Genomic DNA, 57,463 nt, shown 5'->3' with positions numbered 1-57,463 from the left:
CAACGCGCCATGCGACTGGAAGAATCCAGTCGATTCGTCGAGGTGTGAGGCGACGGACTGCATGGCATTCATGCAGTCGGCCAGCAAATCGAGATCGCCGGTTTCGAGACCGATGCCGCTGTCGAAGGATTTGCGCACCCAATGTTCGAGTGGCGCGGTGAGACGGATGCCATGGCGCGCCTCGGCCATACGCGAGCTGCCCGACAACGTGTGGCAGGCACGATAGGCCTCTTCGCTCACGCCATGCGGCGCAGCCCGTGTGCGTTCGATCTCGACGTAGCGCAGAACGGCGGCGATATTCACCTGCGTCTCGCGGCTGTAGATCTCGCGCAGTTGCAGGTCGGCGCTGGGTTCTTCGTCGGGGCCGGACAGAACGATTTCCTCGCCGCCCTGATTTTCCGGATCATTGAACGCCCAGTCCTCAATGACTTCCACATTGCCCTCGGGCATCGCGCCTTCGGCAGGCGTCAGCTCGGGAAAGGCATCGGGTGAGGAAGCGGCGGCGGCAGGAGGCTGCAGCGTGGGAACGCGATTGGTGGCGTCAATGACGTCATCGCGGCGCGTGTCCATCGTGCGTTCGAGAATCTCCATGGTCGCGGTCTGCGCACCGGACGGGCCCTTGTTGGCGGCCAATGCATGCGCGCGATCGATGATGTCCTGCGCTTTGGCAGGGGCGGCCTGGTTCGCTTCGAGCGCGTTGACCAATTCGCCGGCCAGGGCCGCAGCATCTCGCACGGTTGCAAGGATGGCGGGCGAACGCTGCAGGGTGTTTTCGATCACCTTGTTGAGCAGGTTTTCGATGGCCCAGGCGAACTCGGCAATGTCGGTGGCGCCGACCATGCGGCCAGAGCCCTTGAGCGTGTGGAACGCGCGGCGCACGCCGGCCAGCGCATCCGTTTCGAGCGGGTTCTGCTCCCAGGCGGGGAACAGCTTGCCAATGCGGGCGACCTCTTCCCGGGCCTCCTCTATATATAGAGTGAGCAGTTCGGGATCGATGTGGATCGGCTTCGACCCGCCGACGCGCTGCTGCGCCGACTGATGCAATGTGGGCGCGCCATGCGCGCCGGGCGGGACCACGCCAGCCTGCAGCGCGTGGGCACGTGCCGTGGCGCCGGCATCGGCGAGCAACACCGTGGCCGCATAGGCCTCGGGACCGAGCGGCGGCACGGTCGGCACCACGCGCTTGGGCATCTGGGTGAGCGCAGACAAACAGGTCTGCGCGTTGTCGAGCATGTACCAGGGATCCGCGCGGCCGGCCTGCAGCGTCTCCATGTAGTACTCGAGGCTGACCACCGCGTCCGCCAGGCGGTCGAGGTAGTTAGGCGGAACGGCCGTGCCGCCGGGCTGCAGCAGCTCCTTGAGATGTCTTGCGATGCCGTCGACGATTTCCACGGCGCGCGTCTTGCCCAGCATGAGCAGGCCCGCCTTCATGCCGGCGATGAGACCCGGCCAGGCGTCGAGCGCGCCCACGTCGAGGGTGCCCGCGACATTCGAGGCGATCGCTTCCTTCACGCGTACCAGGTTGACGCTGCACTCGCGCAGCACCGCCGATTGCACCTGCTGGAAGTCCGCGTCGACCAGTTCCGCGTCCGCGGCGGGCGCGGCGGTCTTCGGCACGATGAGGCCGATCAGATCGCGGTCGAGGCGATCTTCGACGTTGATGAGCGTGGCGGCGATGTGTACCAGCGCCGCGTGATCGGCCGGCGTCTTGCCGGCGGCCATCGCCTCGAGCCGGCTGGTCTCCTCGAGCACGAGCTGGCGCAGTTCGCCCAAGCCCAGCACGCCCAGCGTGTCGCCGATCTTGCGCAGCATGCCGACCTGCGGTTCGAGCTCGGCAGGCTGGCCGCCGCGCCGGACGAAGATGTCCAGCACGTCCTTGACCTTGCCCAGGTCCTCGCGGATCGCCGCCGACACGGTGCGCATGAGCTTCACCGAGGGCGCCGACAGGTTTTCGCGTTCCTGCTCCACCGAATCGTCGACGTTGAGCAGCTCGTTCAAGCGGAACGAGGCGCGCACGGCCGTGATCTTGGGGCCGCTGCTGTTGGCACGGGCGATGTAATAAAGCAGGTTGTTGAGCAATTCGACCGGCGGATTCTGCGAGTAGCGGCCCTCACCCTGCGTGTACAGCTGCAGGATTTCCCGGTCCGCCAGGCCCAACAGGCGTTTGACCGACACGCCGGTTTCGAGGCCGCCGTCGCGCAGCGCTTCGATGACGGCGCCGACCACCCACCAGAGCTGGAACACGGACTGGCGCGTGGCCACCTGTTCGAGCTGGTGCGCGACGGTTTCGAGGATTTCGAGATTCTGCTCGGTGCGTTCGCCGCGAATCCAGCCGACGAGGCCGAGCTGGAAACGCGTGCGCAGCCGGCGCGCCCATTGCGCGACCGTGAGCGCGGGCTCGCCGGCGGCGGGCTGGATCGGCGCGGCCTGTTGATCGGATTTGAGATTGAGCAGCAGCAGCGTGCCTTCGGACAGCAGCGGGCTGCCGCGCACGGCACGCAGATCGTTGAGCAGCGGCAGCAGCACCAGGGCCAGATCCCGGCCTCCGGCCAGCACGCGTTCGACGTAACTCGGCAGCTGCACCATGGCGCGCATCAGCGCGTCGAGCGTCTCCGCCTGGTTCTTCTGCGAGGCGGGCGTGAGCAGATAGTGGGTGACCTGCTCCATTTCCTCGGCGAGCAGCGCGGCGCCGAATATTTCCAGCAAGCGCAGCACGCCCTGGACCTGGTGCAGGTCGGACACGCAGCGCTGCAGCAGCACGACGTTTTCAGGCTGTTCTACATAGGTCTCGAGCGCGGTGCGCGCTTCGGCAAGCGTGTTGTTCAGCTCGCGGCCGACGAGATCCAGCGTCTGTAGGGCTACTTCAGGCATTCAGTGAGCTAACTGTCCGTGTTACGAGGCAAGCGATACCGTTCGCGTCCGCGCGGTGGAGTTCGAAGGCTGCGGACTGATACCGGTCGTCGCCGCCGCGGCGGCTGCAATCGCGGCGCCCGCGGCCGCCACCTGGCGCGGTACGGGCGCGCCGGGCAACCGGAAGCCGGATGCGGACTGTCGCATCGCGGCCGACAGTTGCGCGAGTTTCGAAATGCTTTGCGAGGTCGCGGTGGTCGACTCGGCGGTCTGCGTCGAGATTTCCTTGAGGACCTGCATGTTGCGCGCAATCTTCTGCGCCTCGCTCACCTGCTGACGCGAGCTAGAGAAGATGTTCTGCACGAGGCTCGCGATCTGGTTCGAGACCTGCTCGATCTCCTCGAGCGCCGCGCCGGCGTTTTCGGCCAGCAACGCTCCGCCGACCACGTCGGTGGTGCTGCGTTCCATCGAAACCACGGCTTCATTCGTGTCCGCCTGAATGGCGCGCACCAGCGTTTCGATCTGCCGCGTCGCCGCGGCGGCGCGTTCCGCCAGGCGCTGCACTTCGTCGGCGACCACCGCGAAGCCGCGGCCCGCATCACCCGCCATCGAGGCCTGGATGGAGGCGTTCAACGCCAGAATATTCGTCTGCTCGGCGATGTCGTTGATGAGCTCGACGATGTTGCCGATTTCCTGCGAGCTCTCGCCCAGCCGCTTGATGCGTTTGCTGGTTTCCTGAATGGTTTCGCGGATGGCGTTCATGCCATCGATCGTGCGGCGCACCGCATCGCCGCCCTTGTGCGCGACATCGACCGAGTGGCGCGCGACGTCCGAGGCGCGCTCGGAGTTGCCCGAGATGGCCTCCGTGCTGCTCGCCATGTTGCTGGCGGATTCGGTGGCGCCAACGATCTGCTTCGACTGCGCGGTCGATGCCTTGGCCAGGTGCGCGGACAAGGCCTGCGTCTGCCGCGTGGCGCCGTCCAGCTGGATGGCCGATTGATTGATGGTGGCCACGAGGTCGCGCAACACGCCGATGGCGTAGTTGATCGAGTCCGCGATCGTGCCGGTGATGTCTTCCGTCACCGTGGCCTGGACGGTCAGATCGCCATCCGCCAGCGGCGCCAGTTCGTCGAGCAGGCGCAGGATGGCCTGCTGGTTGCGCTCGGTTTCCTTGCGCTGCGCGAGCGACAAGGCTTCGCGATGCGCGAAATCGCTCTCGACCACTTTGATGCGGCCGAACACCAGGAATGGCGGCACGGCCGTCGCCAACGTGAACGCGCCGGCAACGGCATACAGAAGGTCGAGCTTCAACAGCCAGGCCGCGACCCAGCACGCGGTGCTGAGCACCAGCAATACCAGCGTGGCCGTGATCAGGCTGCTGAGGGATTTGAGCGTGCGGGAACCGCCCGCGGCTTCGCTGCTCATGCCGCGGCCTCCTGGAAGGACGGGCTCTCGACCAGCTGACGCAGGCTCAACACCGGCCATTGCTCGGGGCCGCGCCGGAACGCGCCGGCCAGATAACGTTCGCAACGCACCACCGTAGGCGGCGCATCGCCAGAAAATTCGGATTCGGAAAAGCGGCGGAAGCCGAGCACTTCATCTACCACGAGGCCCGCAGGCACTTCCCGGTGATTGACGACAATGACGCGCACGTTGCGCGAGTTCGGCGTGAGGCCGGATCCGAGGTACTGGCGCAGATCGAGGATCGGCAGCAATTGCCCGCGCACGTTTGCGATGCCCTTGACCCAGGGCTTGGCGCCCGGAACCCGCGTGAGCCCGGGCGGCACGGCCAGCACTTCGCGCGTCTCTTCGCGCGCCGCGAGATACAGCTCGCCGGCCATGCGGAACGCGACGCCGACCCACTCGCGCGCGCCGGGGTTCTCCGACGCGGCGGCGGCGGTGACCGCGCGGCCGCGACGCTCGAGCTCGGCCAGCAGCTCGAATGGCTTGTCGCGTAAATGTTTTAGCGAAACGTTTTCGGTCATGTCGACACGTCAGGCGGCAAGAGTTGCCTGTGCCTTCGCCACGAGCTGATCGGGCGACACGGGCTTGACCATGTAATCGACCGCGCCCTGGCGCAGGCCCCAGATCTTGTCGGTCTCCTGTCCCTTGGACGTGACCATGATGATCGGGATGGTTTTGGTCTTCGGATCGTTCGCCAGCGTGCGCGTGGCCTGGTAGCCGTTGATGCCCGGCATCACGACGTCCATGAAGATGAGATCGGGAGTCATCTCGCGCGCCATGCGCACGCCCTCGGCGCCGTCCGCGGCGGTGGCAGTCTGGTAGCCAGACTTCTCCAACGCCTTCTTCATGACGTGCACTTCGGTCGGGGAATCATCCACGATCAAAATGAGAGCCATACTCACCTCGCAGCGACGTGCGTCTCGATGGCAGAGAGCAGTTCGTCCTTCGTGAATGGCTTGGTGAGGTAGTACTCCGATCCGACGATGCGCCCCCGCGCACGGTCGAACAGGCCGTCTTTCGAAGACAGCATGATCACCGGAATCGATTTGAAGACTTTGTTGTGCTTGATGAGCGAGCACGTCTGATAACCGTCGAGCCGCGGCATCATGATGTCGACGAACACGATGTCGGGGGTGTAGTCCGCGACCTTCGCGAGCGCATCGAAACCATCCACCGCCGTGTAGACCTCGCAGCCTTCCTTGGCGAGCAGAGTCTCGGCGGTCTTGCGGATGGTCTTGCTGTCGTCAATGACGAGGACCTTCAGACCCTTGAGGTGGGAGCTGGTGTCGTTCACCTAAACCTCTCCTGAAACAAACAAAAAAAGCGACGGAAATCAGCGTGGCGCCGCTATTAATAAGTGGCCCTGCTTGGCAAGCTGTGGGGCGTTTTAACATATAGGAATACCCCCGGCTATGCCGGTCACGTCACGTTTTTGAGGTCGGAGTTGTCGATGCAGAAAACACCTAGTCTTGCCGTCGTGATGGACCCGATCGCGAAGGTCAAATTTGCGAAGGACTCCACACTTGCAATGTTGCTTGCGGCGGCGGCCCGTGGCTGGAAGCTCACGTATTTCGAGCAGTCGGACCTCTTCCTGCGCGATGGTCTCGCCCTCGGGCGCGGGCGGCCGCTGCAGGTGTTCAACGATCCGGCGCACTGGTTCGAGCTCGGCGCGCCGAGCGTGATGAAACTAGGCGAGTTCGACTGCGTGTTCATGCGCAAGGATCCGCCGTTCGACGCCGAATACATCTACACCACTTACATCCTCGAGCGCGCCGAACTGCAGGGCGCGTTCGTCGCGAACCGGCCTCAGGGCCTGCGCGACATGAACGAGAAGGTCTATACCGCGTGGTTTCCGCAGTGCTGCGCGCCCACGCTCATTACCCGCTCGGCCGCCGACATCACCGCATTCGCGGCCGAGCACGGCAAGATCGTGGTCAAACCGCTCGACGGCATGGGCGGCAAATCGATCTTCGTGACCGAGAAAGGCGACAAGAACCTGCCGGTGATCATTGAAACGTTGACCGACTACGGACAGCGCTTCGCCATCGCGCAGCGCTACGTGCCGGATATCTCCTCCACCGGTGACTCGCGCGTGTTGCTGATCGACGGTCAGCCGGTCCCCTACGCGCTGGCCCGTATTCCTGCCGCGAACGACAATCGCGGCAACCTGGCCGCCGGCGCCAAGGGTGTCGGGCGCGAATTGAACGAACGCGACCGGTGGTTAGCGACTGAAATTGGCCCCAAGCTCGCCGAACTGGGAATGGTGTTCGTGGGCATCGACGTGATCGGCGGCTTCGTGACCGAGATCAACGTCACGAGTCCGACGGGAATTCGTGAACTCGACGGCCAGTTCGGGCTCAATATCGGCGATATGGTAATTGCCGCCCTTCAGCGCCGCATAGGCGCCAAGCAGCCCTGAGATGTCGGCCCGCGCGCTGCCATTGCGCGAAGGGATCGCGCCCACGCGCGACCGCCTCACCACCACCGTCTTCATGGCGGCGCTGGTGCACGGGGTCATCATCGTCGGCGTCACTTTCGGCTCGGTGAAGCACGAGTCTGCGGGCGCCCCGGGACTGGAAGTCCTGATCGTCTCCAACGACGTGCCCGAAGCCCAGACCAACACCACCGCCACCTACCTCGCCCAGCGCACGCAGCTCGGTTCCGGCAACAGCATCGATCCGGCCGAGGCGCGCCCGCCGCGCGCCGCCGCCGAATACGAAGCCCGCAATGGGCGCGCGGATGGCACGACCCTCGCGGAAGACGCCGGCGCGCTGCTCGCCGTCGCCGACAACCGGGCGCTAACTACCACCGCGCCGCAGCCCGAGATCCTCTACTTCGCGCCGCCCGCCAGCCTGGTGGAGGCGACGGAAGTTCCGGTTGAAACCACTGGCAACAGCGAACGCGACAAGCTCGGTGTGGATGACGCTGAAGATCAGAAGGTCCGCGGCCCGCCGCGCGACGAATTGTGGGTGACGCCTGACACTCGCGAGGCGCTGGTCGCGCCGTACCTCGTGGCCTGGCGTCTCAAGATAGAACGCCTGGGCACGATGAACTTCCCGCAGGCCGCCTGGCGTGCACCGGGAACCCGCAATCCCGACGTGGAAGTCGTGATCCTGGCCGACGGCACGCTCGACTCCGCCACCATTCGCCGCTCCAGCGGCTCGGCGAAACTCGACCAGGCGGCGACGGACATATTGAAGCTCGCGAGTCCGTTCGATCCTTTCCCGAAAGAACTCGCCGGCAAATACCGGCTGTTGCGTTTCACCTACGGATGGGAATTCGACGGCAAGAAAGTCAGCCGCGGAACCGTGACCGCACCCGCCAATTCACAGTAGACTCCTTTCCATATGGCCGGCGGCGTCACCAGTCTTTCGAATCATCTGCTGATCGCCATGCCCCAGCTCTCCGACCCGAATTTTTCGCAGACCGTCTCACTGATCTGCGAACACGGCGAGAAAGGGGCACTCGGCATCGTGCTCAACCGTCCGCTGTCGATGACGCTCAGCGAAGTGTTCGAGCAGATGAAGATCGAACCCACCGACAAGAAAGCCGCCGATCTGCCCGTCCTGCGCGGCGGGCCGGTGCACCAGGATCGCGGCTTCGTGCTGCATCGTCCGGGTGGCGAGTGGGACAGCACGCACAAGATCTCCGACCAGATCCAGGTCACCACGTCGCGCGACGTGCTCGCGGCCATGGCCTCGGGTGCCGGACCGGACAAGGCATTCATCGCGCTCGGCTACGCGGGCTGGGAAGCCGGCCAGCTCGAGAAGGAAATGCTCGACAACTCCTGGTTGTCGGTGCCGGCCGATGAAAGCGTGATCTTCGATCTGCCCTACGAGGAGCGCTGGCTAGCAACGCTGCGGTTGCTCGGCGTCGAACCCGCGCAGCTCACTTCGTTCTCCGGTCATGCCTGATCGGGCGCAACTGATCGTTGCACTCGACTTCGGACTCAAACGTATTGGCATCGCGAGCGGCGACACGCTGACACGCTCCGCGCACCCCCGCATCACGGTGTCCAACGGCCCGCAGGGCCCCGACTGGAAAGCCATCGACCGCCTGCTGGCGGACACACGCCCGGCGCGAATCGCCGTGGGCGAGCCCTATAATGCCGACGGCTCCGCGAGCCCCCTCACCGAGACCGCGCGCCGATTCGCCGCCGATCTGGGCCAACGCAGCGGACTGCCCATCGACCTGGTCGATGAACGCCACTCCTCGCAGGACGCCGAAGAGCGCCTGCGCGTCATGCGCGCGAGCGGCGAACGCAAGCGGCGGGTGACACGCGAGGACGTAGACGCGGCCGCGGCCGCGGTGATCCTGGAACGATGGTTCGAAACACACTGACAAAGACATGACGCAACAGAATCGCACCGACGGCACGCTCCGGCACCTGCTCACTCTCGAAGGAATGCCCAGGTCCGCGATCGAAGCGCTGCTCACGCGGGCGCAGAAATTCGTGAAGCCGATCGGCGAGGCGCCGGTGCACAACCGCAACCTCGCGGGCGTCACGGTCGCAAACCTGTTCACCGAGCCGTCGACGCGCACGCGCGTTTCGTTCGAGCTCGCGGCCAAGCGGCTCGGCGCCGACGTGGTCAATCTCGAGGTGCAGCTGTCCTCGCGCGTGAAGGGCGAGAGCATGCTCGACACCATCTACACACTCGAAGCCTGCCACGTGGACGTGTTCGTGATCCGCGACGCGGAGGCCGGCGTGCCGGACTTGGTGGCCTCGCACGTGCAGCCGCACGCCAGCGTATTGTCGGCCGGTGAAGCGCATGTCTCGCATCCCACCCAGGGGCTGCTCGACGCGCTGACCATCCTGCAGAAGAAGCAGAAGTTCGACGGCCTCAAGATCGCGATCGTCGGCGACATCAGGCACTCGCGCGTGGCGCGGTCCGCCTGGCACGTGCTGGCGACGCTGGGTGTCGGCGAGATCCGCATTGTCGCGCCCAAGGCGCTCATGCCCGATGCGACCGAGTTCGGCGGCTGCGAGCGTCACACCGCGCTCGAAACCGGCATCGCCGGCGTCGACGTCATCATGATGTTGCGCATCCAGAAGGAGCGTATGGCGACTGCGGCGATTCCGGACGCGGACCGCTACTTCGCAAAGTTCGGTTTGTCTTCCGAGCGGCTCGCGCGCGCGAAGCCTGACGCGATCGTCATGCACCCGCAGCCGATGAACCGCGGCATCGAGATCGCATCCGATGTCGCCGACGGTCCGCAGTCGGTGATCCGCGATCAGGTGCGCAACGGCGTGGCCGTGCGCATGGCCGTACTCGAAGCGGTGATCGAGGGACGTCATCGATGAGCGCCCTGCCGCACGAAGAGGCCGGCCGCGGACACGGCGTGCACCCCGCGCACCGGGGCAGCATCTTTCTCGAAGACGGCGTCGTGCTCTCGCACGAGTCCTGGCCGGGAGAACAGTTCGTATTGCGCATCACAGCGCCGAAGTGCGCCGCGCGCGCGCTGCCCGGCAGCTTCGTGCACCTCACCTGCGATCCGGACGTGCCGATGCGACGCCCGCTGTCCATCCAGCGCGTCAACGCGACCGATGGCTGGATCGAGATCCTTTACAAGATCGTCGGCCCCGGATTACGCGCGCTGTCGCGGCGCCACGTGGGCGACACGATCAGCGTGCTCGGCCCCATCGGCCAGCCATTCCGTCCCGATCCGAAGCGCCCGCGCTCCCTGCTGGTGGGCGGTGGCGTCGGCATTCCGCCGATGGTGTTCCTGTCCGAGTGGATGATGGAACAGGCCGGCAAACCCTGGAAGCCGCTGGTGCTGATGGGCTCGGAGATTCCATTTCCCTTCAAGGCACGCCCGTCCACGATCCTCGTGCCGGGCATTCCCGCGGGCAGCATCGCCGCGATGCCGCTGCTCGACGGCTGGGGCATTCCGAGCCGCCTCGCCAGCAAGGCCGGGTTCGCCGGCTGCTACGACGGCTTCGTCACGCAGCTCGCCGATGAGTGGTTAGGCTCGCTCGATGACGCGGCGAAGGCCGAAGTCGAAATCTTCTCCTGCGGCCCGACGCCGATGCTCGAAGCCGTGGCGAAGGTCGCGGCGAAACACGGCGTGCCCTGCCAGGTGTCGCTCGAGGAATTCATGGCCTGCGCGGTGGGCGGCTGCGCGGGCTGCACGGTGAAGGTGAACACACCCGATGGGCCCGCGATGAAGCGCGTGTGCGTGGATGGCCCGGTGTTCGATTCGCGCGCGGTATTCGGCTGACAAACAAAAAGATTTGAGGGGGAAGAATGTTTCATCGTCTCACGCTGGTCCTGGCGCTGGTTTTGCCACTCGTGGTTCGCGCCGCCGACCCACCGCCACCACCGTTCGTCGAAGTGCCGAACTTCTCCATTCCCGCGCCACCGGCCGACCAGGCGCAGATCGTCTTTCTCGAGCCCATCAACAAGATCCAGGGCATGTTCCCGGTGGGCATCTACAGGATCGAAGGCGAGCAGCTCACGCTGCTCAACGTTTCTTCCTGGCGCAGCAAGTCGGTGATCACGTTGCCGCCCGGCAAACACATGCTGGCGTCGGCGTTCGGCTGGCATTACATGGAAGCCAACGTCGAAGCCGGCAAGCGTTACTACGTGCTGCTGCGTTTCATCTACGGCAATGGCCTGCAGCTGCGGCCGATTCGCGCCTCCGGTACCTCCGAATACCGGATCAACAGCCCGGACTTCCAGAAATGGCTGAAGGCGACGGATCGATTCGTGCAGAAGTCCGCGGACGCCGACGCCTATTTCACGGCCTTCGGTGACCGCTGGAACGCAGCGCGGCTGAAAGGGCTCGAGAACTGGCAGGCGAAGACGGCCGCCGAAGTCGCCGAACTCACGCTCAACACCGACGACGCCGTTCCGCTGTAAGAAATAAAAAGGCGCCTCCCATCGGGAGGCGCCCTGCTCTTCAACCCTTCACGCAGACCACCTGCTTGAGGGTGTACGCGATCTCGACGAGATCGCGTTGTGCTTCCATCACCGCGTCGATGTCCTTGTACGCGGCCGGCGTTTCGTCGATGACGTCCTTGTCCTTGCGGCATTCGACGCCCGCGGTCGCCGCCTCGTGGTCGGCCACCGTGAACCGTGCACGCGCCTGCGTGCGCGACATCACGCGGCCCGCGCCGTGGCTGCAGCTCGAGAAACTCTCGGCGTTCCCCAGGCCGCGCACGATGTACGAACGCGCGCCCATGGAACCCGGGATGATTCCCAGCTCGCCCGCCTTCGCACTCACCGCGCCCTTGCGGGTCACGATGAGATCCGCGTCGAAGTGGCGCTCGCGCGTGCAGTAGTTGTGGTGGCAGTTCACCGCCACCTCACCCATCGCAAACGGACGCAGCTCCTCACGCAGCACGCGCAACACGGCGTCCATCATCGCGCGGCGATTTTCCGCCGCGTAGTCCTGTGCCCAGGTCATCGCCTCGACGTAGTCGTCGAAGTGCTCCGTCCCCTCGACGAGGTACGCCAGATCCCGGTCGGGCAGGTTGATGAAGTGCTTCTGCATGTCCGCCCGCGCCAATTCGATGAAGATCTGACCGATCAGATTGCCGATGCCGCGCGACCCGGAGTGCAGCATCACCCACACGGTCTGGTCGGTGTCGAGACAGACCTCGATGAAGTGGTTACCGCCGCCCAGCGTTCCCAACTGCTTCTGCGGCTCCTTGGGCTTGAGCTTCGGATACTTCTGCACGATGCGGCTGCAGCGCTCGCTCAATGCGCCCCAGCGCGACAGCACCGCTTCCGGCGCCGTTCCCCAGGAACCGCGGTCGTTGTGGCCACGCGTCTTCACCGAGCCGTGCGGCACCGCGCGCTCGATGCGCGAACGCAGCGTGGCCAGCGACTCCGGCAGGTCCTTGGCCTGCAAGGTCGTCTGCACCGCCATCATGCCGCAGCCGATATCGACACCGACCGCGGCGGGGATGATCGCGCCCTGCGTTGCGATCACCGAGCCCACGGTCGCGCCCTTGCCCACGTGCACGTCCGGCATCACGGCCAGGTGCGAGTGCACGAACGGCATGCGCGCGATGTTCGCGAGCTGCGTCTTCGCCTGTTCATCTACCGGCACGCCGCGCGTCCACATCTTCACGTGGCGTCCGCCTTCGACGTTCAATACTTCGTAGTTCTTCTCGTTCATATCCTTCACCATTCGTATTCAAGAGTACTCACCGGCGGGCCCGTCTCAAGCACGGCCCGCCGGTTTTCCTTTGCTTCACGGCGCGATGCGGACCAGGTCCTTCATCACACCTTCGAGACCACCGAAGACCGTCAACTTGTCGATCTTCTCGGTCACCTTCTCGAGCGTCTCGAGCTCCTTCAGGCGCAGCAAGGTGCGGTTCTCGTCCATGAGGCGCGCCGTGTTCAGCAACGAACGCGTCGCCGCCGTCTCTTCGCGGCGGCGGATCAGGTTGGCCTGCGCCACCTTCTCCGCCTCGACCACCTGGTTGAGGATGGCCTTCATCTCGCCCGGCAGGATCACATCCTTCACACCCACCGAGCGCACCGCGAGACCGCTCGCCTCGAGCTTCGCCGTCGACATCGCGACCTCGCGGTCGATCGCACCCTTGTCGGACAGCAACTCGTCCAACGTGCGCGTGCCGACCGCCTCACGCAGCGCGAACTGCAGCTCCTTGTAGACGTAGTCCACGAAGTTGCTGACCGTTGCGCGCGCCTTCACCGCGTCCGTCACCTGCCACAACGCGGTCAGGTTCACGCGCAGGCTCACCTTGTCGCGCGTCAGGATCTCCTGGCCCGAGACCTCCATCGTCTGCAAACGCAGATCCACGAGCTCCACGCGCAGCGCGCGCTGGTACTTCCAGTACGCCGACAGACCGGGCTTCAATACCGCGCGCAGCTCGCCGTCGACGATCATGAGACCCACGGAGGTATCCGGGACTTCGACCATGCCGATCGCCTCACTTACGCCCGCGGCGTTCTTCGCACGCGTCAGGACGCGCGCGGTGTTCGCGTCGAGCGTGTATTCATTCGCGATGTCGCGAACTTCCACGCGCACGTTCGTCGCACCGCGCCAGTACCACTGACGCGTGCCCGGCGCGAGCACGCCGCTCAGGCGCTCGTTCTTGTAGACGATGCCGACCTCGCGGTCGCCCAGCTCGACGATCTGCACGTACGGCTCGAGCAATCCACGCGACTCGGCCAGCAACACGTCGGCGCGCGCGAGCTCGAGCTCCACCTTGCCGACGTCATAAACCTGCACCCCGAGGTTACGGCCGACGAGCCAGTACTTGCCGGGGCCGAGGACGCGCTCCAGATCGCGGTCGCGATACACCAACGCCCGCTCGTACAGGGCCACCTTCATTCGCTTCAACATCCACATTGTCATTCTCCTTGCCTTCCACCTCACCGCCGCGGCCCCATTGCCGCGGCGGTATCCAACAGGTCGAGGTGGTGCCCACACCCCCGGCGCGGTCCGCGAGCTGTGCTGCGCCGTCCCTGTAGTTAGCCCGGCGGCGCGCTCCGCGGGGCGGCGCGCCTCTTCCGGGCGTTCGACAGATCGAATGCAACACACGCCACGCGGCTCAGGGCTCCGGGCGCGCTGCGTGGCCATCCACGCCAGGTCACCTCGATGCGGGGCAAGCCCCGCCTCATCGTTTCAACAACACCAGTTCTGCACTTGGCAAGCGCGGGAATCGAACCCGCGACAGGGAGGAACACAACCTCCTGCTCTATCCAACTGAGCTAACTTGTTGTGGTTATCGCCCCATTCGTTCGCGGTACACGCACCTGCGACTGCTGCCAGGCAAGAGCGCGCCAGCCGGCTGTGACGCCGGACCGCTGCGAGAAAACGCGGACAAAGACCTCCTGACGGCGCGCCGCTCACACGTCGCACCGAATAGTTGGGGCCTGAAACGCTGAAGGCCCCGAATCAGCGGCAGCTGACCGGGGCCTCGTGTGGAGTGCCTTGCGGAGAGCTGCCCAAAGCCGCTCTCCGTTGCATCGAAGAGCTAGCTTCCGGTTCTCGAATCGGGTTCGCCGGCGAGCGCGCACGCCGGGACGGCACGCCGATTCGGCAGAATCGGCGCCGTACCCGCGACAAACGTGGTGCGGGGCAAACTGAATTGGTAGTTAGGATGCATAGGGGCGCGCATTCTAGGCGCGAATATGCCGGTGTCAAGCACCGTTCGTCGGAAAGCCACTCGGCCGGGATCAGCCGAAGTTGATCTTGGCTTCCAGGTTCGAGCGCGAATCGGCGTTGGTGAGCGCTTCTTCCAGATCGATGCGGTTCTGCTTGTAGAGATTCAGCAGCGCCACATCGAAGCTCTGCACGCCGCGCTCGGAGCTCGCGACGATGGCTTCCTTGATCGCGCTGACGTCGCCTTTCTTCACGAGCTCCGTGACGTAAGGCGTGTTCAACATGACCTCGATGGCCGCGATGCGCTTGCCTTCCTTGGTCACGACCAGGCGCTGCGAGCAGATGGCGCGCAGGTATTGCGAGAGATCGAGGAAGATCTGCTTGTGCTGGTCCTGCGGGAACATGTTGATGATGCGATCCAGCGTCTCGGCGCTGTTGTTCGCGTGCAGGGTGGATAGGACGAGATGACCTGTGCCGGAAAGGTTGATCGCGGCCTCCATCGTCTCCTTGTCGCGGATTTCTCCGATCAGGATGACGTCGGGGGCCGCGCGCATCACGCCGCGCAACGCGCGAGCAAAACTCTTGGTGTCGAGCCCCACTTCGCGCTGGTTGACGATGGAGCGCTTGTTGGTATGCAGGAACTCGATCGGATCTTCGATCGTGACGATGTGATCCGAGGAGGTTTCGTTGCGATGATTGATCATCGCCGCGATGGAAGTGGATTTGCCCGAGCCGGTGGCGCCGACCATCAGGATGAGCCCGCGCTTCATCATGATGAGGTCCTTGAACATGTCGGGCAGGCCGAGCTGGTCGAGCTTGGGCATGTCGGCGCTGATGTAGCGCAGCACCATCGCGGGGTAACCGCGCTGGTAGAAAACGTTGACGCGGAAGCGCCCGAGGCCGGGCTCGGAGATCGCGAAGTCGATTTCGAGCTCGCGCTTGAAGCTTTCTAGCTGGTCGGGCGTCATGAGGCCATAGGCCGCCTGGCGCACGGTCTCGGGCGTCAGCACCTGCTTGTTGATCGGCAGGATCGCGCCTTCGATCTTGACCTTGATAGGCGAATTCGACGTGAAGAACAGGTCGCTGGCCTTGCGCTCCACCATGAGTTTGAACAGCGGACGCGTGTTGAGCACCATCGGCGCGTTGTCGCCGGTCGAGTGCTTGGCCTTGAGCGTCTCTTCGAGCTCTTCGTTGACGGCGGCCGCCACGTCCACCTTGCTGCGCTTCGATTCGGCCATTTAGAACGAACGGCCCTGTTGTTCTTCGTCGACCATGCTGAGCGTGCCACCGTCGTCGAGGTTCTTCACTTCGCGTTTGCTCTCGAGCTTGATGCGCAGGCGCAATTCGTTCTTCGAATCCGCGTTACGCAACGCGTCTTCGTACGAGATGAAACCCGCTTCGTAGAGGTCGTACAACGCCTGGTCGAAGGTCTTCATGCCGACGCGCGTAGAGCGCGACATGACATCCTTGATCTCCTGCACCTTGCCTTTGAAGATCAGGTCCTGGATCAGCGGCGAATTCAGCATGATCTCCATCGCGGCGATGCGGCCCGAGCCGGATTCGCGCGGCACGAGACGTTGCGAGACCAGCGCGCGGATGTTCAGCGACAGATCCATCAGCAGCTGTTCGCGGCGCTCGTCGGGGAAGAAGTTGATGATGCGGTCGAGCGCCTGGTTGGAGCTGTTCGCATGGAGGGTGGCCAACACGAGGTGGCCGGTCTCGGCGAACTGGATGCCGTATTCCATCGTCTCGCGGTCGCGGATTTCGCCGATGAGGATGACGTCGGGCGCCTGGCGCAGCGTGTTCTTGAGCGCCGCATGCCAGTTGTCGGTATCCACGCCCACTTCGCGGTGTGTGATCACGCAGCCCTTGTGCTGGTGCACGTATTCCACCGGATCTTCGATGGTCACGATGTGCCCGCGGGTTTTCTCGTTGCGGTAACCCACCATCGCGGCCAGCGAGGTCGATTTACCCGAACCGGTGCCGCCGACCAGGATCACGAGGCCGCGCTTGGACAGCACCACCTCTTTGAGCACCGGCGGCAGTTCGAGCTCTTCGAGCGTCGGAATCTTGGAATTGATGAGGCGAATGACGCAGCCGGTCTGACCCTGCTGCACGAAGGTGTTGACGCGGAAGCGGCCGATGCCCGGCGGCGCGATCGCGAAATTGCATTCCTTGGTGGCGTCGAATTCCTTGGTCTGGCGATCGTTCATGATCGCGCGGACCAGTACGGCCGACTGCTCGGCGGTCAGGGCACGTTCGGACTGCGGGCGCACTTCGCCGTCGATTTTGATCGCCGGCGGGAAGCCCGCCGTGATGAACAGGTCGGAAGCCTTCTTGTCGACGACGCGACGCAGAAGGTCCTGCATGAGTTTGATGCCTTGTTCGCGATCCATGGTCAGCGCTCCTTACAGGGCATCCTTGTTGGAAGCTTTGTAGCGAGCTTCTTCCTTGCTGACGACGCCTTTGGTGACGAGGTCCGCGAGGCATTGATCCAGCGTCTGCATGCCGGCCTGGGCGCCGGTCTGGATGGCCGAATACATCTGCGCGATCTTGCCTTCGCGAATCAGGTTACGAATGGCGGGCGTGCCGATCATGATTTCGTGCGCCGCGATACGGCCGCCGCCGTTGCGCTTGAGCAGCGTCTGCGAAATGACGGCACGCAGCGACTCTGAAAGCATCGCGCGGACCATTTCCTTTTCCTGCGCCGGGAACACGTCGACCACGCGGTCGATGGTCTTGGCGGCGGAGCTGGTGTGCAGCGTGCCGAACACGAGGTGTCCGGTTTCGGCGGCGGTCAGCGCGAGACGGATCGTCTCGAGGTCGCGCATTTCGCCAACCAGCACCACGTCCGGGTCTTCGCGCAACGCCGAACGCAGCGCTTCAGAGAAGCCGAGCGTGTCGCGATGCACTTCGCGCTGGTTCATGAGGCAGCGTTTGCTCTCATGCACGAATTCGATGGGGTCCTCGATCGTGATGATGTGATCGGGACGGTTGTCGTTGCAGTGGTTCACCATGCCCGCGAGCGTGGTGGACTTGCCCGAGCCGGTCGGGCCGGTCACGAGCACGAGGCCACGCGGCAGCATGCACAGATCGCGGAAAATCTTCGGGCATGCCAGGTCGTCGAGCGAGAGGATGACCGAGGGAATATTGCGGAACACGGCGCCCGCGCCGCGATTCTGGTTGAATGCATTCACGCGGAAACGCGCGAGCTTCGGAATCTCGAAAGAGAAATCGGTCTCGAAGAACTCTTCGTAATTCTTGCGCTGCTTGTCGTTCATGATGTCGTACACCATGCCGTGCACTTCCTTGTGGGAAAGCGCGGGCATGTTGATACGTTTCATGTCGCCGTCGACACGAATCATGGGCGGCACACCAGCGGACAGGTGCAAGTCCGAGGCGTTATTCTTTACGGCGAAAGCGAGGAGCTGGGCGACGTCGACGGCCATGCGGTGTCCCTTGAAAAGCGCCGTTGAGTATAGACCCGGGTATCACTGATCAATATGTTATCCCGTCCGCAGAATTGCTCGGAGAGCGTCCGAGTCGCTCAAACCCGCATTGCGGAGGCCTGTAGAGGCGCCAGTCGAAGTGTCGATTCGGTCACGCTTCTGGCCGTTTCGAAGGGACAGAGCGGCGCAGCAATCGACGCTGCCGCGGGCGCGGGTGTCGAGAACTTCGGCGAGAATTTCCTGCAGGAAGCCCTGCCCAAAATCGAGGCACTGGCCGGGCGCGAACTCACCTGGCATTTCATCGGGCGGCTGCAGGCTAACAAGACCCGGCAGGTCGCCGAGAATTTCGCCTGGGTGCACGCCGTCGACCGGCTCAAGATCGCCGAGCGTCTGTCCGCACAGCGTCCCGATCGCTTGCCGCCGCTCAATCTCTGTCTGCAGCTGCACGTGGGCGGCGAGGAAACCAAAGGCGGCGTACCCGCCGCCGACATGGCGCAACTGGCCAGCGCCGTCCGCGCACTGCCGAACATCCGGCTGCGCGGCCTCATGAGCATGCCGCCGGCCGAAGACGACGACGCCAGGCAGCGGCGCTGGTTCAACGAGACACGCCAGGTGTTCGACTATCTGAACGAACACGGACACCAGCTCGATACCTTGTCGATGGGCACGAGCGCGGACTTCGAAGCGGCCATCCTCGAAGGGTCGACCATCGTGCGCATCGGCACCGCGATTTTCGGCCCCCGCAGCGCCAAAACGGCCGGCGAAACGGGATAATCACCCGCACATGGACATCAAGGCGGCCTTCATCGGTGGCGGCAACATGGGCGGCGCGTTGATGCGCGGGCTCATCGCGCGCGGACTTTCGCCCCAGAACATCAGCGTCGGGGAAGCCCACCAGCAGCGGCGCATCGTGCTCGCGGACGAGCTCGGCGTGCACGTCACGGCCGACAACCGTGAGGCGGCCGCGGCGGCGGATGTCGTCGTGCTGGCGGTCAAACCACAGGACATGGCGCTCACCACGCAGGCGCTTGCCGACGTTTTCTCGCAACGGCCACCGCTGGTTTTGTCGATCGCGGCCGGCATACGCGTCGGCGACATCGCCGAGTGGTGCGGCCCGGGCGTCGCCGTCGTGCGCGCCATGCCCAATCGACCGGCGCTCAACAATGCCGGCGCGAGCGCACTGTATGCGCCCGAGGGCTTGAGCGCGGCGCATCGCGCACTCGCGGCGACCGTGCTCGGCGCCGTCGGCACGACGGTGTGGGTGTCAGACGAAGACGCGCTCGATGTCGTCACGGCATTGTCTGGCAGTGGCCCCGCCTACTTCTTCCTGCTCACGGAGTTGATGATCGACGCGGCCGTCAATCTCGGACTCGAACGCGCGAGCGCACAGGAGCTCGCGGTGCAGACATTGTTCGGGTCGGGGCAGATGGCACGCGCCAGCGACGGCGACCTGATGCGCCTGCGCCTCGAGGTCACTTCCAGGGGCGGCACGACGGAGGCGGCGGTGCGTGCATTCGACACCGCGAACCTGCGTACCATCGTGGCCGACGCGCTGGGCGCCGCGACCGATCGCGGCCGCGAACTGGCGCGCGCCTTCGGCAAGAGTCAGAAAACATGAGAGCGCTCTACTACATCGTCGATACGCTGACGTCCCTGTACCTCGGCGTCCTCATCCTGCGATTCATCATGCAGCTGGCGCGCGCTAACTTTCGCAACCCGTTCGCGGCGGCGATCGTGAAAATGACCAATCCGCTCATCCTGCCGCTGCGCCGCGTGTTGCCGCCGGTGGGCCGGATCGACACCGCTTCGGTGGTCGCGATCGTGCTGTTCGCGATCTTCAAGGTCGCCGTATTGCTGCTGTTCGGCGCGGTGATTCCGGCGATCGTGGTCCTCACGCTGCTGGTGTTGAAGACGCTGGTGCTCGCAGTGCTGTGGCTCTACGTCATCATGATCTTCTTCTACGGACTCGCTGGAATGCTCCTGCAGGGCGGCAGTTCGCCTGTCTACGAGTTGCTCGCCTACGTCTGCGATCCGTTGCTTTCGCGCGTCCGCAGGATCATCCCGTCGCTGGTTGCCGGCCTGGATTTGTCGTTTCTCTGGGCGATCATCGCGCTGCAGGCGCTGATCATCCTGATCGACGGAATCAACTTCTGACGCAGCGCTGTCCTCGCTGCGACAACGACTTAACCGCATACCTCAACGTCGCTTCGATGCGCGTGATGGTGAAGATTCGTACAGCGAATGACGCTCAATTTCGTGTCGCGGCGACACTCGTGTTGTTGCGCATGTGCGCCGAACCCTAGAAAACAAGGCATTTGCCGCATTCATGTGCAACGAAAATTATTTGCACGCGGGAAAGCCTGTGATATGTTGCGCGCCGAATCGCTCGCCGCGGGATATTTTTTCCGCTGCATTTTTTTCTTATGAGGAGTCCGAGTAATGGCAAAGAAAGGTGGCGCACCGACGAAGTCGGAAATCGTGGCAACGATCTGCAAAGACGCTGAACTGTCCCGCAAGCAGGTCGCCGCGGTGTTCGAGTCACTCAACGGCATCATCAAGAAGAGCCTGCGTGGACCTGGTCTGTTCACCCTGCCCGGTCTTCTGAAGATGAAGGTCGTGAAGAAGCCCGCCACGAAGGCGCGCGAAGGCATCAATCCGTTCACGAAGGAAAAGATGGTGTTCAAGGCGAAGCCGGCCTCCAAGAAGGTCCGCGTGCTGCCGCTGAAGAGCCTCAAGGCGCTGGTCAACTAAGACGCGCTTGCTTCGCGCGTGCCACGGCGCGTGATGCAGATCGAGGGCCCGGGACGTAAACGCGTCCGGGCCCTTTGTTTTTGCGACCAAGATTAAAAGGGGACATGCCTATTTATTGGCTCCGCAATAAATAGGCATGTCCCCTTTTAATCCTCCCCCTTTTCTCGGCTAGCTTCGCAGGAAATCCAGAATCAGTGGTTTGAGCTCGTGCAACCTGCCGTGAAAGAAATGCCCGGCGCCCGCGAGAACGTGCAGGCGGGGCTTTCGCGGCTGGTTCGCCGCCCAGGCAAGCACGGCAGCGGCGGGCACCACGTCGTCCGCGTCGCCCTGCGCCAGCATCCAGTCGCAGTCGGGGTTCGCCACCGTTCCCAACTCGAAACGCGCCACCGGCGGCGCCACGGCGACGAGCTTCACCGGCGCGAGATCCTGCGCGGCGCGCAAGGCCACGAAAGCGCCGAACGAGAAGCCCCCTAACCACAGATCGGCAGCCGGATAACGCCGCCGTCCCTCGGCCACGACCGCGGCCAGGTCATCGGCCTCGCCGCGGCCGTTGTCGAAGGTGCCGCCGCTCGCCCCGACGCCGCGGAAGTTGAACCGGAAGGTGGGCGCGCCGCACTCCATCATCGAGCGCGCGATCGTGTGGGTGACCTTGTTGTCCATGGTTCCGCCAAACAGCGGATGCGGATGGCAGACCACGCCGAACACGTCGGATCTGACCTCACCGTCCGGGGTCTCCAGGCGGGCTTCGAGCGCGCCAACTGGCCCCGCGAGCGTCAGGACTTCGATGCTGCTCACGGTGCCTTGTAGACCGTGTTGTCCTCGAGCGCGTCGCCGGGGATGCCCGTGAGCTCGCCTAACTTCCCTACCGCGATGCTGCCGGTCGCGGCCTGGGCCGCAACGCCGGGAAACACCAGCGCCGCCAGGCCCGCCGCGACGCGCGACATCAGCGAATCTCGACCAGCTCGACGTCGAACACCAGCGTCGCACCACCGGGAATCAGCCCGCCGCCCGCGCCGCGCGCGCCATAACCCATCTCCGGCGGAATGACGAGCCGGCGCTTGCCGCCCGGCTTCATGCCGACCACGCCATCGTCCCAACCCTTGATGACCATGCCGGCACCGACCGGAAATTCGAACGGCTCGTTGCGATCCACCGAACTATCGAACTTCTTGCCCTTGTTCTCGGGTGCGGCGGCGTCGTACAGCCAGCCCGTGTAGTGCACCAGCGCGGTCTGACCGGACTTGATTTCGGCGCCGGCGCCTGGAGCGAGTTCGATTTTCTGCAAAGCCATGTTTTCGGTTCCTGTGGCGGAGGTCGCATCGGCGACGGGTTCGGAAGGCGCAGCCGCGTCGGTCGGAGGAGGCACCGCTGCCACCTCTTCCGCCGGTTTGTCGCGCGACGAACAGGCGGCCAGCAATACGACGACCAACGCGATTGTCAGCGACGAGGCCAGCGACTTCGGGGTCATCGAGCTACTCCGGATTTGCGGGAGCGGCATTATTACACGCCTCATTGCGGCAGCCGGGTCCAGAGACGGTTGAGGCGCTGCACGAACGCGCCCGGATCCGGGAGCTGCGCACCTTCGGCCAGCATCGCCTGCTCGTACAGCACCAGCGCCAGCTCGCCGAACTCCGCGGCATCCTCACGATGCTCGAGATACTTCACGACGTGATGTTCGACGTTGAGCTCGAGCACGGGTTTGCCGGCGGGCGCGGATTGTCCGGCCGCCTCGAGCGCGCGGCGCAGCGGCGCCGATAGATCGTGTTCCCCCGCCACCAGCACCGCGGCCGAATCCTTGAGCCGCCCGCTGACACGCACCTCCGAAACACGCTCGCCGAGTGAATCCTTGACGCGTTTGAGCAGCGTCTTGCTCTCCTTGAGCTGGGCCTCGACCTTTTCCTTGTCCGCCGCGCTCGCGAGGCCGCCGAGCTCGAGGTCCCCACGCGTCGCGTCCTTGAACTTCTTGCCCTCGAATTCCTGCAGGTGATCCATGACCCAGGCGTCGATGCGCCGGCCTAACAACAGAACCTCGACATTGCGGGTGCGCAATCCTTCGATGGCCGGATGACTGCGAGCGGCGGCGAGGTTCTCGCCGACCACGTAGTAGATCTTGTCCTGGCCGGTCTGCATGCGGCCCACATAGTCGGCGAGCGACGTCTGTTCCTCGTCGCCTTCCTGATTCGAATTGGCGAATCTCAGCAGCGGCAGTATCTTGTCGCGGCTGGCGGGATCCTCGGCCAGGCCTTCCTTGAGCACCGCGCCGAATTCGCGCCAGAACCCCTGGTACTTCGCCGGCTCGTCCTTGGCGAGTTTGCCGAGCATCTCGAGCACGCGCCGTGTGAGCGCGCCGCGCATGGCTTCGACGTCGCTGTCGGCCTGCAGCAGCTCGCGCGAGACATTGAGCGGCAGATCGGCCGAGTCGAGCACGCCTTTGACGAAGCGCAGGTACAACGGCAGGAACTGTTCCGCGTCGTCCATGATGAACACGCGCCGCACGTACAGCTTGAGCCCGCGTGCGCCGTCGCGCTGCCACAGGTCGTAGGGCGCCGCGGCGGGGATGTAGATGAGGCTGGTGTAGTCGCGCTTGCCCTCGACGCGGTTGTGCGACCAGCTCAACGGCTCGCCGGAGTCGTGCGTCAGGTGGCGATAGAACTCGACGTACTCCTCGTCCTTGATCTCGCCCTTGGACCGCGCCCAGAGCGCCGTGCCGCGATTGATGGCCTCGTATTCGAGCGTCGCCTCGCCCTCTTTCGGCATACGCACCGGGAAGGCGATGTGGTCGGAATAGCGGCGCACCAGCGACCGCAGCTGCCACGCGTCGAGGAATTCCTGCGCATCCTCCTTGAGGTGCAGAACGATGGTGGTTCCGCGCGCAGCGTGTTCGATCGTCTCGACCGTGAAGTCACCGTCGGCGGCCGATTCCCAGCGCACTCCATCGGCGGCCGGCAGGCCCGCGCGGCGCGTCAGCACCTCGACCCGGTCCGCCACGATGAAGGCCGAATAGAAGCCCACGCCGAACTGGCCGATGAGCTGGGAATCCTTCTGCTGATCTCCGGATAGCTTCTTGAAGAACTCCGCCGTCCCCGAGCGCGCGATGGTGCCGAGGTGAGAAACCGCCTCGTCCCGGCTCATGCCGATGCCGTTGTCGCGGATGGTCAGCGTCTTCTTCGCCTTGTCGGCTTCGATCCAGATCGCAAGCTCGGTATCGCCCGCCATCAGCGCGGGGTTGCTGAGCGCTTCGAAGCGCAGCTTGTCGTTGGCGTCGGAGGCGTTCGAGATCAGCTCACGCAGGAAGATCTCCCGGTGGCTGTACAGCGAATGGATCATGAGCCTGAGCAGCTCACGGACTTCAGCCTGGAAACCCAGAGTTTCCTTGGCTTTGTTTTCAGTTGGGGGGGTTGTCATGGCGCCCGGAGGTTGCGGGCACCGCGTTACGAATTCAAGCCCTCGATCGGGCCTTGCGAATCAGCGGGTTCAGCGCGGGCGGACGGTCGTCCAGATCGCAATCGCCGTGTTCTTCACCATGTAGCGGCTGGTGCCGATCAGGTCGTCGAGGTCATCCCAGAGAAGAAGAAAACGTTCCATGCGATGCATTCCTTCAAAATTCCAAGCTTGTGTCGACTCTAGGAACAGAGCCGTGACACGGCTGTGTCAGGAGTCACACTCAACTGCCGGTTTGGTTGCTAGAAACCAGCTGCATCGCTAGTCTTTCGAGTGCTTCACATTGAAGGCACATTCTGACAAACAGTCATGCAACGCATCGTCGTACTAAACCCTAAAGGGGGCTCCGGTAAGACGACGCTCGCGATCAACCTCGCGGCGTTTTTCGCGGCGCGTGGCGACCACACCTTGTTGATTGATCGCGACCCGCAGGGTTCGGCGACGCGCTGGCTGCGCAAGCGCAAGGTGCCACAGCCCGTCATCAACGGCATCGCCACGTTCGAGCATGACGCCCGCACCACGCGCGCGTGGCAGATGCGCATCCCGGAAGGCACGGAAAAGATCGTCGTCGACAGCCCGGCCGCCGTCGAGGCGCGCGCGCTGCCCGAGCTCACGCGCGATGCGCACAAGATCATCGTTCCGGTGCTGCCGTCGGATATCGACATCCACGCCGCATCGCGCTGCATCGCCGACCTGCTGCTGGTCGCCAAGATCAAGCGCACCGAGAACCGCATCGGCGTCATCGCCAATCGCGTACGCAAGAACACGTTGATGTTCCAGTCGCTGATGCGCTTCCTGGAAAAGCTGGATATCCCCATCGTCGCCACGGTGCGCGACTCGCAGAACTACGTGCGCGCCGCCGAACAAGGCGTCGGGATCCATGAAATGAAGTCCTACCTGGTCAGGGAGGATGTGGCGCAGTGGGAAACGCTGCTCGCCTGGCTCGAACCCGAGCGCGTGCTGGCCGAACAGCCGGCGCCGCTGCAGGAGCAGCCCGCCCCGGAGGCGATCCCGGCCCCCGAAGCGGTGATCGAGAACTGGGACGACGACCCCGCCCACGACGCCATTTTCAGGCCCCACGGCCACTGAGTCGCGCGAACGCCCACCCGGCGACGCGTCATCCGGCGCCTGCCGTTCTTCGTCTTCCCACTAACCAGTCTTTACCTTCATCTCGCCGGCGAATGGCATTCGCCGCAACCCGCGTTGTCGCGGTGTTATTTTTTCAACTCTACTTCTTGACTACCGGTGCCGGCTCGTCTTCCCACGAACCCTTCACCTTGTCGGCCCAATGCTTGTAGCTAGACCAGGTGTAGAGATTCTTGGTGATCGCGGCATGCCGCCCACGCGTGCGCTGCATGCGCTCGAGCCAGGCGGCGTAAGCATCCGTGCCCACTGGCGGCGGTGCTCCGTTTCCCAAATTTCCCCGGCTTCTGTCTGAGGAACTCATGCGGTTACTCCCTTTCGGTTGACGTAAGCCTACGGTTTCGTCGCACCAAAACGACAGGAACTGATTCACGCGCTCGCAACTGCTTGCGGGCGATGCGCGGTGGTTCGCACAGATTTTTTCGTTATGTAGCGCCGCCGCGGAAAACACGCGGCGCCATTTAACGTTGCAGTCGCTTATTGTTTGATTCTTCGCTCGACCGTCAGGCCACGAGCCGGTAACACGGCTTGTACGCGCTGCCCGGAAGCTTCATGCGCTTTTGCGCCACAAACGCCGTGAGCAGCTCGTCGAGCAGTTTCATGACCGAGGCGTCGCCGGTCAGCTCGTACGGACCTAACTTTTCTATCGCGCGTACGCCGTTTTCCTTCACGTTGCCGGTGACGATGCCGGAGAACGCGCGCCGCAGGTCGGCCGCGAGCTCATGCGCCGGCTGGTCGCGGTACAGACGCAGGCCGCGCATGGATTCGTGCGTCACTTCGAACGGATGCTGAAAGGCCGGCGGGATCTTGAGCAGCCAGTTGAAATTGTAGGAGTCGCTATGGGTGCGGCGGGCGTCCCGCACTTCTTCCATCGCCGCGACCATGTAACGCGCCACCTCGGCCGGGTCGTCGACGATCACATGCAGCAGCTCGGCGGCCTTTTTCCCGAGGGTTTGCTCGATGAATTGCTTGATCTGGACGAAGTAGTCCGCCGTCGACCTGGGTCCCGTGAGTACGACTTTCAGCGTCTGGCCGGCATTGGCCGGATCCAGCAGCACACCCAGCAAGTAGAGGATTTCCTCGGCCGTTCCAACGCCTCCCGGGAACACCACGATGCCATGCGACAGGCGCACGAACGCTTCGAGACGTTTTTCGATGTCCGGCATGATCACCAGCTGGTTCACGATCGGATTCGGCGGCTCGGCGGCGATGATGCCGGGCTCCGTCAAACCGATATAACGCCCACCGACGATGCGCTGCTTGGCGTGGCCGATGGTGGCGCCCTTCATGGGGCCCTTCATCGCACCCGGGCCGCAGCCCGTGCAGACATCCATGCCGCGCAGGCCGAGCTCGTAGCCGACCTTTTTGGTGTACTGGTACTCCTCGGTGCCGATGGAATGCCCGCCCCAGCACACGACCAGATTCGGCTTGGATTTATAGTCGAGGATCCGCGCATTGCGCAGGATGTGGAACACCGCGTTCGTGATCGCCGCGGGCTGTTCGAGGTCGAACCGGCCGCTTTCGATGATCTCGTTGGAGATGAAGATGACGTCGCGCAGCACCGCGAACACGTGTTCCTTGATGCCGCGGATCATCTCGCCGTCGACGAACGCCTGGCCGGGCGCGTTCTTCATCTCGAGCTTGATGCCCCAGGCCTGGCGCACCAGTTCGACTTCGAAGTCCTTGTAGCGGTCGAAGATCTCCTTGGCGTTGTCGCTCTCGGAGCCGGAGTTCATGACCGCCAGCGCGCACTTGCGGAACAGCTGGTAGAGGCCGCCGGCGCGTGAATCGAGGAGTTTTTCAATTTCCGCCTGGGAGAGGTTCTCCAGGCTGCCCCGCGGTCCGATGCGCGCATCCACGAAATCGGGAATGACGATGCTGGTTTCCAAAATATCCCCTCGACTCTGCTCACCTTGTTTTGGTGGGAGAGTGTACTCGACGGGAGGGAAATCGCCGGCGAAGGCCGCCTTCAGGGCTGGATATCGATGCGCACGTTGTCCGAGGTCATCATCCAGATCTCCACCATGTCGGCGTTGGTGACGGCGATGCAGCCATCGGTCCAGTCCTGCGTGGCGTAGTAGTCGGGTGCGTGGCGCGGATCGTTCGGCAGGCCATGGATCATGATCGATCCGCCGGGCTGCCAGCCATTGCTGCGCGCGCGTTTCGTGTCCTGATCGTTGGGGTACGAAACCTGGATCGAGAGGAAATAGTCGCTGCGCGTGTTTCGCCGCGACAGACGGTAGCTGCCTTCCGGAGTGCGGAAATCGCCGGCGCGTTCTTTCGCGCCCGCCGGGTTGAGGCCGAGCGCGACGCGGTAGGCGCGCAGCACGTCGTTGCCGCGCATGAGATAGAGCCGGCGCTCGGATTTGCGCACCAGCACGCGATCGGCAATGGGCAATTCGACGCCCAGCGAGGCCATGGCGCGGGCATGATAGGGCAGCGCGTCGCCTACAGCCGTTCCAGCGAACAGGCAGGCGAGCAACGGAACACACAGTGCGGAAACTTTTGTAGTCAGCGACATTTAATTACAAAACAAGCACTTACTAACAACTTAAATTATAGGGGCCGGCCGGGGCAGCGTTAACGGAACGCGTCACAGCTTTGGGGTGTTCAATGCAGCAAGGATGTCCACCGGTAACGATTATGACAAGCCGTCGCGACGCTGAGACCGTATTTCTTGGGGCGCGTTTCCTCGCCGGGCTGGTCGCCCTCACCCTCGGTGCCTGCGCGACGTTGCCGCAGGATCATCCCGTGTACGAACAACTCGACGCCGACACCGGCGTCACCATCGCGCGGATCGGAAAGCCGATCGAGCTGTATCGTGAAACGGCGCCCAATGGTTACGCCGATCGCTTCGCGTATCTGGCGCCCTTCGAGACGAACCAGATGGGCGCGCGCGCATCGTTTCTGTGGCTCGCCGTGCCGATCGATCCGACATTGGTCGAATCCGTGCCTTCCCTCGATGTGGATGGCAGCGCGCTGGTGCTCGGCACGCCCAGCCGTCAGGCGGATTTTGCCGGTCTTGCCAAGTCGCCGTACAAGCTGCCGGCTCCGTGGAGCGTGACGTACTACTTCAGGGCCGATGCCGATGTCATCGCGCGGCTCGGCGCAGCCCGGAGCCTGGCGATTCACATGATGGAGCCGACAAAGGATGGCCCGGTGGAAGCGCTGTTCGCGCTGCAGATCGCCGACGACCCGCGCTTGAAGGAATTCGCCGCCCGCCAGTAAAAGGGGACATGCCTATTTATTGAGAAAAGGTCCCCTTTTCTCAATAAATAGGCATGTCCCCTTTTACTTCCCTAGCTACCTGCCACGACTTCGATCTTCGGCATCACCACCTGCGTACCGGCGCGCAGGTCGGACAGATCCGTATCCGGGTTGTATTGCCGCAGCAGCCAGATCGGCAGGTTGCTGAACTTCTGCGTCATGGTCCACAACGAATCGCCACGCCGCACGATGTACACCTCGGTGCCGGCGATGCGATGCGTGACGAAGAACTCGCCCTGCAGCTTGGCGTGATAGTCGCGGCGCAGCTGTTCGAACGCCTCGCGCGAAACACGCGAGTAATCGAGCTTGAGTTTCTGCCCGAGCAACACAGGCTGCCTGGCCTTGAGCTTGTTCAGCGTACGCAGCTTCTGCGTCGCGATCTGCAGCCAGTCGGCGTATTGCCCCAGCGTCTCGGTCGCCTCCACGCGGATCGAGCCGTCGTCGCGGACCTGGTAGTCGATCGAATCGGCCAAGCCCTGCGATATGCCCACCGGTCCGAGCGCGGGACTCAGCGCTTCTGCCTGGCTCGCGGACACCGGCTCGCGGGCGCTCTCGGCCGCCTGCGCTACTGCGGTCGCGACTTCGGGCGTAGTTGCCGCGGCCATGGCCACGGCCGCCGCGGAACGCGCACGTCCGCGCGTCGGTTCGCCGGTGCCGATGGGCCGCGTGGTCTCCTCGCGCACCACCTCGACGGCGGCGCCTTCGCGCTGCGCTTCGCCGCGCGCCGCGTCGATCGCCGCAACTTTGACTTCGGTCTCGGCCTCCGTCGCGGCGGTCACCCGCGTCGGCGCCTCACCGGCGATGCGCAGGCGCTGCCCCTCGTAGAGAAAATCCGGGTTCTTGAGCGAATTCATCTTCAACAGCTGCGCCTCGGGCACGCGTACCCGTCCTGCGATCAGTTGCAGCGAATCACCGCGACGTACGACGTAGAAATCGTCCGCCGGCGCCGATGCCGCGGTCGCATTGCCGGGCGACGGTGACGCAGCGGCCACGGCGGCGCTCGCCGCGGCCGGCGGCGATGCGGCGGCACTCAGCACGCGCGGCAATTGTTCGGGCAATTCCAGACGGCGTCCCGCGCGCAACGCGGCGCCGGCCGAAATGCCGTTGATCTGCGCGAGGCGTTCCGTCGTCATGCCGTATCGCTGCGCGATGGCCGCCATCGTCTCGCCCTTGCGGACACGGTGCGTGCGCGGCGTCACCTGCCCGGCATACAACTCATTGGCCGGCAGGCGCGCGCTCAGCATGTCCGCGGTCCACTTCTCGGCGGTGTCCGCCGGCAGGCGCAGCCGATAACCACGCGGCACCAGCCGCGTGCCGTTGAAAATGCCAGGGCGCCACGCCGGGTTGAGCACGCGCAGCTGTTCGCGATCGAGTCCCAGCGTGCGTTCCAGCGTCGACAGCCGCACGTACGCCGGCATGGCGACCTCGCGGAATTTCTGCTCCGGCCGCCGTTCGAGCGCGCCGAAATATTTCTCCGGATTCTCATCGATGGTCAGCGCGGCCAGGAACGACGGGAAGAAGTTGCGCGACGCGAAACCGAATGTCCGGCTGTTATAGGTGCGATTGATCTTCACGAAATCGTCGCTGCCGACGGTTTCCTTCGCGCGGCGCATGCCGGCCGCGCCGTGGTTGTACGCGGTCAGGGCGAGCGGCCAGCTGCCGAGCACGCGGTAGTTATAGGCGAGTAGTTGGGCCGCGGCCTCGGTCGAACGGTACGGATCGAGACGCTCATCGACGGCATCGTCGACGCGCATGTAGCGCCGGCCGGTGGAACGCATGAACTGCCACAACCCTGCGGCGCCGACCTTGGAATAGGCCGCCGCGTTGAACGACGACTCGACGTGCGGCAGCACCGCCAGCTCCGGCGGCAATCCCTGGTTCGCAAACGTCTCGGCGATGTGTGTTTCCCAGCTCGAGGACCTGATCAGACCTTCCTTGAAGCGGTCCGCTTGCCCGAGCTGGAAGCGGATGCGCTGCATCGCCTCCTTGAGAAGGATGACGCTGGTGCTCGGTCCCCAGAGCGCGAGCAGACGTTTGTCTTCGTCGGAGAGCGCATCGCGCCCGCCGTCGGTGCCCAGCGCCGCGACGATCCGGCGAAGACTCGCGATGTGCCGGTCGCGCCGCTCGTCCACGAGACGCTGGCGATCGCGCGGTGAGGTGCCGGCGCCGAACTTGATCGTGTCGTACACGACGGCGAGATTGCGTTCGTCGTGCAGGAACCCTTCGTTGGTCGTGACCTCGGTGTAGACCCGGATCCAGAAGTTGACGTCGGGCTGGATACCCTCCGGTCGGGGGATCGACTCGGCGCGGACCAAAATGGGCGCGCAGAGCATCAGGACCAGGAATTTGGCGGCTACCCGTCGCAGGCGGCGAACGCGATGGAGAACTGTCGGGCTCATTTACACTCGCTGTCTCGTATGCAACCGGTTGATCTCAAATCGACTTCCGGTCAACGGGCGAGTGTTATGTCGTGCCCTGCCCCGGACCTTGCGTCGAAGATTTTGACAGCAGGGTGCCTTCCATCGACGTGACATATTGCCCAATGTGGAACTTTGCGTCGCCCGGGCCTCCGCCCAGACGATTGGCCAGCCATTGTCATGTCAGATTTCTCTGGCACAGGGCTTGCTCTCTCTTATCCCAAGCGGCTCGACAAAGACCGCACGAGATAAGAACAAGAAGAGCGAAAACACTCCTCCACAAACAAGCAAGCAAGCAAGCGACCAATGAGCCCCGCGCAAGCGGGGCTTCTTTTTTTCCGCGTCGCGGATTGCAACCCCTGGGGCGCTCGCGACATCTATTCGTGCATCGATCAACTGCGCACCAGGATGCCGCCATGAAATTCGCCACTCTCGCCACCGTTGCTTTCATCGCCTTCGTCGCCTGGGCGGGCAACGGCGCTTCCTTCGCCAAGGACTCCCGCAACGTCACGGCGATCAACGATTCGGTGGAGGCCGCCGCCGGCCAGACCTACGACAGTGTCAACACCGTCAACGGTGACGTGCTCGTGAGGAGCGGGGCGACGGTGGAAACCGCGCATACCGTCAACGGCGAAATCGTCATCGAACGCGATGCCAAGGTCGGAAACCTCAACACGGTCAATGGCTCGCTCGAGATCGGCGCAGGCGCCACCGTCGCGCGCGAGGCATCGACCGTCAACGGCGAAATCCAGATCGCGAATCGCAGCCGGGTCGGCGGCGCGGTTTCGACGGTCTCCGGGGAGATCGAGCTCCACGGCGCGGAGGTGGGCGGCACGGTGACGACTGTCAACGGCGACATCGACCTGACCGACGGCGCCCGCGTGCGCGGCGACATCCTGGTAAAGAAGCCGACCGGCGACTGGGGCAAGGATCATGGCGATCCGGTGAAGGTCCACATCTGCGCGACATGCGTGGTGGAAGGAGATCTGCGCTTCGAACGGCCGGTCGAACTGCGCGTCGATAACGGCGCGAAAATCGGCAAGATCATCGGTGACAAGGTCACTCGCCGCTGACGGCCCGCTGCCCACCCAGGTCTATTCCATACAGCCGCACCTCGGGCTCGTCGGGGTACATGGGATACATGCGTTCGAACCGCATGCCTAACTTCTCGAGCACGCGGATCGAGGGCTCATTGCCCGGTAAAACGACGCCAATGACGCGTTTGAGGCCCAATTCCCGCGCACCGTGCCGCAGCGTGGCCTGCGCCGCCTCGAAGGCAAATCCCCCGCCCCAGTAAGCGGGCAGGAAGGCGTACCCGAGATCCACGTCCGGCAGGATGTCGCGCTGGAGCAGCCCGCACATGCCGATCGCGGCACCATCCGACTTGCGCGAGACATGCAGGAGCCCCAGGCCGAGCCGCTCATACATCGCCATCGGACCGGTGCGCAGGTACCCGTACGCATCCTCGATGGAACGCACACCACGATCGCCGATGTTCTTGATGAACGACGGCTGGTTCAGCAGCTCGACGACGAACGGCGCGTCTGAAAACTCCAGGCGGCGCAGCGTCAGGCGCGGCGATTCGAACTCAGGACGGGTCGCCAAATCGTGAGCGCTCGAATGGCAGCCACACAATCACCGGGGCCTGGATATCCGGGTTCAAAAAGCTGTCCTCCTGAAAGCGGCGCGAGCTTACCGTGAGCCCGGCCCGAAGTTTTCCCCCCAAAAAAAGAGCCCCGCCTGAGCGGGGCTCTTAGTCGCGCGGACACGGGGGTCTTGTTCCGCACATTCTCATGTGTGGCTCCCAGTAGGGTTCCGGGCGCCACAAAGACTCTGTGTCACGACGGCGCGTTTTCTCCCACCCTTAAGCCGGATTTATTGCGCGGCCGGGGGTTGACGGGACCTCATTCCCTGGGCTTGAGGTAAGCCGTGGCAAAACGTTCCCACAGCTTCTCAACCTGGGAGCGGCGGTTCTCGCCCGACACGACGATCGCGCGGGCCTCCGCCTCGGTCAGGCGTCCCACGCGGCACAGGACGATCACCGAGGCGGCGACGCGGCCAAATTTGAGCGAGCGGCCCAGCGAATTTTCCATCTGGAGCTCGGCGGCGAGCGTCTGACTCTCGAGCGCGTATTGCACGCGTTGCGACAGCTCCCAGCTGGCGGCAATACGTCCCGCGGTCGGAGCGACCCAGGTTTCGAGCAGGCGCGCGACGCTGCCCGGATCCGGAGTCAGCTGCGGTTGCGCGGCAAATTGATCGCGCACGATGCGGAACACGACGATGGCGGAGAGTCCGTATAACAAGCCGACCAGCTGCGAGACGAACGGCTCGGCGTTCTCGATTTGTGTCGCGTGAGTTTCCGCGGTGGTTGCCGCATACAACGTGTGTTCCCAGACGAGCTCGGGAAATTTGCTGAAGCTGCCGGCGCCCGCGGCCATCAAAGGCTGCAGCAACGCGGTGGCGATGATCGAGCGGATGCCCTGCACTCCGACCACGGTCACGGCGCGATCGATACTCTCGATGGGCAGGTTGTTGGTGCGATAGATCGGGCTGTTCGCGATGCGCAGCAGGTTGCCGGTGAGCGCCGGATCCTGCGCGATGATGCGGGACATCTCGGCCATGGTCGCATCGGCGTCGTTCACGGTCGAGAGCAGCTTTGGCAGCAGCGACGGACGGCGCGGGATGTATTCGGGCCGTGCTTCGATCTTCTCGAGAATCTGCTGCACGGCCTTGAAGACCGGCGCATGCGCGGGATCCGGCGTCTTGCTCAGCGCTTCGCGCGGCGCGTCGTCGAGCGCGTATGCGACGAAGCGCCGCAATGCCTCGTCCCAGTCGAAGGCCGCGATGCCGCCGATGGGCCGCGTGCCGGTCAGAGAGCGGTTCGCGCCCGTCGTGGCTGCGATCGGGTCGGGTTTTGCGGGTTTCTCGCGCGTCGCTCGCACCCAGATCACCACGCCGACGATTCCCAACAGAATTCCACCGATCAGGACTGCAAGCGTTGCGCTCATGTAGCGAGGCTACCTGTGCGCACGTGGAACCGGAAGGGAGGATCGGTTTTCACCTAGGACACGAGGTCCAGGAAGCTGTTGATCGAGAGCCGGCCGGTCCGCGGATCGGGATCCGGAACGAAGCGTTCGTCGATGCATCCCGAGTGCAGCGAATTGCGGCGATAGACCAGCATGCGATTGAACACCCCATCCTCTCGCGCGACCTGCTCGAACAGCGCGGTATCGCCATTGATGTAACCCGGGCCTGCGATCTGTGGCCGCAGGTTCTCGTCGCGTAACGAGCGCAGGTAGGTTTCATTGCGCGACTCGTCGATGTATTCGAAACCCGTCTTGCGGTGCCGGTAGAAAGCCGTGCCGCCGAACGGCTGCTTGAATAGATAGTGGATCGATGCGAGGCCGCCGCGCGAGAGGGAATCGACATGCGGAATGCGCTGCGGAATCTCGAGCTGCCCGGGCGGCGTGGTGACCAGCGAGAAGTGACAGAGTGAAAAAACCACGCGGCCGCCGGCAAGATCGAAATGTTGGGCGAGCGTGTCCGCCAACCGCGCCGCCAGCAGATCCTGGTAGGCCTGTGGAGCGGCGGTGCGGATGCCGGGGTAATAACGCGATTGGGCGGTGAATTTTTCCTGCGTGGCGATGTGCACCAGTTCATCGGCATCGGCGAGGAGATTGTCGATCACGAGCAGCGGCGCGCGTTCGTTGCCGATCGTGCGGGAGCGGATGGTGATGTCGCGGTGAATATCCACCCGCGAACTTTACCGCGTCGCCGGTCGCGGGCGCGCGGTGTCGGCCGATGCTGGCTAGGCAGGTTTGCTCGCGATGAATATTTTCTCACCCCGCTGGATGCCGTGGTTGAGGCAGTCCTGCGCGGACGCGGTGAACTCCGTCAGCGTCAGGCCGGACGCCGCGATGCGTTCCCGCAAGTCGCGGCCGTAGACCCGGACATGATCTTCCTGGCCGAAGTGACGCGCGCGCTCCGCGTTGGTTTTCACCGCGTCATTCTCATAGGTCTCGTCCCAACCTTCGACGATCGGCACCATGACGATGGCTTTTCCGCCCGGCGACAGGATGCGGCGCAGTTCGGACAGCGCCAGCTTGTCGTCGACGTGTTCGAGGATGTGGCTCGCGATGACGACGTCGACGCTTTCGTCGGGAAGGCCGATCTTTTCCAGCGACAATTGCAAGTCCGCGCGCCCCACTTCGATATCCGCCGTGCGGTAGAGCTCGGGCCGGGCTGCGCGCACCGCGCTGGCGACCGGCCGTTCCGGCGCGAAATGGAGCACCAGTTTGCCGGCGACGACTTCGGGGTGCTGTTGTAGATAGAGACCGAACAAGCGGTGGCGCTCCATCGAGGCGCAACCGGGGCAACCCGCGTTGTTGCGTGGTGGCGATCCCATGGGAAGAAATCTGCCGGTCTTGCCGCACAGGGTGCAGTTGCAGACATCGCCGCCGGTCGAGCGCGCCAGGAAACGCGCGACGTCGATGAGAGACCGGACTCGCGGACGATTGCGGACCACACCGGTGGCAAACGCCCAGAGGCGCTGGCGGGCGCCCTTGCGCGCCGTCCCGACACCTACCGCAGAATCGACCGGAGTGATCTGGTCCCGCGGCTCGCATGCATTCTGCAGGCGCTGCGCGCGCGCGCTCAATTCGATTGCCGTGGTCGCCAAAGTATCTCCAGGGTCGCTGCCTTGCAGGGTGCCCCGATCGGAGCGGTCCTATGATGCAGTTCGCCCCGGGTGACCGCGCCGTCAGACACGGCCGACTCGTGGTGCAGGCGGAATCCTGTGCGAGCGCCGGCGTCCTTATCGCGCGCCCGAATCGCGGTGCCTGCGAAGCGTCTGCGCGGGCGACTCTCCAAAAGCCCCTCTGTAGTAGCCACTGAATCTCGACAGGTGCACGAACCCGCACTCGAGCGCAGCGGAGGTAACCGTGGTCGATGGGCGCGGCGAGAGCAGCATTTCGCGCACTTTGTCGAGCCGGATCGAGCGCAAATGTCGCAGCGGTGTCGTGCGGCGATGTTCCCGAAACCCGGCTTCGAGACTGCGAAGGCTCACACCCAGGTGTGCCGCGATCCGGCTCACGGTCAGCTGGCTGGAGGCAGTCCTCATCAGCTGCTCGGCCTCACGGATCAGGCGCGGCGGCAACACCCGCGGTCGCGCGTCGAATTCGTCCGTGTAGTTGTGCCGGTGCTGATTCAGCACGAGGGAAATCATGAATTCGTCGAGGCTGGCCGCCGACGCTGCCGGCAAAACCAGATTCATGTTCGCGTATCTGACGACCAGCCCGACCGCTTCGGTCCAGGCCTTTTCCAGCGACGGTGAAAACGGCCGCAACTCGAAACGCAGTCCGCGGTCGAGCGGGCGATTGAGGATGCGGGCGCAGTGCTCTTCGACCCGATCGATGTCGAGTTTCACCGAGCGTTGAGCGAAGTGTGCATCGAGCTCCACGTGTGTCCGCAGATCCGCGGACATCGGCAGCGTCTCACCCGGGCGGAGTGCGACGGTCACGCCCTGCTGGGTGGCGACTCCTCCCCCTTCGATGCAGGTCCGCATCAGCATCAAGCGCGGAAACTCACCTGCGTCGACCTTTGCGCGTGCGCCGTACCGCAGATCGACCACGGGCTGCAGTCCGGGCTGGCGGATGCCGAAGACGCCCGGGACGGCGCCTCTCGTACGTTTGAATTGCGTCTTGTGGGGGCAGTAGACCCGGCCCACGGCTTGCGCAAGGTTTTCAAGGTCGAAACTTCGCAAACGGATCTGCGGCGTCGTGGTCACCGGATCTTCCCTGTGAATCCACTGCGAAAAGAGGATAGCGGCGCGGGAAATGGATATTGCGGGCGTGTTGGCCGCGACAGCATTGAATCGAAGGTTCGAGGTGAACCTGCAATCCACGGGAGATTCCAATGTCCACGCTCACGGCTCTTGTATCCATCGTCCTGGTCCATGGCGGGTTCGCCGACGGCTCCGGATGGGAAGACGTTTACCGAATACTGAAGAAAGACGGGTATGAGGTCAGCGTCGTCCAGAACCCAACTACTTCGCTGGCCACCGACGTGCTCCTCACCCGGCAGGCAGTGGCTGCGCAGACTTCGCCCGTCATACTCGTCGGGCACTCTTACGGCGGGAATGTGATCACCGAGGCCGGCAACGATCCGAAAGTGGCCGGTCTCGTGTACATCGCCGCGTTCGTACCGGATGCGGGCGAATCGGTCGGCTCCCTCATCAAGGATCCGGCGCCCGGCGCCGTCGTGCCTCCGATCCTGCCGCCGCAGGATGGCTTCTTCTATCTCGACAAGAAAAAGTTCGCGGAGAGTTTCGCGGGCGACGTGGCGCCGGACAAGGCGGCGTTCATGGCGAACTCGCAAGTTCCGTGGAGTGTGCAGGCATTGGGAGATCCGATCTCCACGCCCGCATGGAAGTCGAAGCCGAGCTGGTACCTGGTCACGACGCGCGATCTCATGATCCCCACGCCCGCGCAACACGCCATGGCTGCGCGCGCCGGCTCCGTGGTGCAGGAAATTGCCGCAAGCCACGCGGTCTACGTGTCCAGACCGAAGGAGGTCGCGGCGTTCATCGAAAGAGCGGCGCGCGAAACGGCGGCCGCGAAGCCTCGATGAGCCGCACTTGTAACCCAACGTCATGGCTGCCACGGAGCGGCGGCCACTGTATTTCCCGGGGCGGCGCGACATTTAGATCGTATACGATTAATTGCCATGCGCGGTTTGTACCAGCCGTATCCGTTCCAGTCAATCGCCTGAGATTGAATCGCATACGATATGATCTGCGGACGGTGACAAACCGCCTTCCCGGAGACTCGAGGCACGTGAAAAACAAAGCGCAGACGGAACTCGCCTCGACGCTCGCCGATTTTCTTTGTTATGCCGTCTATTCGACCAACCTGGCTTTCGGCCGGGCGTACAAACCGCTGCTCGACAAAATCGGCCTGACCTATCTGCAATACGCGGCGCTGATCTCGCTCGCCGAAGAGGACCATCAGACCGTCAGCGGCCTCGGTGAGAAGTTGTTCCTCGATTCCAGCACGCTGACTCCCGTCCTCAAGAAGCTGGAGGCCATGGGATACGTAACCAGAAAGAGAAACCCGCAGGATGAACGGCAGGTGCGCATTGGTCTCACCAAGGCGGGCCGTGAGGTGCGTCAAAAAGCGTTTTCCGGACGTACCGCGCTGGTCGACGCTACCGGCTTGTCACCCGCGGAGTTCACCCGCTTGCAGCGGGACCTTGTGACTCTGCGAAGCAGTCTGCTGGACTCGACTGAAACATGAGAATTTTCCAACGATGCGCTTGACGGCCCCGGGGCCGGCGGCCGCTTGCCGCGCCACATCCGTGTTGTCGCGCGGCCAATCGCAACGGACATTGCCGGGCATCATGAAGCTCGACCTCGTCTGCTGCGTGAGCACCAGGGAATCCTGCACCGGCGAGTGAGTCATCCGGCACGACTCCACGTATACACGTGACGCCTGCGGCGGAACGCGTTTGCCCGCGCCGTCGAAAACCCAGAACGCATCCATCAGTTCGACTCCGACCGCCTGCGCGCTGGCGGGATTCTGCAGCGATCCATCTTCCTTGCCGTATTTCTGGCGCAGCGCCGCGATTTGGACATCCGCCCTCCGTATTTTTCGGCCTCATGGGAAAGACGGCCGTCCCCATCGAATATGTCAGGGCGTCCCGGCGGTTCGGCGCCACCTTCCCGGCGCGCCCCTACAATGCCCGCATGAACATTTCAGATGACGATCTGCGCGCGTGCGTTCGAGTACTGCGCGCGATCGAAGCGGATCGCTCGCACCTCACGCGGCTCACGCAGGAACAGCGCCGCGAGCTGCTTACCCTCGCCGGCCTCGTCGCAAAACCCGAGCGCCATGATCTCGTCCGAATGGCGAAGGCCTTTCGGCGCGCCGAGCGGGAGGCCGCCAAGGAGCATGACCGCAAGGCCATCGAGCAGGCGGGGCTGCGCGTGCAGCGCCGCTCACCGGTCTTTGCGCCGTTATGGCTGGAACCGCCCAAGCCGGAGGACCTCGATGAGCGCCCGCGTCTCCACCAGGAGCGCGATTGCTACGTATGCAAGCAGCCGTTCGCCACGGTGCATCGCTACTACGATTCCATGTGCGAACCCTGTGGCGAATTCAACTACGCCAAGCGCGAGCAGAGCGCCGACTTGAGCGGCCATTACGCGGTCGTCACGGGCGCGCGCGTGAAGATCGGCTACCAGGCCGCGCTCAAACTACTGCGCGCCGGGGCGCACGTCATCGTCACGACGCGTTTTCCGGTCGACGCCGCCGATCGCTACTCGAGCGAGCCGGACTTTTCTTCGTATCGCGAGCGGCTGCAGATCCACGGGCTCGACCTGCGCCACACGCCGAGCGTGGAATTGTTCACCAGATTTCTCGCCGAACGGTTGCCGCGGCTCGACTACATTCTCAACAACGCGTGCCAGACGGTGCGGCGGCCGGCGGGGTTTTTTCAGCATCTGCTGGCGCGGGAAACGGACTCGATCGCAGCGCTGTCGCCGGATCTGCGAGCCGTGCTCGCGGGCCATCACGAGTTGGGCCGGATGCTCGGAGCGTCGCGCACGCAACTCTCGGGATCGCTCATCACGTCATCGGAACACAGCCCTGGCGAGGGCCTCTTGCACAGCGCGGCCCTCTCGCAACGGCGCTATCTGGACGACGATTACCGCGGCGGCGAGACGCTCTTTCCCGTGAATCGCTTCGACGAGGACCGTCAGCAGGTCGATCTGCGGGAGATGAACAGCTGGCGGCTGCGCATGCACGAAGTCGAAACGCCCGAGCTGCTGGAAGTGCAATTGGTAAACGCGATCGCGCCGTACATCCTGAATGCACGCCTGAAGCCGCTCATGGTGCGCACGCCCGGCTCCCACAAACACATCGTCAACGTCAGCGCGATCGAGGGGCAGTTCTATCGCGCCACGAAGACCGAAAAACACGCGCATACCAACATGGCGAAGGCGGCGCTGAACATGATGACGCGCACGAGCGCACCCGACTTCATGACGGACGGCATCCACATGAACGCGGTGGACACCGGATGGATCACCGACGAGGACCCCGCCGTCCACGCGGCACGCAAGGCCGAAGCCGGGTTCTCACCGCCGCTGGACATAATCGATGGAGCGGCACGGATCGTGGACCCGATATTTGCCGGTCGCGTCAGCGGTGAACAAGTGTGGGGGCAGTTTTTGAAGGACTACAAGTCGGCGCCGTGGTAGCACGCCACAGCTTCTTTTCAAAATGTCTAAAGTATAAAAAACCGTCAACAGTCTGCCGCCCGAGACCACTCTCTCGATCAACTCTCTACTGGTCGCTGTACACCGGCGCGGCGAAGGTTTTTGCTACTCCCTACGTGTCGATTACTCCCTGCTAATCTTGCCTAGCCAACTAATCGACACAAGTTTCGCTGAAGGCGAAATGCGTTGTGTCAGTCGCCCAGTCCTGGAACGGCATCCATTACGTCCTTGAAAGTGAGGCCACCAAGCACTGCTGCCAGCGCGAGCATTGCCAACAGACCCAACATGTAGAGCCGCGTTTCGGTCGCGGTAAGTGACTCCCACAGATCCCTATTTTCGACAATTTTGCTTTCACGTTCCTTCATGCCTGCATTGTAGGCGGCGAGCGCTCGCTCCAAGAACAGCGTAGCGACGAGAATCGCGGATATCCAAGGCGGAAATCCTGCCAATACCGCCAATGACAAAGCTAAGCACATCGCGGTGACAAGCAACCTAATAGCCCAGTCGTCCGCACCTGCGCTAGGACGGGAGCCCCATGTCCTAGGCCAGCGCAAGATCGCCCATCCCGCCGACCTTTTCAGGTATCGAATCGGGGGCAGTACCACAGCGAGTACAAATATTCCTGACAGCACAGACGCAGCAGTCGCGACGCGCCACTGGTCTCGCAAACGTGCTTTCTCGGGGTCGGCAATTTTTAAAGCCCTAGCTCCCGTACTCTCAGCAGAGTGCAATTTCTCTTGCAATTCCATGACGGTTTTTTTTAGGAGTTCATTCTCTGAAAGAGCTTGGGCCAGCGGTGTATTTCTGACCATCTTTATGGCCGTAATCGCCTCCGGTAGGGAGATCTTGTTTCCGTAGTCAAGCGGCCGATGGTCAGCAAATTTCACTGAAACCTTCGAAACCTTCCCGAGTTCCCTGGATTGTCCGGTGAGAGCGCGAGCATCCGCGCGATAGCTCTCCCGATGGTGGCTCATCGTGCCGAAAACATTGATGAACGGAAGCATTTCATCGGTTCGATCGAGCAGATAGGGGCTTGTGTGCAGCATTACACGGCTCTTTTGCTTGATGACTCGATCTCCGACGTTGAGGCGCGCGAAGTTTATCGCGTCCAGATCATCGATCTTTCGAACTGTATAAACGACTATCTCCGATGCTCTGAACGCTTCGAGAACCTGACTTTTCAGCTGTTCTGCGATTCTGGCGCGTTCTTCGGGCAACGCGATCCAAGTCCATGAGTTGTTGCCAGGTATTTCCTTCTGATACACGTCTAACATGGATCCTTCGACGAAGAAGGTAACGCGATCTCTCGAAGACAACTCATTCAGATCGAGGGACGGTGGATCACCATCGGAAAACCAAGTGAACGCTGCCCGCATCGTTTGTTCAATGATCGCGTTGCCATCGACATTATGTGTTTTGCCGTCTTCCGTGACACGGAGGGTAGCTAGCGCCTCTGGAGTCGAGTTGGTGACGCGAAAAGTAGCACGCCGATGTAACAGATCTTCGACATTTGAGTCCAGCTGCTTTGCGAGTTGAGCTTTAGCCCGCAGGATGCGAACGAGAGAATCCTTAAATTGCTGTTTTGCCGAGTCGCTCCTGGATATTTCGATAGTGAGCCGATCAAGAACCTCAATTGCATCTTCGTAGTGGAACGCCGCGAATAGTCCGCGTTTTCTCCAGCCGCCCACCTCGACAATATTGTTGCCTCGACGGTCCGTACAGTCGATGCCAACGGCATCGCTTCTATTGCGAGTCTCCATGTGAGCAAACAACAATAGATCGTGACCTGCTTGAAATGCATTCCATGCGACATCGCCGAACGACATGCGGTTCGAACCTTCCGCGCAGTGCATGCGATAGATGATCGGCCCCATGTTGCTAAGATCATCGGTAACGACGAGCTCAGTCTTAAAGCCGGGCGCCGTGACCTTCGCGCCGCCTTCCATCAAGATTTCGCCCTCGCCTCGCAGCAAGTTCTTCACAATGCGCGACGAAAACGTAACCATGTCGTCATCCCGGCCAGTCAGCTGCTTGACCGAGACGTGAGCGGTCATCAGACCACCGAGCATTCCTTTCAATTGTCGATAAGGGACAATGTTTTCGTCTAGCGTATTTGCGCCAGCGGTAATCCTGGGCGCATCAGCAATCACGTGTAAATTGGATCCGACACTCAAAGAACCCAAACCCGGATAGTGTTTGCCGATTGTCAGTATTGGGGAGTCATTCAAGCCAGCTACAAAGTGTGCCGCAGCCGTCACGACGCGATCATTTTCTTCGGCAAAAGTACGCGTACTTAGATCGGGTCGTGTTTCAAGCTTCTTGGCGCGATCGAGCACCGGGCTCATGATCATGTTTACGCCTAGCGCATGTAACTGGTGCCCTAACAATTGTCCATTTTGTCGAATTAGTTGCCCGTCTTCTGTCGCTGAGAGTGTCAGAGGCTCAACCGGATCGATCGAAAGCAGCGTCTCGAAGCTGCTAAGACTTGGAATTTCCGCGTCTCCTGCAAGAAAGAGAGGCAGACCAGCCGGGCTATCCAGCGCGCTCAGCTGAAGCATGTTGTGAAGATTGATTGCCGCATTCACATGAACCGCCGGAGTTCCATCCATTCCGGCGTACAGATAGCTAGCCAGAAAGATGCCACCGACTCCTCGCTTTGCGATTAGATCGGTTGTCCTTGTCTCGTTCGCATTTCGCACATCTGCCGGCACTCCAAGTATTAGTAGTTGCCCAACATTGCGGCGAATGTCCTCGGGCGTGGATATCCCTTCAACGTAGGACTGGATTGCGGCGATCTCTGAGCCAGTGAGTTCCTCGCATGACGCAGTCGATGCCACCATTGTCAGCAAGAGCACCGATGCGCCCATAAGCGTTTTTCTGCGATCTTTGCGACGAGCGTACGACGCTCGTTCTTCTGAAAGGGAAGCAATGCTCCTTGACGGCTTCCACGGGGGAGAAAGTTGCATTTGGCGCTCCTTAGTTCTTCTTATCGGAATTCCCTCTTATTACTGTCGCGAACCTGCGATTTCTCCCACCTGCACACCCAAGTTCACGGGCTATCGAGTCGATCGGATAACCCCGTCCCTTGAGGTCTCTTGTAAGTTAGGCCTAGGAAATCCAGCAATACCGCGACTTACGCGCGTTTTTGCAATTCTCGGTTCATTTGGATTCCGCCCCGTCTAGACTTCGCGCGCTTCGCCCATCCCGGTGAGCTCACTATCGATGAGTTGCTATCGTTTTGAAGCTGCTGATTCCGCGGCAAATGGCCGCGTCAAATTCAAGGAATTCGTCGTTGGTAGGCGAACTAGCGAGATTGCCGATCTGCACTGAGATCAGGCGCCAATACTGCCTGCGTTTACCCCCATGCAGCGCGGCTCATGGAAACGGACGGCATGTCTGAATTTTTGAATCACCCGTTCGGACTTCTGCGGCTGATATCCATCGCGGCCATGATGGCCGCCGCGCTAACCTCGGGCGCTTCCGCCTCCGACGCGTTGGCTGGACGGTAGTCGGGCGCCTTTGTTCGCGCGCGCGTCTTGGAACTGGTAGACACCGCGCGCAGAAAATGCAGACGTTGCGGCAGAGAGCGTTTCGCCGCCGCACTGTCTCTCGGTGTTTCGCGCGAGCTGAACGACGCGGTCACCGGTCACGTGCGCGACATGGCCCAACGGAAATACTTCGAACATCGCGGCAGCGACGGTAGTCAGCCGAAGGACCGCGTGCGCCGCGCCGGTTACCAATCGCGCCTTACGGGCGAGAACATCGCGTACGGCCCGGAATTGGCCAGAGAGGTAGTTGCGGGATGGCTGGCCAACCCGGGTCATTGCGCGAACATCATGGATTCGAGATTCGAGGACATCGGGGTCGGTCTAGCCACCGGCCGAAAGCGAGGGCAGGTCCACCGGATGCAGGACTTCGGCGCATCGTACTAGCTCCATCACAAGCGAAGAATATTCGCGCGCGTGTCGCGTCAAAAACCACCGACTTCTCGACGCGTCCAGAATGCTAAGCCATACTGCCGCGGCATAGGTGTCGCACATAAAATAATAGGGACGATTTATCGTCATGCTTCAGGGACTTGGTCGCCTCGGAGCGCTTGCCGCGCTGTTATCGCTCATCCTCACATTGCCCGCTCGCGCCGCCGATTGGCAGCCAGTCTCGCCCGAGGAACGGCAGATGAAGTCCGAGCCGCAGGCTCCCGCGGCGGCGGCTATCTATCTCTATCGCCAGGTCGATCGCGACGACGCGAACTCCACGGAGTCCACCTACTCACGCATCAAGATCCTGACGGAGGAAGGACGCAAGTACGCGAACGTCGAGCTCCCGTATGTCAAGGGCGTCAGCAGGATTACCGGGCTGGAAGCGCGCGTCATTCGACCGGATGGCAGCATCGCCGATTTCGACGGAACGGTGTACGAGAAGCCGATCGTCAAGGCGCGCGGCGTCAAGGTGATGTCGAAGACCTTCACGCTGCCGGGCGTGGAAGTCGGCAGCATCGTCGAATACCGCTACCGCCGGGTGATGCCGAGCGGATGGGCTTTCAATTCGCGCTGGTTGCTCAGCGACGAATTGTTCACGCGGCGCGCCGTGTTTTCGTTGCGGCCCGCGAACGGCTTGTTGCTGCGGTGGAGCTGGCCGCTCGGCCTGCCACCCGACACGACGACACCGGAAAAGGTGCGCGGCCTGATCCGTCTCGAAACGCGCAACGTGCCGGCTTTCATCACGGAAGAGGACATGCCACCGGAAGACGTAATGAAGTATCGCGTCGAGTTCATCTACGAAGACCAGGATAGCGACCAGAAAGACGAAGCCCAGTATTGGAAGGTATTCGGCAAACGCTCCCATGCCAGGGTTCAGCGCTTCATCAAAGCCGACCGGGAGCTCGAGCAGGAAGTCGCGCGGCTCGTGCAGCCGGGCGATTCCGCCCAAACCAAAGCGCGCAAGCTCTACGCGCGCGCTCAGCAGATCCGCAACCTCTCGTTCGAGCGCCAGGCCACCGAACAGGAAACCGAGCGCGAGAAGCTCGCGGACAATGACGACGCCCAGGACGTGCTCAAACACGGCTACGCCAACGCGGACGAAATCACCTGGTTTCTGTACGGCTTGCTGCGCGCCGCGAAGCTCGATGCCTCGCTCGTGCTGGTCTCGACGCGCGACGAAAGCTTTTTCGATCCACGCTTCATGAATGCGCGTGACCTCAACACGTGTGTCGTGCTCGTCAAACTCGACAACAGCGTCATGTATCTCGATCCCGGTGTGCCTTTCATGCCGTTCGCGTATCTCCCGTGGAACGAAACGGGTGTCAGGGGGTTACGCCTCGACGCCGACGGCGGGCAGTGGTTGACGACGGCGCTGCCCGGCGCGGCCGAGTCGCGCGTCGAGCGCAAAGCATCCGTGAAGCTCACCACGTCGGGAACACTCGAGGGCAAGGTCACCGTGACCTACAGTGGCCTCGAAGCAAGCTGGCGTCGCATCGCCGAGCGCAACGAAGACGCCACCGAACGGAAGAAGGTCCTCGAGCAGGATCTCGAGGCCGATGTGCCCTCCGGCGTCGACGTGAAACTCACCAATACGCCGGATTGGAGCGGCTCCGACGCACCGCTCGTGGCCGAATTCGACTTGCGCGTACCCGGTTGGGCGGCCGCGGCAGGCAACCGTTCGCTCATTCCCGTGGGGCTGTTCGGCGGTTCGGAAAAACACAAGTTCGAGCACAGCGCCCGCGAGCATCCGCTGTATTTCTCGTTCCTCCATCAGCACACGGATGAGGTCGCGATCGAACTACCACCGGGCTGGAAGGTCAGCAGCCTGCCGAAAGCGCGCACGGCGGACATCAGCGTCGCGCGATATAGCTCGAGCGCCCAGAATACCGGCGGGACGCTGAGCATGAAGCGGGAGCTCGTGCTGAACACCATCATCGTCCAGCAAAAATTCTACGCGCAGGTGCGGGACTTCTATCAGACGGTCCGCGCCGGCGACGAGGATCAGGTGGTCGTCACGCCGGGCGCACCGCCGGGTGCCACTGCCAAACATTGAGGCGCCTGGATATGGGGCTCGCGAAATTGTTGAGTGGAGGCCTGGCGTTCGCATGCATGCACGCCACGGCGGCGTGGGCCGCGAGCGCTCCGGACTGGATGCGCGCGCAGGTAAGCGTGCCCGTGCCAGCTCAGGACGAAGAGACAGACGCCGTCGTGCTCTACTCGGACACGGAACTGACGGTACAGGCGTCCGGCAAGATGAAGCGGCTCGAGCGCCGCGTCTACAAGATCCTGCGCAGCAACGGCGAATCGTACGGCACGGTCCTGGCGGCCTTCGGTCCGCAGAGCCAGATCACCTCCATACATGGCTGGAGCATCCCGGCGCAGGGTAAAGACTTCGAGGTCAAGGATCGGGACATCATCGAAACCGCGCTCAGCAATGTCGACGGCGGCGAACTGATCAGCGACGTGCGACGCAAAGTCATGCGGATTCCGGCGTCTGTCCCGGGCAACATCGTCGGCTACGAGATAGAGCGGGACATGTCCCCGTATGAGATGACCGACGAGTGGGATATTCAGGACATCGTGCCGGTGCTTCAGGCGCGATATACGGTGCGACTGCCGCCGAGCTGGTCCTACAAGGTCTTCTGGCTCAATCACGATGAGTCCGCAGCGACCGAAGTGGCGCCGGGACAGTGGCGCTGGATGGTCAGCGATCTGAAGCCGGTCAAGCTCGAACGGCAGATGCCGCCGTGGCAAGGCATCGCCGCCCGAATGGTGCTCTCGCTGCAACCTCCCGGCGGGAAGGGCGGCGGGTTTCAAAGCTGGCAGGAGGTCGGTACCTGGTACGGCGGGTTGACCAACGGCCGGCGCGACGCCTCGCCGCCGCTGCGTCAGAAAGTGCAGCAGCTCACGGCATCCGCGACCGATCCGTTGGCCAAGATGCAGGCGCTGGCCGCATTCGTTCAGAGTGACATCCGCTACGTCGCCATCGAGCTGGGCGTCGGCGGTGTGCAGCCTCATCCGGCGAGCGAAGTGCTGACGCACGGCTACGGCGATTGCAAGGACAAAGTGACCCTGCTCTCCTCGATGCTGAAGGAGATCGGCATCGAGTCGCACTACGTGCTCATCAATACCGAGCGCGGCTCCGTGGCGGCGGGCACGCCGCCCAACATGGGGTTCAACCACGCGATCATCGCGATCCAGCTTCAGGCCGGAGTCGACACGGCGCAGTTGCCGGCGGCGATCAAACACAAGACGCTCGGCCCGCTGCTGTTCTTCGACCCCACGCATCCGCTCATTTCCCTGGGCTATCTACCGGGCGCGCTGCAGGCCAACTACGGCATGCTGGTGTTGCCCGCTGGCGGCGAGCTGCTCGCGCTGCCGCAGACCTCGAGCGCTTTGAATGGCGTTGCACGTACCGCGAAATTGACGCTCGACGAAAACGGCACGCTGAACGGAGACGTGCGCGAGAGCTGGACCGGCGACGGCGCCGCCGGGCAACGCTTCAGCCTGCGCGCCGCACAGCAGGACGTGGACCAGATCAAGCCGATCGAATCCATGTTGGCCCACTCGCTGTCGACGTTCAAGGTTCTGCATGCGACCGTGGCCAACCGCAGATTCGCCGACAAGCCGCTCATCTGGGACTACACCGTCGAGATCCCGCGTTATCCGCGGAACGCGGGCGATCTGCTGATCATCCGGCCGCGCGTGTTGGGATCCATGTCGAGCGGGCTGCTGGAAACGAAGGAACCGCGCGAGCATCCCATCGAGTTCGAAGCCCCCGTTCGCAATACCGACGTGTTCGAGATCACCGTACCCGCGGGCTACGTACCCGACTCGCTGCCGAAGGCGGTGAACGAGGATCTCGGTTCCATCGCTTACCGCAGCTCTACTACCTTCGCCGGCAGCGTGCTCCGCTATACCCGCACGCTGGAGGTGAAGGAACTCAGCGTGCCCGTGGCAAAAGCGGAATCATTGAAGAAGTTCTTTCGGGCGATCGAGAACGACGAGCGGAACTCGGCGCTGCTGAAGAAGGCGCCGTGACGGGTCTACGCCAGCAGCCCGCCAGGTCCAGCGCACCGCAACACGTTGGAGCCTAACTTTCCACGCGGCGCGACATGAATATTTCATGTCGCAGGTGAGAGAAATCGGCCGTAGGTGACACGTGTATAGGTAGGACGAGGAAACCCCGCGCCGGCATCGGCGCACAAGAACTAGAACCAGGGGAAACACATGTCGGCGGTGTCATCCAGGCTCGAGCTCCAGGTCGCCAAGGCGCTGGCGCGCAAGGATTTCGACGTCGCGGCCTGCGCCGATGCGCTGCGCAACAAACTCCCCGGCGATATCTCTTCCTCGCTGGAACAGCGTGAGCGGCGTGATTTCCTGGTAAGCAGCCTGCAGGACAGTACCGCCGCGAAGGCCGCGTTCGAGCGAGTGTTGCTGGGCAATGAGCTGCAACCGATCGCGTACCTGGCGCGCGGCACCATCGCCAGCCGCTCCATCGCACGAATCGAAATCCGCTCCCCGTCGGGTGCGCTCGAGGGATGGGGAACCGGATTTCTGATCAGCCCCGGCGTTCTCATCACGAACAATCACGTGTTTCCGGACGCGGCTTCCGCGAAAGGTTCGATGGCCCAGTTCATGTACGAAACGGGCGTCGATGATGAACAGCAGGCGATGGTTGCATTCGCGCTCGATCCGGGCGCGTTTTTTCACACTTCCTCCGACCTCGATTTTTCGGTGGTGGCCGTTCGCCCGACAGCCGAGACCGGCGGCGCTTCGGTGACCGACTTCGGCTGCCTGCCGCTGCTCGCGACGACGGGAAAGGCGTTCGAGGGCGAATGGCTGACGATCGTCCAGCACCCGTCGGGCGAACGAAAACAGATCTGCGTCCGGGAAAACCGCCTGATCAAGAAAGCCGACGACGTGTTGTGGTACTCGACGGACACGCTGCCAGGCTCCTCCGGTTCGCCGGTTTTCAACAACGACTGGTACGTAGTCGCGTTGCACCACAGCGGCATTCCGGAAATAAAGGACGGCAAGTGGCAGACGATCGACGGACGCGATTTCGATTCCGCCTCCATGGACGAAAAGCAGATCAAGTGGGTGGCGAACGAAGGCATCCGGTCGAGCCGCATCGTGCAGGCATTGAAAGCCGCCTATCCATCGCATCCCTTGTTGCAACCCCTTTATGCCGCGACGCCCGCCTCTGCGCGCATCACCGCGTCCAACGCGAAACCCATCCAGGAGAGCCGAGTCATGAGCGAATCCAGAACCCTGAACGTGCCCCTGGCGATCTCGCTGCTGCCCGGCGGAGAAGTGAACGTACGTGTTGGCTCTTCGTCCGAATCGTTCGGCGCGGCCGAGAAGGCAACCGGCACCAAGAAGGAAGCGAAGTTCGAATCGCCTTTCGATTCGGACTACGCAAAACGCGCGGGCTTCGATCCGGATTTTCTGGGAAACGGCGCCAAGCGCGTTTCGTTACCCAAGTTGAGCGCCTCGCTGGCCGCGGAAGCCGCTCCGATGATCACGCCGATCGGTGCCAACAAGCATGTCCTGCACTATCACAACTACAGCCTGGTCATGCACGCCACCCGCCGGTTCGCCATCTACAGCGCCGCCAACATCCGCTTCGATCAGCGGTTCGACATGAATCGTCCGCCGGATGTCTGGCGCCGCGACCCGCGCATTCTCGACAAATTTCAGATCCAGAACTTCTACTACGCGAGCAACCAGTTCGATCGCGGACACCTGACCCGGCGCGAAGACCTGGAATTCGGCAAGACGGCGAAGATTGCGCTGACGTCCGCCGCGGATACCTGCCACTGGACCAACTGCACGCCGCAGCATGCCAAGTTCAACCAGAACCGCGAGATCTGGCAGGGAATCGAACGGCACATCCTCGAAGACACGGTGTTGACCGGCAACCTCAGCGCACAGGTGATCACGGGTCCCGTGCTCGATGAGGGTGACCCCGAGTACAAGGATATCCAGTACCCCGTGCAGTACTGGAAGGTGGTCGCCGCAATCGACGACAGTGGAAATTTGAGCGCGACCGCGTACATCGCAAGCCAGGAAGACGTCATCCGGCAGTTCGGCATCGAGGCCGCGGATGTGTTCGGGCCGTTCAAGACTTTCCAGGTGAAGATAGAAGAGATCGAGCGGCTCACCGATCTGACTTTTCATTGCGGCGCGGGTGACAACAAGTTGCTGCGCGACTTCGATCCGCTCGCGAGTTCCTCTCGTGGACGGCGGCGCGGCCGTCGTGGCGTGAGTCCGAGTGAGGCCGCGGTCGCCCTGGGCGGGACCGGCTACTACGAGATTCGCGAACTAGAAGACATCGTGAGCTGAGGGACGGACACGTCCAACGCAGGCGAGGTTGCCGACTCCTTGTCGCTGGCGGCTACCGGCTGAGTGCCGCCCGTGAAGACGCCCATGACCTGCCACAGGGCCCCGTGGCAGCCGTCAGGAAAGGGCTGGCTCTACGTGACCGAAAGCTGTCATGAAGTGACGCCAAACTGCAGCCGCAATGTTTCAACCTGATAACACCCCTGCCAATGCGCCGGAAGGCGCGACGGTGCCGCGGCACTGGCTGTGAACGCATGCATATGGCACCGCCAGTTTTCCAGGCGATCCCTACGGGGGTCCGGTCCGCGGCACAAGCCGTTCGCTGCCCCGTAGCTCCCTGCGCATCGTGAACGTCGCGACGGGTATTCACCCAGCGGCGCTGCTGCGGCTGCTGCGACCGAAGCAATGGGTCAAGAACGCGTTCGTGTTCGCCGGCGTCCTGTTCAGCGGGTTGATTGTCGACGCCGTCTATCTCAAGGCGGCGCTGCTGGCCGCGGCCGCTTTCAGCCTGATGAGCTCCGCGGTCTACGTGCTCAATGACTATCTGGATCGTGACGCAGATCGCGCGCACCCGACCAAGCGGCACCGGCCACTGGCATCGGGAAAGGTCAGCCCGGCTCAAGGATTGTTCGCGGCGCTGGTATGCGCGGGTGCGGCCGCGGCCGCCGCCTGGTACGCCGATGTCCGCGTGTTGATCGTCGTGGGATTGTACCTAACTATCAACGTCGCGTATTCATTGCAGCTGAAGCACCACGCCGTGCTCGATGTCTTTTGTATCGCATCCGGATTCATGTTGCGCATCATCGCGGGTACCTGGGGCATCCATATTCCGCCTTCGGGGTGGCTGATCCTCACCGGAATGTTCATCACGTTATTTCTGGGATTCGCCAAGCGGCGTGCCGAATGGGCGGATGCCGAGGGCGCACACTCGCGCAGACGCGTGTTGAATGACTACTCACAGCAACTGCTCGACAGTTTCCTGTCCATCACCGCAACAGCAACGGTCATAAGTTTTGGTCTGTATACGCTCGACCCGAAGACCATCGAACAGCATCACACCGACAAGCTGATCTACACGCTGCCATTCGTGATGTTCGGCCTGTTTCGTTACCTGTTCATTCTTCACAGCCGCAAAAAAGGCGAAAACCCCAGCACCGATCTTTTCACCGACCCGCAGTTGATCCTGTCCGGGCTGGCCTTCGCCGGTTTCACGCTTTGGTTGCTCAACCGGTAAATCCGCATTGGCTGCGGGGGCTGACGCTCACCGCGGCGTTGGCGGCCGTGGCCTATCTAGCCGTCGTGTTCTGGGCGGGTCATGCCGAAGTGGCCACGGCCCTGAGAATGGCCGATCCGCGTCTCTGGATAACCTTGTGCGGACTCTCGTTGATGAACTACGGCCTGCGCTTTCTGCGCTGGCACTACTACCTGGGGCGGCTCGGCTCGAAAATCCCCTTCAACGCGTCGCTGCGCATCTATATCGGCGGGTTCGCGTTCACGACGACGCCGGGGAAAGCGGGCGAGCTGGCGCGGGCGATCTGGCTGAAACCGTACGGTGTTCCTGTCAACCACACCGTCGCGGTGTTTCTTGCGGAGCGCATTCAGGATTTCATTGCCGTCTTGCTGCTGGCTTGCCTCGGGCTGTCGTTCTACCCGGGGGGCTGGGTTCTGCTGCTGGCGGGCAGCGCATTGACCGCCGTCGCGCTTGCCGTTCTGTTCATACCCGCCGTGCCTTCTGCTCTGGCGCGTTGGGCGACCCGGGTCGCCGGCCCGCGCGCCGGAGTCCTCGTGCGCATGACCGACATCCTCGCCCACACGCGCCTCTGCCTCTCCGCCGCGCCATTGGCGGGCGGGCTGGCGCTGGGACTGGCGGCATGGTTTGCGCACTGCTGGGGCTTCTTCCTGTTGACCGAGGCGATGGGCCACCCGATTCCTGCGCGCGCGGCGATTTCCATCTACGCGTTCTCGATGTTGGCCGGCGCCGTCAGCATGTTGCCCGGCGGGCTCGGCGGCGCCGAAGCGACGCTCATCGCGCTCTTGCGCCTGTGGGGACTGACGTTGAGCACGGCAGTTGCCGCGACATTGCTGATCAATGTGGCGACGCTGTGGCTGGCGGTGTTGTTAGGCGTCATCGCACTGTCGATACATGCGCGATTCTCGGCCGACAGGGTTGCCCCCGCCTGCACTTGATGCGGATGAACACGGTCAGTTCAAACTCCGCGTTTCGCGAGGATATCAACGGTCTGCGGGCGCTGGCCGTTCTACCGGTATTGCTCTTCCACGCCGGACTATCTTCCTTCCAGGGTGGATTTCTCGGCGTTGACGTGTTTTTCGTCATCAGCGGCTTTCTGATTGCGGGGAAAATCCACCGCGACGTGCGGGATGGCAGCTTTTCCTTCCTGCACTTCTACGACAGCCGCGCCCGCAGAATCCTTCCGGCGATGCTGGTCATGGCGCTCGTGACGACGCTGGCCGCGCTGTTCCTGATGTTGCCGTACAGCCTCAAGAATTTCGGCCAATCGCTGGTTGCAACCGCGCTCTCGGCTAACAATCTGCTATTACTGCAGACCTCCGGATACTGGAGCATAGAGGCCGGATTCAAGCCGCTGTATCACACCTGGAGCCTGGCCGTTGAGGAGCAGTTCTACCTGCTGGCGCCGATTGTGATCTTCCTGTGCTTCAGACTGCCCCGCTACAGAACGACCGGGACAGTCGCGGTCTGCGCGCTGCTGCTCGCTTCGAGCTGGCTGGCTGCCGCCCTGATCGAGGAACGCGAGTTCACCTTTCTGATGCTGACGACTCGTGCCTGGGAGCTGTTAGTGGGAGCGTTGCTCGCCCTCACCGCGACGTCGGCGCGCGAGCGGTCCTACCTTGCGCTGTTCGGACTGGCCCTGCTTCTCGGCGCGTACGTGTTTCCGTACGCCTTGGGATCGAACCAGGCCGTTGTCGTCGCCGTGCCGGTCTTCGGCACAGCGCTGGTGATCCGGTACTGCGCTCCGGCATCACTGCCGGGCAGGTTGTTGTCGCTGAAGCCATTGGCCATTACCGGACTCATCAGCTACAGCATCTATCTATGGCACCAGCCGATACTGGCCTTTTTGCGGCTCGCGTCGATGGAAAATCCGAGTCCGGCCACCCAGCTCGTCTTCTCCGTGCTGGCGATTCCGCTCGGCTACCTGTCGTGGCGGTTCGTCGAGCAGAAATTCCGCGATCGCAACTGGATGTCCACGCGACGCTTCTACGTGGCTGCGGGCAGCGCGACGGTGTTGTTGATCGCGGGCGGGTTGGGCTTGCACCGCTCCTACGGACTGGTGGCCTGGGCACCGCAGTATTCCTATGGCGAGGACCCCAAGGTCTACGTCGAGCGGCCTTTTGCTCAGCGGTTCGATGGATTCCACGCGAATGGCGGGCAACGTGTATTGGTTGTTGGGAATTCGTTTGCGCGCGACTTCATCAACATGCTGAACGAGACCGGCTACGGTACGGGGCGCGACGTCGTCTACTGGGAAGGCGATTGTGCTCACAGGAGCAATGACCTGTTGGAGCCGCTTTTGGCCGCGGCCGAATTGGTCGTGTTCGCCGAGAACTGGGGGCGCCCCAACAGCACGCCCCGTGACGTCGACGATGCCTTCTCGTGTTATCGCGAGCTAAGTTCGAAATCACGCGCCCGGGTAGTCATGCTGGGCGCGAAGAACTTCGGCTGGAACAATGACTTTGTGCGCACTCGGCACGGCGAGCTCAACGACCGAGCCCCTCGCGTCTATCCACTCGTGAGCGTCGTCAGCTTCAACAAGACGGCGCAGGCACAAATCGGTCCGGATTTCATCGACCCGATGGAAGTGCTGCTGGATGGCGAGGGGCGTGTACCCATCTTCACACCCGATGGCCGCTTCATCACCTACGACACCAATCACCTGACACGCGCCGGAGCCGCCTTCGTGGGCGCCCGCCTGTTTGCCCGGTTTGATTTTCTGAGCTCACAACAGAGTACGGCGCCGAGTCTGTCGGCCATGTCTTCAACCTCCACGCCCTCGCCCACACGATGAAGCTGCGTCTCGCACGAACGCTCTTTTCACTGCTGCTCTTCCCATTGCTCGTGCTCGCCGCGGCAGATCCCGCTGCGCGAACCCTCAAGGGACGAATCGTCGATCAAGACGATCACCCCTTGCCCGATGTGCGCGTCGGACTGCGGTCCCACGGCGCCGTGACCCAGACCAGCCAAAGCGGCGAATTCACTCTTGTCGTCCGTTCCGACAAACCATTCACCCAGGACCAGGCGAAGCCTTATGACTATGTCGAGCTCGACAAGGACGGCTACGGCGGGCGTGCCATCGAAATCAGGGAACTCACGTTCTTCGACAAGCCCTTGGCCGAGAAACTCGAGCCGAATCCGATCAGCGAAGGCCGCGCCGAGTTCAGTACGCGGATCAGCATGGACAACAGCCTTGCCGATCTCTCCACGGACAAGTCATTCCATCTCATCCCCGCTCGCGAATGGCAGAAGTTCTTCGCCAGCATGGAAAGCCGCAAAGGCGACGGTCGTACGGAGCAAGTCGTCTTCCAGGCCTACATTCCGAAAGACGCGAAGAAGCTGAAGGCTGTCTTCCTCCTCACGCGCCATGGCATGGGCTCCATCGATCACCCGCGCCTGCGTGCTTTCGCAAACCGGAACGCCGTCGCGCTCGTGAGCGCGATTGGCAACCCCGTGCAGCGTGGCTTCTATCCCGTGGGTCTCATCGACCCGTACATCGCCCGCGTCGGGAAAATGCTCGAGCACCCCGAGCTGCCCACCCTGCCGGTCATCTCCTTCGGCCATTCCAACGGCACCGGCTTCTCCGGCATCATCGCGTCGCAGCGTCCCGAGCGCACCATCGCGTGGATTTCCTACCACTCGGGCGCCGCGTTTCATCTCCAGTTTCCCAACATCGAACAGGTCCCCGCCCTCGTTCTGCACGGGCTCATCGATCCATTCTTCAAGAACGGCCAGGAGGAAACGGTGAAACATCTTCGCCAGGAACGAAACGCCGCCATGGCAATGATGCTCGAAGCCAATGTCGCTCACGACCCAGTCGACAAGGGCCAGGACGCCACGTGGGATTTCATCGCCGCCTTCAGCGAAGCCGCAATGCGCATTCGCCTCAACGACGACGGCACCCTCAAGCCAGTGTTCATCGAGAACGGCTGGCTCGGCGCCAGCTACGATCGCATCCAGGGCGGTCAACAAGAACTCGCCATCGCCCCGTATCGCGAATTCCAGGGCAACCGTTCCACCGCCAACTGGCTGCCAGACAAACTATTCGCCGAAACCTGGCAGCGCTACGGCAAGACCGACCCGCGGCCGAAGAAATAACCAGAGAAGAGAAATGACGCAGCGCGCGAATGAGGCTGATGGGAGCCAGAAAAGACAGCGAGCAACGCCTCTGTCTCGAAGGGAGGCGGTGTCGGGGTTGCTGCTTGCGGGAGGCCTGTCGTCACCATCTGCCGGGGCTGCTGCCAGGGGCGGAGGTGCTCTCTGCGCCAGCTACTCCGACTTGGTCAAAGCCATCGCCGCCGTGGGTTCGACGGGCGGTGTGGTGCAATGCGAGCCGGGAGCTGTCATTGACTTCGGTTCCTCGCCGCTCCTCATCGCCAACAAGAGCTATCTGACGCTCGATTTGACGGGCGTGGAAATCCGGTCGACTGCGAATATCAGCTACACCCAGCTATACCAACCGGCGCTGATCTATCTAAAGAATTGCTCGGATTGCCTCGTTAAAGGAAAGGCTCTCATTAAGGTGAACGGTTTCGCCAACAGTGCTCTGGGCCTGGAGAGTTGTACGAACTGCGACGTCGAACATCTGATTGCGCAGGGCTGCAAGATCGGCTTTGGTCAGTTCTTCTCGGTGGGCGGGAAGCGCTGTGCGTGGCGGTACTGCGATGCTCTGAATGGCCAGGCGACGGCTCGTGGCTTCTGGTTGGGCGGTGCGCAAAGCACCTGGGGCGAGACGGATCTGGAAGTGCTCGGTTGCAGAGCGATTGGCAATGCCGGAACGGGAATCGCCGTGGGCTCGAATGGCGCCAAGATCATCGGCAACACGAGCACCGACAACGGCGGAGCCGGGATCTGCAGCGGTTCCACGGGCGACGGCTCTGTCAGCAGTTACCACACCATCGCGAACAACGATTGCCGCCGCAATACATTCTGGGGTTGGCAAAGTGACGTTTGGAATGGATCACAGCTGTTCAATACGACGGTGAGCGGCAACCTCTTTGACGGCAATACGGCAGGCGCGGCACTGCTGAACGCCTGCACAACGATCATGTACGGCAGCAATATCGACAACGGCATCGTGCAGGTATGCAATTGCACAGGCGGCAAGGTACAGCTCGGACCGCAGGCGACTCTCCACACAAATGGAGGCCCGAATACCAATGTGGTGTTTTCATGAACAATGAGCACCGAACGCTGACGATGCGGCCCACGGCAGCTGCATCAGCGACAGACGTAAATCATCCACCCGCTGTTGCTGTTGAATAGTTTGACGGTTCCAAGCCCCAGCGATACATCACGGGTGCCCACAGCGCACGGCGCGCGCGGCGCGCCATTCACCGCCACGATGCTCACTTCGGCCCCGCCGGTACCTGCGGGCGCCGGTACCCGCCGTGGATTGGTGATCGCAAGTTCGGGGTTTGTCAGTGCCACGATCGAACTGACATGGGCCAGATGCGTTCCGCCAGCCACCAGCGCAGCAACCTGCGCGCGAGTTTGCGCAAACGTATCGCCGAATCGCTGCGCCGTGAGTACGTCGCGCAGGCTCACGAACCCCAGTCCGGTGGCACCTACCAGCAGGCATGCCATCCCGAGGTAGCCTGCAATCCGCGCCGAGTACGTTGCGAGGCAAAACGCCACCAACAAGATGCAGAGCGGAATCAAGTTGTAAAAGACCGGTGGCACGCGCGGCCCGAGGAACCACACCAGCGGCGTGATCAGCAGCAGCATCGGCCGCTTACGCGCGGCCAGCGCAGCGG

At 62.9% G+C, this 57,463-nt stretch carries 52 protein-coding genes, 1 tRNA gene and 1 pseudogene (2 of these 54 only partly in view); 27 read left to right on the top strand and 27 right to left on the bottom strand.

The annotated features are described in order from the left end of the window. The 5 genes and pseudogenes from WDO72_14000 to pilG all read right to left on the bottom strand — a co-directional run. A protein-coding gene (locus WDO72_14000; protein MEJ0086794.1) for an Hpt domain-containing protein crosses the window boundary here: on the bottom strand, positions 1 to 2,871 show its 5' portion. Its footprint begins 2,895 nt before the window's first position; 2,871 of the gene's 5,766 nt are visible here — the first part of the coding sequence; it begins with the start codon at positions 2,869 to 2,871; the stop codon falls past the left edge of the window. Positions 2,872 to 3,018: 147 nt separating this feature from the next. Further along, positions 3,019 to 4,023 (bottom strand): annotated as a pseudogene (locus tag WDO72_13995) (methyl-accepting chemotaxis protein). Positions 4,024 to 4,271: 248 nt separating this feature from the next. Next, a complete protein-coding gene (locus tag WDO72_13990; GenBank protein ID MEJ0086793.1) occupies positions 4,272 to 4,835 on the bottom strand; it encodes a chemotaxis protein CheW in 564 nt (187 codons plus the stop codon). A gap of 9 nt (positions 4,836 to 4,844) precedes the next feature. Next, entirely contained in the window at positions 4,845 to 5,210 is a 366-nt protein-coding gene (locus WDO72_13985; GenBank protein ID MEJ0086792.1) for a response regulator, read from the bottom strand. Between the two features lie 2 nt (positions 5,211 to 5,212). Continuing rightward, positions 5,213 to 5,608: a twitching motility response regulator PilG gene (gene pilG, locus WDO72_13980; GenBank protein MEJ0086791.1), complete on the bottom strand. Its 396-nt coding sequence runs from the start codon at positions 5,606 to 5,608 to the stop codon at positions 5,213 to 5,215. A 156-nt stretch (positions 5,609 to 5,764) separates the two neighbouring features. On the opposite strand from pilG, the gene gshB reads away from it, so the two are divergent. From gshB to WDO72_13945, 7 genes are read left to right on the top strand one after another with little or no spacing between them, the layout of a single operon-like run. Next, on the top strand, positions 5,765 to 6,733 hold the full coding sequence (gene gshB / locus WDO72_13975; protein MEJ0086790.1) for a glutathione synthase: 969 nt from the start codon (positions 5,765 to 5,767) through the stop codon (positions 6,731 to 6,733). Between the two features lies 1 nt (position 6,734). Then, positions 6,735 to 7,649, top strand: coding sequence for a TonB family protein (locus WDO72_13970; protein ID MEJ0086789.1), 915 nt, complete (start codon positions 6,735 to 6,737; stop codon positions 7,647 to 7,649). A gap of 12 nt (positions 7,650 to 7,661) precedes the next feature. Further along, positions 7,662 to 8,228, top strand: coding sequence for a YqgE/AlgH family protein (locus WDO72_13965; protein MEJ0086788.1), 567 nt, complete (start codon positions 7,662 to 7,664; stop codon positions 8,226 to 8,228). Next, entirely contained in the window at positions 8,221 to 8,655 is a 435-nt protein-coding gene (gene ruvX / locus WDO72_13960) for a Holliday junction resolvase RuvX (GenBank protein ID MEJ0086787.1), read from the top strand. The genes WDO72_13965 and ruvX overlap by 8 nt, the downstream gene beginning before the upstream one ends. Positions 8,656 to 8,662: 7 nt before the next feature. Continuing rightward, complete coding sequence (locus WDO72_13955) at positions 8,663 to 9,616, top strand: aspartate carbamoyltransferase catalytic subunit (GenBank protein ID MEJ0086786.1); 954 nt, start codon at positions 8,663 to 8,665, stop codon at positions 9,614 to 9,616. Then, positions 9,613 to 10,533: a dihydroorotate dehydrogenase electron transfer subunit gene (locus WDO72_13950; GenBank protein MEJ0086785.1), complete on the top strand. Its 921-nt coding sequence runs from the start codon at positions 9,613 to 9,615 to the stop codon at positions 10,531 to 10,533. The genes WDO72_13955 and WDO72_13950 overlap by 4 nt, the downstream gene beginning before the upstream one ends. Positions 10,534 to 10,559: 26 nt before the next feature. Next, a complete protein-coding gene (locus WDO72_13945; protein MEJ0086784.1) occupies positions 10,560 to 11,174 on the top strand; it encodes a hypothetical protein in 615 nt (204 codons plus the stop codon). A gap of 40 nt (positions 11,175 to 11,214) precedes the next feature. Here the strand turns inward: WDO72_13945 and WDO72_13940 are convergent, their stop codons facing one another. From WDO72_13940 to WDO72_13915, 6 genes are all read right to left on the bottom strand, one after another. Next, positions 11,215 to 12,438 (bottom strand): RtcB family protein, encoded by a 1,224-nt coding sequence (locus WDO72_13940; protein ID MEJ0086783.1) that lies wholly within the window; start codon positions 12,436 to 12,438, stop codon positions 11,215 to 11,217. Positions 12,439 to 12,513: 75 nt separating this feature from the next. After that, positions 12,514 to 13,638 carry a slipin family protein gene (locus WDO72_13935; GenBank protein MEJ0086782.1) on the bottom strand — a complete coding sequence of 375 codons (1,125 nt, stop codon included), beginning with the start codon at positions 13,636 to 13,638 and terminating at the stop codon, positions 12,514 to 12,516. Between the two features lie 298 nt (positions 13,639 to 13,936). Next, a tRNA-His gene (locus WDO72_13930) sits at positions 13,937 to 14,010 on the bottom strand. Between the two features lie 458 nt (positions 14,011 to 14,468). After that, a complete protein-coding gene (locus WDO72_13925; protein MEJ0086781.1) occupies positions 14,469 to 15,632 on the bottom strand; it encodes a PilT/PilU family type 4a pilus ATPase in 1,164 nt (387 codons plus the stop codon). Next, entirely contained in the window at positions 15,633 to 16,790 is a 1,158-nt protein-coding gene (locus WDO72_13920; GenBank protein ID MEJ0086780.1) for a PilT/PilU family type 4a pilus ATPase, read from the bottom strand. A gap of 12 nt (positions 16,791 to 16,802) precedes the next feature. Then, positions 16,803 to 17,843 carry a type IV pilus twitching motility protein PilT gene (locus WDO72_13915; protein ID MEJ0086779.1) on the bottom strand — a complete coding sequence of 347 codons (1,041 nt, stop codon included), beginning with the start codon at positions 17,841 to 17,843 and terminating at the stop codon, positions 16,803 to 16,805. Positions 17,844 to 17,897: 54 nt separating this feature from the next. On the opposite strand from WDO72_13915, the gene WDO72_13910 reads away from it, so the two are divergent. From WDO72_13910 to WDO72_13895, 4 genes are all read left to right on the top strand, one after another. After that, complete coding sequence (locus WDO72_13910; GenBank protein ID MEJ0086778.1) at positions 17,898 to 18,617, top strand: YggS family pyridoxal phosphate-dependent enzyme; 720 nt, start codon at positions 17,898 to 17,900, stop codon at positions 18,615 to 18,617. A gap of 10 nt (positions 18,618 to 18,627) precedes the next feature. Further along, the gene (gene proC / locus WDO72_13905; protein MEJ0086777.1) at positions 18,628 to 19,461 is read left to right on the top strand and encodes a pyrroline-5-carboxylate reductase; all 834 of its coding nucleotides are present in this window, start codon (positions 18,628 to 18,630) and stop codon (positions 19,459 to 19,461) included. Continuing rightward, positions 19,458 to 19,997: a YggT family protein gene (locus WDO72_13900; protein MEJ0086776.1), complete on the top strand. Its 540-nt coding sequence runs from the start codon at positions 19,458 to 19,460 to the stop codon at positions 19,995 to 19,997. Before proC ends, WDO72_13900 begins: the two co-directional genes overlap by 4 nt. Positions 19,998 to 20,282: 285 nt before the next feature. Beyond that, the gene (locus WDO72_13895) at positions 20,283 to 20,594 is read left to right on the top strand and encodes an HU family DNA-binding protein (GenBank protein ID MEJ0086775.1); all 312 of its coding nucleotides are present in this window, start codon (positions 20,283 to 20,285) and stop codon (positions 20,592 to 20,594) included. Between the two features lie 168 nt (positions 20,595 to 20,762). Here WDO72_13895 and WDO72_13890 read toward each other — a convergent pair whose 3' ends face one another. The 4 genes from WDO72_13890 to htpG are packed head-to-tail and all read right to left on the bottom strand — an operon-like array spanning position 20,763 to position 23,999. Further along, complete coding sequence (locus tag WDO72_13890) at positions 20,763 to 21,389, bottom strand: alpha/beta fold hydrolase (GenBank protein MEJ0086774.1); 627 nt, start codon at positions 21,387 to 21,389, stop codon at positions 20,763 to 20,765. Continuing rightward, complete coding sequence (locus WDO72_13885) at positions 21,386 to 21,538, bottom strand: hypothetical protein (GenBank protein MEJ0086773.1); 153 nt, start codon at positions 21,536 to 21,538, stop codon at positions 21,386 to 21,388. Before WDO72_13885 ends, WDO72_13890 begins: the two co-directional genes overlap by 4 nt. Beyond that, complete coding sequence (locus tag WDO72_13880; protein MEJ0086772.1) at positions 21,538 to 22,062, bottom strand: FKBP-type peptidyl-prolyl cis-trans isomerase; 525 nt, start codon at positions 22,060 to 22,062, stop codon at positions 21,538 to 21,540. The genes WDO72_13885 and WDO72_13880 overlap by 1 nt, the downstream gene beginning before the upstream one ends. 41 nt (positions 22,063 to 22,103) lie before the next feature. After that, a complete protein-coding gene (gene htpG / locus WDO72_13875) occupies positions 22,104 to 23,999 on the bottom strand; it encodes a molecular chaperone HtpG (protein MEJ0086771.1) in 1,896 nt (631 codons plus the stop codon). Between the two features lie 345 nt (positions 24,000 to 24,344). On the opposite strand from htpG, the gene WDO72_13870 reads away from it, so the two are divergent. Then, positions 24,345 to 25,124, top strand: a complete 780-nt coding sequence (locus WDO72_13870; GenBank protein ID MEJ0086770.1) for a ParA family protein — start codon at positions 24,345 to 24,347, stop codon at positions 25,122 to 25,124. A 139-nt stretch (positions 25,125 to 25,263) separates the two neighbouring features. Here WDO72_13870 and WDO72_13865 read toward each other — a convergent pair whose 3' ends face one another. From WDO72_13865 to WDO72_13855, 3 genes are all read right to left on the bottom strand, one after another. Beyond that, positions 25,264 to 25,428 carry a hypothetical protein gene (locus WDO72_13865; protein MEJ0086769.1) on the bottom strand — a complete coding sequence of 55 codons (165 nt, stop codon included), beginning with the start codon at positions 25,426 to 25,428 and terminating at the stop codon, positions 25,264 to 25,266. A 253-nt stretch (positions 25,429 to 25,681) separates the two neighbouring features. Beyond that, a complete protein-coding gene (ppnN, locus tag WDO72_13860) occupies positions 25,682 to 27,067 on the bottom strand; it encodes a nucleotide 5'-monophosphate nucleosidase PpnN (GenBank protein MEJ0086768.1) in 1,386 nt (461 codons plus the stop codon). Positions 27,068 to 27,147: 80 nt separating this feature from the next. Continuing rightward, positions 27,148 to 27,597: a L,D-transpeptidase family protein gene (locus WDO72_13855; protein MEJ0086767.1), complete on the bottom strand. Its 450-nt coding sequence runs from the start codon at positions 27,595 to 27,597 to the stop codon at positions 27,148 to 27,150. A gap of 224 nt (positions 27,598 to 27,821) precedes the next feature. Between WDO72_13855 and WDO72_13850 the strand changes: the two genes are divergently transcribed. After that, positions 27,822 to 28,406, top strand: a complete 585-nt coding sequence (locus tag WDO72_13850; protein ID MEJ0086766.1) for a hypothetical protein — start codon at positions 27,822 to 27,824, stop codon at positions 28,404 to 28,406. A gap of 71 nt (positions 28,407 to 28,477) precedes the next feature. Here WDO72_13850 and WDO72_13845 read toward each other — a convergent pair whose 3' ends face one another. Further along, a complete protein-coding gene (locus WDO72_13845) occupies positions 28,478 to 30,844 on the bottom strand; it encodes a LysM peptidoglycan-binding domain-containing protein (GenBank protein ID MEJ0086765.1) in 2,367 nt (788 codons plus the stop codon). A gap of 434 nt (positions 30,845 to 31,278) precedes the next feature. On the opposite strand from WDO72_13845, the gene WDO72_13840 reads away from it, so the two are divergent. Continuing rightward, positions 31,279 to 31,935: a hypothetical protein gene (locus WDO72_13840; GenBank protein ID MEJ0086764.1), complete on the top strand. Its 657-nt coding sequence runs from the start codon at positions 31,279 to 31,281 to the stop codon at positions 31,933 to 31,935. Here WDO72_13840 and WDO72_13835 read toward each other — a convergent pair. From WDO72_13835 to WDO72_13815, 5 genes are all read right to left on the bottom strand, one after another. Continuing rightward, on the bottom strand, positions 31,922 to 32,467 hold the full coding sequence (locus tag WDO72_13835) for a GNAT family N-acetyltransferase (GenBank protein MEJ0086763.1): 546 nt from the start codon (positions 32,465 to 32,467) through the stop codon (positions 31,922 to 31,924). The two genes, WDO72_13840 and WDO72_13835, sit on opposite strands and share 14 nt — an antisense overlap. Before the next feature lie 299 nt (positions 32,468 to 32,766). After that, positions 32,767 to 33,870 carry an HDOD domain-containing protein gene (locus WDO72_13830; GenBank protein MEJ0086762.1) on the bottom strand — a complete coding sequence of 368 codons (1,104 nt, stop codon included), beginning with the start codon at positions 33,868 to 33,870 and terminating at the stop codon, positions 32,767 to 32,769. 53 nt (positions 33,871 to 33,923) lie between these two features. After that, a complete protein-coding gene (locus WDO72_13825; GenBank protein MEJ0086761.1) occupies positions 33,924 to 34,616 on the bottom strand; it encodes a DUF6445 family protein in 693 nt (230 codons plus the stop codon). A gap of 54 nt (positions 34,617 to 34,670) precedes the next feature. Beyond that, positions 34,671 to 35,540 (bottom strand): class I SAM-dependent methyltransferase, encoded by an 870-nt coding sequence (locus tag WDO72_13820; protein MEJ0086760.1) that lies wholly within the window; start codon positions 35,538 to 35,540, stop codon positions 34,671 to 34,673. Between the two features lie 135 nt (positions 35,541 to 35,675). Beyond that, complete coding sequence (locus WDO72_13815; GenBank protein ID MEJ0086759.1) at positions 35,676 to 36,647, bottom strand: helix-turn-helix transcriptional regulator; 972 nt, start codon at positions 36,645 to 36,647, stop codon at positions 35,676 to 35,678. Between the two features lie 128 nt (positions 36,648 to 36,775). On the opposite strand from WDO72_13815, the gene WDO72_13810 reads away from it, so the two are divergent. The 3 genes from WDO72_13810 (at position 36,776) to WDO72_13800 (ending at position 38,314) form a co-directional block, all read left to right on the top strand. Continuing rightward, complete coding sequence (locus WDO72_13810; protein ID MEJ0086758.1) at positions 36,776 to 37,489, top strand: alpha/beta hydrolase; 714 nt, start codon at positions 36,776 to 36,778, stop codon at positions 37,487 to 37,489. A gap of 206 nt (positions 37,490 to 37,695) precedes the next feature. Continuing rightward, positions 37,696 to 38,154, top strand: a complete 459-nt coding sequence (locus WDO72_13805) for a MarR family transcriptional regulator (GenBank protein ID MEJ0086757.1) — start codon at positions 37,696 to 37,698, stop codon at positions 38,152 to 38,154. A gap of 13 nt (positions 38,155 to 38,167) precedes the next feature. Beyond that, entirely contained in the window at positions 38,168 to 38,314 is a 147-nt protein-coding gene (locus WDO72_13800; GenBank protein MEJ0086756.1) for a hypothetical protein, read from the top strand. Between the two features lie 298 nt (positions 38,315 to 38,612). On the opposite strand, the gene WDO72_13795 is transcribed toward WDO72_13800, so the two are convergent. Further along, a complete protein-coding gene (locus tag WDO72_13795; GenBank protein MEJ0086755.1) occupies positions 38,613 to 38,750 on the bottom strand; it encodes a hypothetical protein in 138 nt (45 codons plus the stop codon). A gap of 12 nt (positions 38,751 to 38,762) precedes the next feature. Between WDO72_13795 and WDO72_13790 the strand changes: the two genes are divergently transcribed. Continuing rightward, on the top strand, positions 38,763 to 40,115 hold the full coding sequence (locus WDO72_13790) for an SDR family oxidoreductase (protein MEJ0086754.1): 1,353 nt from the start codon (positions 38,763 to 38,765) through the stop codon (positions 40,113 to 40,115). A gap of 209 nt (positions 40,116 to 40,324) precedes the next feature. Here the strand turns inward: WDO72_13790 and WDO72_13785 are convergent, their stop codons facing one another. After that, entirely contained in the window at positions 40,325 to 43,099 is a 2,775-nt protein-coding gene (locus tag WDO72_13785; protein MEJ0086753.1) for a glycoside hydrolase family 3 N-terminal domain-containing protein, read from the bottom strand. Positions 43,100 to 43,669: 570 nt separating this feature from the next. On the opposite strand from WDO72_13785, the gene WDO72_13780 reads away from it, so the two are divergent. The 9 genes from WDO72_13780 to WDO72_13740 all read left to right on the top strand — a co-directional run bounded on the left by WDO72_13780 (position 43,670) and on the right by WDO72_13740 (position 56,883). Beyond that, a complete protein-coding gene (locus WDO72_13780; protein ID MEJ0086752.1) occupies positions 43,670 to 44,065 on the top strand; it encodes a CAP domain-containing protein in 396 nt (131 codons plus the stop codon). Between the two features lie 244 nt (positions 44,066 to 44,309). Further along, positions 44,310 to 46,166: a DUF3857 domain-containing protein gene (locus WDO72_13775; GenBank protein ID MEJ0086751.1), complete on the top strand. Its 1,857-nt coding sequence runs from the start codon at positions 44,310 to 44,312 to the stop codon at positions 46,164 to 46,166. 56 nt (positions 46,167 to 46,222) lie between these two features. Further along, positions 46,223 to 48,154: a DUF3857 and transglutaminase domain-containing protein gene (locus tag WDO72_13770; protein MEJ0086750.1), complete on the top strand. Its 1,932-nt coding sequence runs from the start codon at positions 46,223 to 46,225 to the stop codon at positions 48,152 to 48,154. A 189-nt stretch (positions 48,155 to 48,343) separates the two neighbouring features. After that, positions 48,344 to 50,461, top strand: coding sequence for a DNA/RNA non-specific endonuclease (locus tag WDO72_13765; protein ID MEJ0086749.1), 2,118 nt, complete (start codon positions 48,344 to 48,346; stop codon positions 50,459 to 50,461). 343 nt (positions 50,462 to 50,804) lie between these two features. Continuing rightward, entirely contained in the window at positions 50,805 to 51,692 is an 888-nt protein-coding gene (locus tag WDO72_13760) for a decaprenyl-phosphate phosphoribosyltransferase (protein MEJ0086748.1), read from the top strand. Further along, positions 51,674 to 52,645 carry a lysylphosphatidylglycerol synthase transmembrane domain-containing protein gene (locus tag WDO72_13755; protein MEJ0086747.1) on the top strand — a complete coding sequence of 324 codons (972 nt, stop codon included), beginning with the start codon at positions 51,674 to 51,676 and terminating at the stop codon, positions 52,643 to 52,645. Before WDO72_13760 ends, WDO72_13755 begins: the two co-directional genes overlap by 19 nt. Positions 52,646 to 52,650: 5 nt before the next feature. Continuing rightward, positions 52,651 to 54,501, top strand: a complete 1,851-nt coding sequence (locus WDO72_13750; protein MEJ0086746.1) for an acyltransferase family protein — start codon at positions 52,651 to 52,653, stop codon at positions 54,499 to 54,501. Further along, positions 54,498 to 55,805 (top strand): hypothetical protein, encoded by a 1,308-nt coding sequence (locus WDO72_13745; GenBank protein ID MEJ0086745.1) that lies wholly within the window; start codon positions 54,498 to 54,500, stop codon positions 55,803 to 55,805. Before WDO72_13750 ends, WDO72_13745 begins: the two co-directional genes overlap by 4 nt. Before the next feature lie 181 nt (positions 55,806 to 55,986). Then, complete coding sequence (locus tag WDO72_13740; GenBank protein ID MEJ0086744.1) at positions 55,987 to 56,883, top strand: hypothetical protein; 897 nt, start codon at positions 55,987 to 55,989, stop codon at positions 56,881 to 56,883. Positions 56,884 to 56,927: 44 nt separating this feature from the next. Here WDO72_13740 and WDO72_13735 read toward each other — a convergent pair whose 3' ends face one another. Next, positions 56,928 to 57,463, bottom strand: the end of a protein-coding gene (locus WDO72_13735) for a hypothetical protein (GenBank protein ID MEJ0086743.1). Its footprint extends 772 nt past the window's final position; only the last 536 of its 1,308 coding nucleotides appear in the window; its start codon lies beyond the right edge, outside the window — the gene reads right to left on this strand; its stop codon occupies positions 56,928 to 56,930.

The sequence above is a fragment of the Pseudomonadota bacterium genome, assembly GCA_037200975.1.
In the GTDB taxonomy this organism is placed as follows: domain Bacteria; phylum Pseudomonadota; class Gammaproteobacteria; order Steroidobacterales; family Steroidobacteraceae; genus CADEED01.
The sequence above is the reverse complement of the archived record's forward strand: the minus strand, read 5'-3'. Positions and strand labels throughout refer to the sequence as shown.

What these genes read in the sequence shown, in the direction of transcription:
- WDO72_13990 (MEJ0086793.1), bottom strand. Translation starts at nt 4,835, where the DNA reads ATGACCGAAAACGTTTCGCTAAAACATTTACGCGACAAGCCATTCGAG.
- WDO72_13985 (MEJ0086792.1), bottom strand. Translation starts at nt 5,210, where the DNA reads ATGGCTCTCATTTTGATCGTGGATGATTCCCCGACCGAAGTGCACGTC.
- gshB (MEJ0086790.1), top strand. Translation starts at nt 5,765, where the DNA reads ATGCAGAAAACACCTAGTCTTGCCGTCGTGATGGACCCGATCGCGAAG.
- WDO72_13970 (MEJ0086789.1), top strand. Translation starts at nt 6,735, where the DNA reads ATGTCGGCCCGCGCGCTGCCATTGCGCGAAGGGATCGCGCCCACGCGC.
- WDO72_13965 (MEJ0086788.1), top strand. Translation starts at nt 7,662, where the DNA reads ATGGCCGGCGGCGTCACCAGTCTTTCGAATCATCTGCTGATCGCCATG.
- ruvX (MEJ0086787.1), top strand. Translation starts at nt 8,221, where the DNA reads ATGCCTGATCGGGCGCAACTGATCGTTGCACTCGACTTCGGACTCAAA.
- WDO72_13955 (MEJ0086786.1), top strand. Translation starts at nt 8,663, where the DNA reads ATGACGCAACAGAATCGCACCGACGGCACGCTCCGGCACCTGCTCACT.
- WDO72_13950 (MEJ0086785.1), top strand. Translation starts at nt 9,613, where the DNA reads ATGAGCGCCCTGCCGCACGAAGAGGCCGGCCGCGGACACGGCGTGCAC.
- WDO72_13945 (MEJ0086784.1), top strand. Translation starts at nt 10,560, where the DNA reads ATGTTTCATCGTCTCACGCTGGTCCTGGCGCTGGTTTTGCCACTCGTG.
- WDO72_13940 (MEJ0086783.1), bottom strand. Translation starts at nt 12,438, where the DNA reads ATGAACGAGAAGAACTACGAAGTATTGAACGTCGAAGGCGGACGCCAC.
- WDO72_13935 (MEJ0086782.1), bottom strand. Translation starts at nt 13,638, where the DNA reads ATGTGGATGTTGAAGCGAATGAAGGTGGCCCTGTACGAGCGGGCGTTG.
- WDO72_13925 (MEJ0086781.1), bottom strand. Translation starts at nt 15,632, where the DNA reads ATGGCCGAATCGAAGCGCAGCAAGGTGGACGTGGCGGCCGCCGTCAAC.
- WDO72_13920 (MEJ0086780.1), bottom strand. Translation starts at nt 16,790, where the DNA reads ATGGATCGCGAACAAGGCATCAAACTCATGCAGGACCTTCTGCGTCGC.
- WDO72_13915 (MEJ0086779.1), bottom strand. Translation starts at nt 17,843, where the DNA reads ATGGCCGTCGACGTCGCCCAGCTCCTCGCTTTCGCCGTAAAGAATAAC.
- WDO72_13910 (MEJ0086778.1), top strand. Translation starts at nt 17,898, where the DNA reads ATGTTATCCCGTCCGCAGAATTGCTCGGAGAGCGTCCGAGTCGCTCAA.
- proC (MEJ0086777.1), top strand. Translation starts at nt 18,628, where the DNA reads ATGGACATCAAGGCGGCCTTCATCGGTGGCGGCAACATGGGCGGCGCG.
- WDO72_13900 (MEJ0086776.1), top strand. Translation starts at nt 19,458, where the DNA reads ATGAGAGCGCTCTACTACATCGTCGATACGCTGACGTCCCTGTACCTC.
- WDO72_13895 (MEJ0086775.1), top strand. Translation starts at nt 20,283, where the DNA reads ATGGCAAAGAAAGGTGGCGCACCGACGAAGTCGGAAATCGTGGCAACG.
- WDO72_13885 (MEJ0086773.1), bottom strand. Translation starts at nt 21,538, where the DNA reads ATGTCGCGCGTCGCGGCGGGCCTGGCGGCGCTGGTGTTTCCCGGCGTT.
- WDO72_13880 (MEJ0086772.1), bottom strand. Translation starts at nt 22,062, where the DNA reads ATGACCCCGAAGTCGCTGGCCTCGTCGCTGACAATCGCGTTGGTCGTC.
- htpG (MEJ0086771.1), bottom strand. Translation starts at nt 23,999, where the DNA reads ATGACAACCCCCCCAACTGAAAACAAAGCCAAGGAAACTCTGGGTTTC.
- WDO72_13870 (MEJ0086770.1), top strand. Translation starts at nt 24,345, where the DNA reads ATGCAACGCATCGTCGTACTAAACCCTAAAGGGGGCTCCGGTAAGACG.
- WDO72_13855 (MEJ0086767.1), bottom strand. Translation starts at nt 27,597, where the DNA reads ATGGCCTCGCTGGGCGTCGAATTGCCCATTGCCGATCGCGTGCTGGTG.
- WDO72_13850 (MEJ0086766.1), top strand. Translation starts at nt 27,822, where the DNA reads ATGACAAGCCGTCGCGACGCTGAGACCGTATTTCTTGGGGCGCGTTTC.
- WDO72_13845 (MEJ0086765.1), bottom strand. Translation starts at nt 30,844, where the DNA reads ATGAGCCCGACAGTTCTCCATCGCGTTCGCCGCCTGCGACGGGTAGCC.
- WDO72_13840 (MEJ0086764.1), top strand. Translation starts at nt 31,279, where the DNA reads ATGAAATTCGCCACTCTCGCCACCGTTGCTTTCATCGCCTTCGTCGCC.
- WDO72_13830 (MEJ0086762.1), bottom strand. Translation starts at nt 33,870, where the DNA reads ATGAGCGCAACGCTTGCAGTCCTGATCGGTGGAATTCTGTTGGGAATC.
- WDO72_13810 (MEJ0086758.1), top strand. Translation starts at nt 36,776, where the DNA reads ATGTCCACGCTCACGGCTCTTGTATCCATCGTCCTGGTCCATGGCGGG.
- WDO72_13800 (MEJ0086756.1), top strand. Translation starts at nt 38,168, where the DNA reads ATGCGCTTGACGGCCCCGGGGCCGGCGGCCGCTTGCCGCGCCACATCC.
- WDO72_13795 (MEJ0086755.1), bottom strand. Translation starts at nt 38,750, where the DNA reads ATGGCGCTCGGGTTTTGCGACGAGGCCGGCGAGGGTAAGCAGCTCGCG.
- WDO72_13790 (MEJ0086754.1), top strand. Translation starts at nt 38,763, where the DNA reads ATGGCGAAGGCCTTTCGGCGCGCCGAGCGGGAGGCCGCCAAGGAGCAT.
- WDO72_13785 (MEJ0086753.1), bottom strand. Translation starts at nt 43,099, where the DNA reads ATGCAACTTTCTCCCCCGTGGAAGCCGTCAAGGAGCATTGCTTCCCTT.
- WDO72_13775 (MEJ0086751.1), top strand. Translation starts at nt 44,310, where the DNA reads ATGAAGTCCGAGCCGCAGGCTCCCGCGGCGGCGGCTATCTATCTCTAT.
- WDO72_13770 (MEJ0086750.1), top strand. Translation starts at nt 46,223, where the DNA reads ATGCACGCCACGGCGGCGTGGGCCGCGAGCGCTCCGGACTGGATGCGC.
- WDO72_13765 (MEJ0086749.1), top strand. Translation starts at nt 48,344, where the DNA reads ATGTCGGCGGTGTCATCCAGGCTCGAGCTCCAGGTCGCCAAGGCGCTG.
- WDO72_13750 (MEJ0086746.1), top strand. Translation starts at nt 52,651, where the DNA reads ATGAACACGGTCAGTTCAAACTCCGCGTTTCGCGAGGATATCAACGGT.
- WDO72_13745 (MEJ0086745.1), top strand. Translation starts at nt 54,498, where the DNA reads ATGAAGCTGCGTCTCGCACGAACGCTCTTTTCACTGCTGCTCTTCCCA.